This is a genomic window from Streptomyces sp. 796.1 (assembly GCF_047525675.1).
GTDB lineage: Bacteria > Actinomycetota > Actinomycetes > Streptomycetales > Streptomycetaceae > Streptomyces.
Genome location: NZ_JBLIWA010000017.1, coordinates 1 through 57671, shown reverse-complemented (window position 1 = coordinate 57671; position 57671 = coordinate 1). Strand labels below are relative to the sequence as shown.

At 72.1% G+C, this 57671-nt stretch carries 44 protein-coding genes and 1 pseudogene; 31 read left to right on the top strand and 14 right to left on the bottom strand.

Features of this window, described 5'->3' with window-relative positions; translation table 11 throughout:
• Nucleotides 1-303: 303 nt before the first annotated feature.
• A complete protein-coding gene (locus ACMA1D_RS13625; RefSeq protein ID WP_414724200.1) occupies nucleotides 304-1770 on the bottom strand; it encodes a hypothetical protein in 1467 nt (488 codons plus the stop codon).
• Between the two features lie 223 nt (nucleotides 1771-1993).
• Here ACMA1D_RS13625 and ACMA1D_RS13620 point away from each other — a divergent pair, with 223 nt between their 5' ends.
• From ACMA1D_RS13620 to ACMA1D_RS13605, 4 genes are all read left to right on the top strand, one after another.
• Nucleotides 1994-2632 (top strand): helix-turn-helix transcriptional regulator, encoded by a 639-nt coding sequence (locus ACMA1D_RS13620; protein ID WP_414724199.1) that lies wholly within the window; start codon nucleotides 1994-1996, stop codon nucleotides 2630-2632.
• A 683-nt stretch (nucleotides 2633-3315) separates the two neighbouring features.
• Nucleotides 3316-6210, top strand: coding sequence for an HYR domain-containing protein (locus ACMA1D_RS13615; RefSeq protein WP_414724198.1), 2895 nt, complete (start codon nucleotides 3316-3318; stop codon nucleotides 6208-6210).
• A gap of 81 nt (nucleotides 6211-6291) precedes the next feature.
• The gene (locus tag ACMA1D_RS13610) at nucleotides 6292-7095 is read left to right on the top strand and encodes a DUF4255 domain-containing protein (protein WP_414724197.1); all 804 of its coding nucleotides are present in this window, start codon (nucleotides 6292-6294) and stop codon (nucleotides 7093-7095) included.
• On the top strand, nucleotides 7092-9278 hold the full coding sequence (locus ACMA1D_RS13605; RefSeq protein WP_414724196.1) for an ATP-binding protein: 2187 nt from the start codon (nucleotides 7092-7094) through the stop codon (nucleotides 9276-9278). Before ACMA1D_RS13610 ends, ACMA1D_RS13605 begins: the two co-directional genes overlap by 4 nt.
• Nucleotides 9279-9309: 31 nt before the next feature.
• Here the strand turns inward: ACMA1D_RS13605 and ACMA1D_RS13600 are convergent, their stop codons facing one another.
• The 3 genes from ACMA1D_RS13600 to ACMA1D_RS13590 all read right to left on the bottom strand — a co-directional run bounded on the left by ACMA1D_RS13600 (nucleotide 9310) and on the right by ACMA1D_RS13590 (nucleotide 14230).
• The gene (locus ACMA1D_RS13600; RefSeq protein ID WP_414724195.1) at nucleotides 9310-9504 is read right to left on the bottom strand and encodes a hypothetical protein; all 195 of its coding nucleotides are present in this window, start codon (nucleotides 9502-9504) and stop codon (nucleotides 9310-9312) included.
• Nucleotides 9505-9614: 110 nt separating this feature from the next.
• On the bottom strand, nucleotides 9615-10250 hold the full coding sequence (locus tag ACMA1D_RS13595; RefSeq protein WP_414724194.1) for a hypothetical protein: 636 nt from the start codon (nucleotides 10248-10250) through the stop codon (nucleotides 9615-9617).
• Nucleotides 10251-10270: 20 nt separating this feature from the next.
• Nucleotides 10271-14230, bottom strand: a complete 3960-nt coding sequence (locus ACMA1D_RS13590; RefSeq protein ID WP_414724281.1) for a phage tail protein — start codon at nucleotides 14228-14230, stop codon at nucleotides 10271-10273.
• A gap of 534 nt (nucleotides 14231-14764) precedes the next feature.
• On the opposite strand from ACMA1D_RS13590, the gene ACMA1D_RS13585 reads away from it, so the two are divergent.
• From ACMA1D_RS13585 to ACMA1D_RS13505, 17 genes are all read left to right on the top strand, one after another.
• Nucleotides 14765-16327, top strand: a complete 1563-nt coding sequence (locus ACMA1D_RS13585; RefSeq protein ID WP_414724193.1) for a phage tail sheath family protein — start codon at nucleotides 14765-14767, stop codon at nucleotides 16325-16327.
• Nucleotides 16328-16378: 51 nt separating this feature from the next.
• Nucleotides 16379-16822, top strand: a complete 444-nt coding sequence (locus tag ACMA1D_RS13580; protein WP_176160556.1) for a phage tail protein — start codon at nucleotides 16379-16381, stop codon at nucleotides 16820-16822.
• A 17-nt stretch (nucleotides 16823-16839) separates the two neighbouring features.
• Entirely contained in the window at nucleotides 16840-17304 is a 465-nt protein-coding gene (locus tag ACMA1D_RS13575; protein ID WP_414724280.1) for a hypothetical protein, read from the top strand.
• Nucleotides 17301-17444 carry a DUF6760 family protein gene (locus ACMA1D_RS13570; protein WP_414724192.1) on the top strand — a complete coding sequence of 48 codons (144 nt, stop codon included), beginning with the start codon at nucleotides 17301-17303 and terminating at the stop codon, nucleotides 17442-17444. Before ACMA1D_RS13575 ends, ACMA1D_RS13570 begins: the two co-directional genes overlap by 4 nt.
• Nucleotides 17445-17622: 178 nt before the next feature.
• The gene (locus tag ACMA1D_RS13565; RefSeq protein ID WP_414724191.1) at nucleotides 17623-19659 is read left to right on the top strand and encodes a hypothetical protein; all 2037 of its coding nucleotides are present in this window, start codon (nucleotides 17623-17625) and stop codon (nucleotides 19657-19659) included.
• Nucleotides 19660-19782: 123 nt separating this feature from the next.
• Nucleotides 19783-20214: a phage tail protein gene (locus tag ACMA1D_RS13560; protein WP_414724190.1), complete on the top strand. Its 432-nt coding sequence runs from the start codon at nucleotides 19783-19785 to the stop codon at nucleotides 20212-20214.
• A gap of 44 nt (nucleotides 20215-20258) precedes the next feature.
• Nucleotides 20259-21191: a peptidase M23 gene (locus ACMA1D_RS13555; protein ID WP_414724189.1), complete on the top strand. Its 933-nt coding sequence runs from the start codon at nucleotides 20259-20261 to the stop codon at nucleotides 21189-21191.
• Nucleotides 21185-23098, top strand: coding sequence for a VgrG-related protein (locus tag ACMA1D_RS13550; protein ID WP_414724188.1), 1914 nt, complete (start codon nucleotides 21185-21187; stop codon nucleotides 23096-23098). Before ACMA1D_RS13555 ends, ACMA1D_RS13550 begins: the two co-directional genes overlap by 7 nt.
• A 232-nt stretch (nucleotides 23099-23330) precedes the next feature.
• Entirely contained in the window at nucleotides 23331-23606 is a 276-nt protein-coding gene (locus ACMA1D_RS13545) for a PAAR domain-containing protein (RefSeq protein ID WP_414724187.1), read from the top strand.
• A 2-nt stretch (nucleotides 23607-23608) separates the two neighbouring features.
• Nucleotides 23609-24016, top strand: a complete 408-nt coding sequence (locus ACMA1D_RS13540) for a GPW/gp25 family protein (RefSeq protein ID WP_414724186.1) — start codon at nucleotides 23609-23611, stop codon at nucleotides 24014-24016.
• Nucleotides 24013-25998 (top strand): putative baseplate assembly protein, encoded by a 1986-nt coding sequence (locus ACMA1D_RS13535; RefSeq protein WP_414724185.1) that lies wholly within the window; start codon nucleotides 24013-24015, stop codon nucleotides 25996-25998. Before ACMA1D_RS13540 ends, ACMA1D_RS13535 begins: the two co-directional genes overlap by 4 nt.
• Before the next feature lies 1 nt (nucleotide 25999).
• The gene (locus ACMA1D_RS13530; RefSeq protein WP_414724184.1) at nucleotides 26000-26560 is read left to right on the top strand and encodes a phage tail protein; all 561 of its coding nucleotides are present in this window, start codon (nucleotides 26000-26002) and stop codon (nucleotides 26558-26560) included.
• Nucleotides 26557-28014: an NADase-type glycan-binding domain-containing protein gene (locus ACMA1D_RS13525; protein ID WP_414724183.1), complete on the top strand. Its 1458-nt coding sequence runs from the start codon at nucleotides 26557-26559 to the stop codon at nucleotides 28012-28014. The genes ACMA1D_RS13530 and ACMA1D_RS13525 overlap by 4 nt, the downstream gene beginning before the upstream one ends.
• 218 nt (nucleotides 28015-28232) lie before the next feature.
• The gene (locus tag ACMA1D_RS13520) at nucleotides 28233-28580 is read left to right on the top strand and encodes a DUF6191 domain-containing protein (RefSeq protein WP_414724182.1); all 348 of its coding nucleotides are present in this window, start codon (nucleotides 28233-28235) and stop codon (nucleotides 28578-28580) included.
• A gap of 645 nt (nucleotides 28581-29225) precedes the next feature.
• Nucleotides 29226-30752 carry a glycosyl hydrolase family 18 protein gene (locus tag ACMA1D_RS13515; RefSeq protein WP_414724181.1) on the top strand — a complete coding sequence of 509 codons (1527 nt, stop codon included), beginning with the start codon at nucleotides 29226-29228 and terminating at the stop codon, nucleotides 30750-30752.
• Between the two features lie 484 nt (nucleotides 30753-31236).
• The gene (locus ACMA1D_RS13510; protein ID WP_414724180.1) at nucleotides 31237-31752 is read left to right on the top strand and encodes a lytic polysaccharide monooxygenase auxiliary activity family 9 protein; all 516 of its coding nucleotides are present in this window, start codon (nucleotides 31237-31239) and stop codon (nucleotides 31750-31752) included.
• Between the two features lie 373 nt (nucleotides 31753-32125).
• Nucleotides 32126-32743: a TOPRIM nucleotidyl transferase/hydrolase domain-containing protein gene (locus ACMA1D_RS13505; protein WP_414724179.1), complete on the top strand. Its 618-nt coding sequence runs from the start codon at nucleotides 32126-32128 to the stop codon at nucleotides 32741-32743.
• A gap of 192 nt (nucleotides 32744-32935) precedes the next feature.
• On the opposite strand, the gene ACMA1D_RS13500 is transcribed toward ACMA1D_RS13505, so the two are convergent.
• Complete coding sequence (locus ACMA1D_RS13500; protein WP_414724178.1) at nucleotides 32936-34141, bottom strand: lactonase family protein; 1206 nt, start codon at nucleotides 34139-34141, stop codon at nucleotides 32936-32938.
• A 432-nt stretch (nucleotides 34142-34573) separates the two neighbouring features.
• Between ACMA1D_RS13500 and ACMA1D_RS13495 the strand changes: the two genes are divergently transcribed.
• Complete coding sequence (locus ACMA1D_RS13495; protein WP_414724177.1) at nucleotides 34574-35890, top strand: trypsin-like serine peptidase; 1317 nt, start codon at nucleotides 34574-34576, stop codon at nucleotides 35888-35890.
• Between the two features lie 85 nt (nucleotides 35891-35975).
• On the opposite strand, the gene ACMA1D_RS13490 is transcribed toward ACMA1D_RS13495, so the two are convergent.
• Together ACMA1D_RS13490 and ACMA1D_RS13485 are read right to left on the bottom strand one after the other, a co-directional pair.
• Entirely contained in the window at nucleotides 35976-36788 is an 813-nt protein-coding gene (locus ACMA1D_RS13490) for an SAM-dependent methyltransferase (protein WP_414724176.1), read from the bottom strand.
• Nucleotides 36789-37289: 501 nt separating this feature from the next.
• Entirely contained in the window at nucleotides 37290-37892 is a 603-nt protein-coding gene (locus ACMA1D_RS13485; protein WP_414724175.1) for a restriction endonuclease, read from the bottom strand.
• Between the two features lie 894 nt (nucleotides 37893-38786).
• Here ACMA1D_RS13485 and ACMA1D_RS13480 point away from each other — a divergent pair.
• The 9 genes from ACMA1D_RS13480 to ACMA1D_RS13440 all read left to right on the top strand — a co-directional run bounded on the left by ACMA1D_RS13480 (nucleotide 38787) and on the right by ACMA1D_RS13440 (nucleotide 49107).
• Nucleotides 38787-39563 carry a cupin domain-containing protein gene (locus ACMA1D_RS13480; RefSeq protein ID WP_414724174.1) on the top strand — a complete coding sequence of 259 codons (777 nt, stop codon included), beginning with the start codon at nucleotides 38787-38789 and terminating at the stop codon, nucleotides 39561-39563.
• A complete protein-coding gene (locus ACMA1D_RS13475; RefSeq protein ID WP_414724173.1) occupies nucleotides 39560-40576 on the top strand; it encodes a hypothetical protein in 1017 nt (338 codons plus the stop codon). The genes ACMA1D_RS13480 and ACMA1D_RS13475 overlap by 4 nt, the downstream gene beginning before the upstream one ends.
• On the top strand, nucleotides 40573-41652 hold the full coding sequence (locus ACMA1D_RS13470; RefSeq protein WP_414724172.1) for a hypothetical protein: 1080 nt from the start codon (nucleotides 40573-40575) through the stop codon (nucleotides 41650-41652). The genes ACMA1D_RS13475 and ACMA1D_RS13470 overlap by 4 nt, the downstream gene beginning before the upstream one ends.
• Complete coding sequence (locus tag ACMA1D_RS13465; RefSeq protein WP_414724171.1) at nucleotides 41649-42554, top strand: hypothetical protein; 906 nt, start codon at nucleotides 41649-41651, stop codon at nucleotides 42552-42554. The genes ACMA1D_RS13470 and ACMA1D_RS13465 overlap by 4 nt, the downstream gene beginning before the upstream one ends.
• Nucleotides 42555-42624: 70 nt before the next feature.
• On the top strand, nucleotides 42625-43161 hold the full coding sequence (locus tag ACMA1D_RS13460; RefSeq protein WP_414724170.1) for a hypothetical protein: 537 nt from the start codon (nucleotides 42625-42627) through the stop codon (nucleotides 43159-43161).
• A 264-nt stretch (nucleotides 43162-43425) separates the two neighbouring features.
• Nucleotides 43426-45261: an asparagine synthetase B family protein gene (locus tag ACMA1D_RS13455; RefSeq protein WP_414724169.1), complete on the top strand. Its 1836-nt coding sequence runs from the start codon at nucleotides 43426-43428 to the stop codon at nucleotides 45259-45261.
• Between the two features lie 109 nt (nucleotides 45262-45370).
• A complete protein-coding gene (locus ACMA1D_RS13450; RefSeq protein ID WP_414724168.1) occupies nucleotides 45371-46762 on the top strand; it encodes an aldehyde dehydrogenase family protein in 1392 nt (463 codons plus the stop codon).
• A gap of 13 nt (nucleotides 46763-46775) precedes the next feature.
• Nucleotides 46776-47669 carry a LysR family transcriptional regulator gene (locus ACMA1D_RS13445; RefSeq protein ID WP_414724167.1) on the top strand — a complete coding sequence of 298 codons (894 nt, stop codon included), beginning with the start codon at nucleotides 46776-46778 and terminating at the stop codon, nucleotides 47667-47669.
• A gap of 277 nt (nucleotides 47670-47946) precedes the next feature.
• Nucleotides 47947-49107: an MFS transporter gene (locus tag ACMA1D_RS13440; RefSeq protein ID WP_414724166.1), complete on the top strand. Its 1161-nt coding sequence runs from the start codon at nucleotides 47947-47949 to the stop codon at nucleotides 49105-49107.
• Nucleotides 49108-49319: 212 nt separating this feature from the next.
• Here the strand turns inward: ACMA1D_RS13440 and ACMA1D_RS13435 are convergent, their stop codons facing one another.
• From ACMA1D_RS13435 to ACMA1D_RS13405, 7 genes and pseudogenes are all read right to left on the bottom strand, one after another.
• Nucleotides 49320-50480: a serine hydrolase domain-containing protein gene (locus ACMA1D_RS13435; RefSeq protein WP_414724279.1), complete on the bottom strand. Its 1161-nt coding sequence runs from the start codon at nucleotides 50478-50480 to the stop codon at nucleotides 49320-49322.
• A 428-nt stretch (nucleotides 50481-50908) separates the two neighbouring features.
• Complete coding sequence (locus ACMA1D_RS13430) at nucleotides 50909-52630, bottom strand: AMP-binding protein (RefSeq protein WP_414724165.1); 1722 nt, start codon at nucleotides 52628-52630, stop codon at nucleotides 50909-50911.
• 62 nt (nucleotides 52631-52692) lie between these two features.
• Nucleotides 52693-54621, bottom strand: a complete 1929-nt coding sequence (locus ACMA1D_RS13425) for an FAD/NAD(P)-binding protein (RefSeq protein WP_414724164.1) — start codon at nucleotides 54619-54621, stop codon at nucleotides 52693-52695.
• Nucleotides 54622-54651: 30 nt separating this feature from the next.
• Nucleotides 54652-56040: a TrpB-like pyridoxal phosphate-dependent enzyme gene (locus ACMA1D_RS13420; protein ID WP_414724163.1), complete on the bottom strand. Its 1389-nt coding sequence runs from the start codon at nucleotides 56038-56040 to the stop codon at nucleotides 54652-54654.
• 21 nt (nucleotides 56041-56061) lie between these two features.
• Nucleotides 56062-56319, bottom strand: coding sequence for an acyl carrier protein (locus tag ACMA1D_RS13415; protein ID WP_414724162.1), 258 nt, complete (start codon nucleotides 56317-56319; stop codon nucleotides 56062-56064).
• 48 nt (nucleotides 56320-56367) lie between these two features.
• Nucleotides 56368-56964, bottom strand: coding sequence for a LysE family translocator (locus ACMA1D_RS13410; RefSeq protein WP_414724161.1), 597 nt, complete (start codon nucleotides 56962-56964; stop codon nucleotides 56368-56370).
• Nucleotides 56965-57406: 442 nt separating this feature from the next.
• Nucleotides 57407-57671: pseudogene (locus ACMA1D_RS13405) on the bottom strand (hypothetical protein); the annotation flags it as partial.

Sequence of the window (57671 nt, the reverse complement as noted above, 5' to 3'; positions counted from 1 at the left end):
AGTGCGGGTAGCGCGGGCCGGGTGGGCGCGGGTGGTCCACCGCGTCGGTGCGCGGCCCGTGCGCCGGCTCACCACCTGGGCTCCCGCCGGCGACAGCAGATGGCCGCGCTGCCGGGGCGGCACGGCCACGCGCCGCTGCTCCCTGGGTACGCCCCCGCGCTCAGTCCAGCCATCGGCCGAGCCCCACCGGGCCCGCGGGGGCCACTCCCAGCCGGCCCGGCCGGCCGCACGTCCGTCCACCACCAACTGCGCGGGCACCCACCCCAACTCCGGCCCACCCGCGCGCCGACCCCGCTCCCCCGCTCAGTTCCGCGCCGGGGCGTCCGCACTGAGCAGTCCGCCCAGGAACAGCGATTCCACGCACTGGGTGGGCCGCGGCGCCTTCACCGGCTTGCCCACCTCACGGCAGCTCACCGAGATGGTGACCTTGCTCTTCGCCGGCACCTGGATGGGGGTGACGAAGTGGTAGTCGGAGTCCCGGAAGTTCTCCAGCGCCAGGTTGAGGAGTTGCCCGTCCTGGCTGGAGACGGTCAGCGTGCCGGCGTCACCCTGCGGGTTCTGCACCACGATGTCAGTCAGCGCGAAGGTCTTGCCCGCGGGCACCGTGTACGCGTCGCGGGTCGTGGAGGACCCGCCGACGGCGTCCTGCACCTGCACCCGGGCGCTCTTCGGCGCGGCCGGGCCGCCCGGCTCCCCGGGCTTCGCACCGCCGTTGCCGGCCGGCCCGCCCTGTCCGCTGCCGCCGTTGCGACCGCCACCCTGCCCCGTGCCTGCGGTGGCGCCGGCGTTGGCCGCGCCACCGTCGGCGCCGCCGCCGGACGCGCCATCGGTCGTGCCGCCGTTCGCGCCGTTGCCGTTCGCGCCGGGGCCACCCGCGGGGTCGCCGTTCTGCCCCGGCTGGTTGCTTCCCGCGCTCCCCGCGCCCGGCCCGTTCTTCCCGTCGTCGTCCTTGATGGCGGACTCGACGGCCTCGGGCGTGATGGCCTCGCGGGCCGCGGACCGCACCGTGGGCCGCAGCAGCGCGTACCACAGCCCGGCCAGCACCCCCACCAGCAGCACCGCGACCATCACCGCGCGGGGCAGCCAGTGCGGCAGGATCGGTTGCTGCTCGTACGAGCCGTCCACCAGCACCGGTTCGCGCGGTGGTGCCGCTCCGGCGTCGGACGCGTCCCGCGGGGTGGCCACCACCTGGAACGGGTGGGTGATCGGCGCACCGCGCCAGAGCCGGTTCGTCGGGCGCACCACGAGGTGGGCGAACTTCGCCTCGCCCGGCGGGACGGTCACATCGCCCGGCTCCACGGTCACCTTGGCCCGCTCCGCGCCCTCCTGCACGGTCAGCCCGATGGCCAGCCGCGTGTTGCCCAGGTTGTCGATGGCCAGCTTGTGCCGGCCGCGCCAGGGGCTGCGCGAGGAGCGGGGCACGAGTTCGGCGGTGACCTCGGCGAACGGCAGGACGGTGATGGTCCGTTCGGGCACCTGGGTGTGCTCGGTGTCATGGGTGGGGATCACCCGCAGACCGAGCGGCGTCGGCCCGGCGGCGATCCTGGCGGTCCGCGGCGGGCGCAGTTTCAGCGTCGCGGTGCCCGAAGCACCGGGGTAGAGAGACAGCGCCGCGGGTTCTACTGTGACCCAGGCGGCGCAGGGCCCGACCACCTCGAATCGGTACTCCTCAACGGTGGTTCCCGCATTGCGCACCTGTACGGAGAGGTCTGCCTCGCCACCGGGCTGCACCGATACGGGCGAGTCGTCCAAGCTGGCCGAAACACTCATGCCCGGAAGGTACGGCGCACCGCACGGGACGGGAGTGGCCGCGCAGGAACACTTTCGGGCAGAACCGGGTTCGCTCTGAGCCATCGCGCGCTTCCCGGGGTGCGGGACGGAGCATGTCCGGGAAGGGGCGCCACAGCCGAGGGGCCACACGGAGAGCGACCTGAGTGATGGCGCGGTTCCATTTGTGTCAGGTCCATGGCAGATATGGGGGCGATGGAACGGTATGCATTCAACGACGACGGAGCGCATCCTGGTAGATCTGCGAGCGCAGGACCCCGTCTCGCAGGCGGGTGTGGCAAGTCAACTTCGCGCCAGACCCGAGGTGCGCGTCATCGATCCGAACACGGCGGAGGACGCGCAGGTGGCGATCGTGGTGGTGGACCTCATCGACGACGAGGTGTTGGGCCAGCTCCGGCAGATCCAACGGGCCGGCACCGGGCGCGGCGTGCTCATCACCACGCACATCGACGAGCAGCAGCTCGTGAGTGCGGCGGAGTGCGGTTTCATCGGGGTGATTCGGCGTACGGAGGCGACACCGGAGCGGTTGGTGCAGGTCATCGCGGCGGTGGCCAGGGGCGAGGGGCACGTGCCGGCCGACCTGCTGGGCAGTCTGCTGGCCCAGGTGGGCCGGCTCCAGGGCGAGGTACTGGGGCCGCGCGGGTTGAACTTCACCGGACTCGCGGCCCGGGAGATCGAGGTGCTGCGGCTGGTCGCCGAGGGGTACGACACCGCCGACATCGCCCTCAAGCTCGCCTACTCCGAGCGCACCATCAAGAACGTACTGCACGCCGTGATGACCCGCCTCAACCTCCGCAACCGCTCCCACGCCGTCGCCTACGCGCTACGACAGGGGCTGATCTGAGGGGCACCCCCGCACCCCCGCACCCTCGCACTCCCGCCCCAGCCGGGCGGCTCGACCCGGCGGGTCCCGCAGCCACTGGCGCGGGCGTGCCGGGTGGGTGTGCCCGAGTGGGTGTGTCAGGCGGGTGTGTACGAAGGGTGGGTGCGGTCGGCACGTGGTGGATGTGTGATGGTCGCGTGGTGGGTGTGTCGGTTCTGCGGCGCTCCGGTGGCCGGGGGTGATCACGACTTCCACCTGAACTCACCTACTGCGAGCGGCAGTTGCAGTCACAGCCACGGCCGGGATGCGGTCGAACGGATGATTCCGGCCGCGGCGTCGCGACCCGCTGCACCTTCGGGCAGCCGCCGTACCCGAAGGGCTGGCTCGCACCCCGCTGACCGGGCGGTACGCCGGGGTCAGGCTGGTGCGCGGCGCGCGGGCCGGCCCGGCCGGCGACGCGGCGGTCCGGCGGCCGAGCGGGACCGGTGTGCGACGGACAGGACAGGTAGCGGGCCGGCCGGTCCGCAGCGGCAGGGGCGGCAGGGGCATCAGGGGCGGCATCGACCGAGTGGGGTGTGCTGTGCGGGGGGCGTGAGCGCTTTCCAACGCGGACCGGGACCGACACCGCGGGGCGCGCCCGGTGGTGGCCAGCCCGCGGTACGGGCGACCCGCCGGGCAGGGCCGGACTCGCCGACCACCCCGGCGTGTTCCGCATAGCGACCCTCACCCTGACGCTGTTGCTCGCGATCAGCGTCGTACCCGGTGCCGCCGTCGACCGCGGCTCGCCCGGCCCCGGCGCCGGCATCACGCCGGCGCTCGTCGAGCGCTCACTCGATCCGGGCGGTTCGATCGAGGTGGTCAAGGAGGTGCGGACGCCCGTGGTGCCGCCGCGGCCGGACGTCGTGCTGCTCGTGGACGGCACGTACAGCATGGACGCCACCCTCACCGACTTGCGGAAGGACCTCGGCACGATCACGACCGAGGTGCGGGCCGCACAGCCCGACTCCCGGTTCGCGGTGGCCAGGTTCGGTGACCGTACCGACAAGGACCTGGTCTTCGACGTGAAGCAGGGCCTCACCCACGACCTGAAGGCCGTCGCCGACGGCGTCGACGCGCTCAAGGCCGACCTCGGCAAGGGCAGCCCCGGTCCGGCCGAGGACTGGATCAACGCCCTGTGGCGGATCGCCGGCGGGGCCGACGGGGCGACCCGGTTCCGGCCGGACGCCAGCCCGGTGGTGGTCCTGGTCGGCGACGCGTCGAGCCACGATCCGAGCGAGGGGCACACCCTGACGGAGGCGACCAACGCGCTGGTCGACGCGGGCGTACGGGTCATCGGCGTCGACGTGGCGACGTACCTGGGCGACGGGTTGAACGGCAACGGCGACAACGGCAACGGCCCCGGCCAGAACGGCGAGCCGACCCACGAACCCGACCAGGCCAGCCGCGTCATCGAGGCCACCCACGGCAGCTTGTTCCAGGGCATCGACGCCGACCAGGTGGCCGAGAAGATCACCGAGGGCCTGACCAACCTGCCCACCACCGTCAGCCACCAGCCCGCCACCTGCGACCCCGCCGTCCAGGTGCGCCTCGAACCGGCTTCACAGCAGGTGACGAGCGGCGAGGTGGCCACCTTCAAGGAGACCATCAGTCTCACCGCCGACGCACCACAGGGCAGGACGGTGGAGTGCGGCATCCAGTTCCTGCTGGACGGCAAGGTGCCCGACCCCGACTCCACGACGTACGACCGACTGTTCCGGGCCGCGGGGCAGGGGCCGGACGGCGACGCCGCGGTGGATGCGGGCGGCGGTGAGCGCGGTGCCGTCGCGGGCGTGATCGGCGGTGGGGTCGGTGGGAGTGACGGCGGCCAGAACGCCGGCCTGGTCGCGGGTGTGCTCGGCGGCCTCACCGGCTCGGCCGACGGTTGCCGTACGGGAGCCATCGCGGGCCTGGTTGCCGGTGGCGTGGGCGGCTCCGACAGCGGGCGCAACAGCGGCGGGGTGGCCGGCGTACTCGGTGGTGCCATCGCGGGCAAGAGCGGCACCTGCGACGGCCACGCACACGGCGGGGGCAGCAACGGCCAGACGCACGGCGGTACTTCGGGTGCCACGGACGGCTCCGCGCACGGTGCCACGAATGGGGACACGAGCGGGGAAACCAGTGGTGACGCCGTCGTGGGGGGCGTGCTCGGCGGCGTGATCGCCGGCACGCACGGCGGCCAACACGGTACGCAGACGGGCGGCATGCTCGGCGGCGTACTGGGCGGTGCGACCTCGACCGGGGGCGGCCACCACGGAGGCCCCGGCGGCGACCCGGGTGGTGGCGATCCCGGTGGTACTCCGGGCGGTGGTGATCCGGGCGGACCGGGTGGCCCCGGCGGCCCGGGTGGCCCAGGTGGGCCCGGCGGCCCGGGTGGCGACCAAGACGGCGATCAGGACGGTGGCGACCCGGGCGGAGACCAAGACGGCGACCAAGACGGTGGCGAGCCTGGCGGCACACCCGGCGGTGGCACACCCGGCGGAGACCAGGACGGCGACTCGGGCGGCGGCGACGACGAGCCTGGCCCCGCCCCCAACTACCGCCAGCGCATCAGCATCGAGGTCAACGACGTCACGGCACCGGAGGTCGTCGTCGACGACCGCACGGTCGACGCGACCGAAGGCAACGGCGCGCGCATCACCTTCCCGGCCGCCGCCGTCGACCAGGTGGACGGATCGCTGCCGGTCACCTGTGACCCGCCGTCGGGTTCGCTGTTCCCGGTCGGCAGGACCACGGTGACCTGCACCGCGACCGATGCGGCGGGCAACGAGGGCGCCGGCACGGCAACCTTCACCGTACTGCCGGCCCCCCAGCCACCCAACCCGCCGAACCCACCGACTCCGCCGAACCCGTCCAACCCACCCAACCCGCCGTCCAACCCACCGACCCCGCCCGAGCCGCCCCGGCCGCCCAGCGCCGACGTCGCGGTCAGTGCGGGTGTCGCCCCCGCCCGCGGCTACCCCGGCCGGCCGACCACGGCCAGCTTCGTCCTCACCAACGCCGGCCCCGACACGGCGCGCGACGTGGTCGTCGACACCACCTGGCCGCGTACCAAGAAGACGGGACAGCGCAGCGTGGCGGCCCCTTCGGCGTGCACCCGGCGCGCCCCCTGTTCGATCGTGCCCGGTGGGCGGCTGGTCGTGACCCAGACGGCCAGCTACCGCACGGCGGTCACCGGCGACGTACGGGTGTCCGTACGCGGCTCGCTCGCCGACCCGGACCAGCGCGACAACCGCGCCACGGTCCCCCTCCGCATCCTGCAACCCAAGCTCACCCTCACCCCGAAGGTGGGCACGCCGGGTCAGGTGGCCCTCGTCCGCGGCACGGACTTCCCACCCGGAGCACTGGTCTCGCTGTCCTGGAAACCCGGCATCACGCCCGCACGTTCGACCGTGACGGTGCAGGCCGACGGCACCTTCGTCGCGCAGATGCTGATCCTGCGCAAGGACCGGCTCGGCCCGCGCGAGCTGCGTGCCGAGGTACGCGGGCTCGACCGGATGAAGAAACCGTTCCTGGTGGTCCAACGGAACCTGCAACCACCGGACTTCGCCGGCCGAAGCTGACCCGGGCCGCCCGCCCCGCACCGAGCGGGCGAGCCCCGCGGCGAGGACCCGCGCAGGCAACCGACAGAGGGAGAGGGACGCGTGATCCACGAGGTCGACGAGGTGCTGCGGTCACTGTTCCGTACGGATGTGCTAGCCGGCGCGCAGATCGCGGTCGTCTTCGACGCACCCACCCGCGAATGGGCGGCCAAGGTCAACGCCCCCACGGTCAACCTGTATCTGTACGACATCCGCGAGGACATGCGGCTGCGGGAGCGCGGGCTGCACAACGAGTACGACGCGCGCGGGGTCGTCGTGGCCCGCCGCCGCCCGCCGCGGTTCTTCAAGCTCTCGTACCTGATCACCGCCTGGACCAAGCGGCCCGAGGACGAACACCGCCTGCTTTCCTCCCTGTTGACCTGCCTGCTGCGGCACGAGTCGCTGCCGAGCGAGCGACTGACCGGATCGCTGGCCGAGATCGGTGCGGCCGTCCCGATGACGGTGGCCCTCCCGCCACCCGAGGACCGCTCGTTCGCGGATGTGTGGAGCGCGCTCGGCGGCGAGCTCAAACCCTCGCTCGACCTGGTGGTGAGCGTCCCGGTGACCGAATCCCCGGTCTATCCGGTGGGCCCGCCCGTCACCGACGAGGGGCTGCGGCTCGGCTTCACCGACCACGATCCGCAGGGCGCGGCGGAGGTTCCGCGCGAACGAGCCCCCGGCGGCGCCGAGTTGCCGATCTACGGCCGGCAGCCCGGCCGCCCCGACCCGGCCGTGCCCGACCCGGCCGGCGGGCCCGAAGCGGCCGGCGGGCCCGAAGCGGCCGGCGGGCCCGAAGCGGAACCCGGACGAGGCCGCCGGCGCCGCCCCGGCATCGGCCGCCGGATCTCGGAAGAACGGCCAGGATGACCAACGAACTCACTGATCTACACCGCGAGTTGAGCTTGCGCCACGTCCTCGCACGGGCCGCCCTCATTGAGGAACGGGTGCGCCGCGCGATCGACGCGCGCCAGGCCACCGACCCGAACCCGGACGACGCGTTCCGCGGCCTCTACCTGGACGACCACACCGTACGACGCCTGCTCGACGAGGGCCGCACCACCACCGACCCCGACCCGACCGACGCAGACCGACTCGCGGCGGCGGAAGCATGGGCGGACCAGGCGGAGGCCCTGACAGGGCAGGACGACCCCGGGGGCAAGGTCGGGGGCGCAGACACGGGTACGGGCACGGAGAAGGCGACGACCACCGCCGCCCCACCCCACACCCGACTGCGCGCCCTCACCCAGACCTTCGCCCTCACCCCGCTCGACGTCGAGGTCCTGCTCATCGCGTTGGTGCCGGACTTGGACGACCGCTTCGAGCAGTTCTACGCGTACCTCAACGACGACGTGACCCGGCAACGCCCGTCGGCCGGCCTGGCGCTCTCGCTGTGTGGCGTGTCACCGGCCGATGCGCGGGCGCGGGGCCGCCTTGACCCGGCCGCGCCACTGCGTGCCGGCGGGTTGTTGTTGGTCGAGGAGCCGGACCGCCCGTTCCTGGCGCGCGCGCTGCGCGTCCCCGACCGGGTGACGGCACACCTCCTGGGCGGCGACACCCCTGACCCCCGGGTCGCCGACGTGCTGGCATCCTGGCACGGCGCTCCGGGTACGGACTGGCGCCAGGCGCCAGGCGCGGGCGACCCGGCACCGTTGGCAAGGGCCATCGCCGGCGGCGTCGGGTTGACCTACCTGCGCGAGGAACAGGGCGGTGCGGGCACGGCACTCGCCGCGGCGGCGCTGGCGCGCGCGGGCCGATCGGTCATCGGCGTGGACCTGGAGCGCCTGGCGGCCGACCCGCACCCGACGGACGCCGTACGCATCCTGGTCCGCGAGGCCCGCCTCACCGGCGCCGGTCTGGTGGGCGCCCCCATCGACCCGCTGACCAGGGAGAAGCCTGAGGTGATCCGCCTCGTCGCGGAGGCGGAACTACCGGTGGTGCTGGTCGGACGAGCACCGTGGGACGCGACGTGGTCGGCCCGCCCGCCGTTGTTGCTGCCGGCCCCGCGGGTGGGCCCGGCCGAGCGGGCAGAACTGTGGCAGCGGGCGCACCCCGCGCCCCTCCCCCACGACCTCGACCTCCCGCGCCTCCTGTCCCCCTTCCTCCTCACCCCCGCCCAGGTCACACAGGCGGCGCACAGTGCGGCACAGACGGCGCTGCTGGACGGCGGCGCGCTACGGGCCGAGCACGTACGGGCCGGCGCCCGGGCCCAGAACGCGGCTGGCCTGGACCGTCTGGCCCGCCGCATCGAACCCGCCGTCACCTGGACCGACCTGGTCCTCCCCGCCGACCCACTGGCCCAACTCCGCGAACTGGCCGCCCGCGCCCGCCACCGCGACCGCGTCCTCGGCGACTGGGCCATGCGCCCCGGCGGCGGCCGTGGCCGCGGCGTGGCGGCCCTGTTCGCGGGCGACTCGGGCACGGGCAAGACGATGTCGGCCGAGGTCATCGCGGCCGACCTGGGCCTTGACCTCTATACGGTCGATCTGGCCACAGTCATCGACAAATACGTAGGCGAGACGGAGAAGAACTTAGAAAAAATCTTCTCCGAAGCGGCCGGCATCAACGGCGTACTCCTCTTCGACGAAGCCGACGCAATCTTCGGCAAACGCTCAGAGGTGAAGGACGCCCACGACCGCTACGCCAACGTCGAAAGCGCCTACCTCCTCCAACGCATGGAGTCGTTCGACGGCTTGGCCATCCTGTCGACCAACCTCCGGGCCAACTTGGATGACGCGTTTACGCGCCGCCTGGACCTGGTGGTGGACTTCCCGATGCCGGATGCGGAGCAGCGGCGGGTGCTGTGGGAACGGTGCCTTGGCCCACTGTTGCCCCGGGCGAAGGGCCTGGACCTGGACTTCTGCGCGGAGTCCTTTGAGTTGGCGGGCGGCAACATCCGCTCGGTCGCGGTGACGGCGGCGTACTTGGCGGCGGAGTCCGGGGGGCCGGTCCGCATGGAGGACCTGATCCACGCGGTGCAGCGGGAGTACCAGAAGCTGGGGCGGCTGACGTTGGCTTCGGAGTTTGGGGAGTATGTGGGGTTGTTGGTTTGAGGGGTGGTGGCTTGAGAGTGTCGTGGATGGGTCAGACCTTGGTGGTGGTGAGGGCCTTGCCACACAACATGCGCAGGTCCTCGGTGTCCGAGGTGAGCACGGTGACGGGACCGGGTTGGCGGAGAGCGGTGGCCGCGGCCATCGCGCCAATGGCGTACTTGCGGCCGGCGAGTTGGCCGGCGTCTTGGAGGAGCGTGACCGCGTGGGCGGCTATCCCCTTCGTCACGGGCTCAACCATGAGCCGTGAGAGCGCCCATGCCATGCGGGCCTTGTGCACGCCGCCGGGTGGCCTCGGGTATTGGCCCACTCGTTCATTCGCTTTCGGGAGGGACCCCTCTATTGCTCGAAGAGTTCAGCCACGCTTGCCGGCTGTTCCTCTAGCTTTCGCTCCAAGGCATCAGGAGGGATGATCGGGTGATTCCGCTCCGGAAAGCTGGTCAAACGCAGACCAGGGCGGCAAAGACGAAACTCCCGACCGCTCCGGTAGTACGAATAGGGGAGCCCCATTTCATACATAAGTTTGTTGATTTTCTGCTCGCGTTCGCCAGATTTGACGATTTTGACGCCCCGATCAAGAAGTTCAGGAATGACCATCTCATAAGACTCATCGCTTAGCGGATTCCCAGTCACGTCCAATCGCATCAGATGAGGGCATCGTAATAGAGGGCTCAGGTCCACAACACGATTTCTCATCAGTTCAACTACATTGACCGAGGTGCTGAAACTAGCCAATTCTTCTAACGCGCTGTCTCGTGAGATGACGACGCTGAGCGACGACATATTGGCCAGTGGCGCCGACGCCGCATCGCAGCCAGTCATAATGAGAATTTCGAGACCGCGGCACCTCTCTAGCCCGGTCAATGACTCTGCATGCGCGACCTGCAACTCTGTTATCTGCGCCAGCTTGGCGTCATTTGGCGGCTGGTTCGAGCCTAGCTGACCTGCAATTGCTGACATGAGGACCGAGTCCACTCGTGTCACACCTCCAGTGGTCAACCACTTTGCCCTAAGGCGGTTTTGGCGTTACCGAAATTTCGCAAAACTCTTGCGTAATTGAGCACCTGTATGTCCGCAAGTTGTTGGAGAGAGATATTCTTCATTTCTACTACTTTGACAGTCTTCTGCGTATGCTCCTCATCAATGCTGACCGTCTTGTGCTTATAAGTACCCGTCACTTCGAGACCGTATACCTCCTGCGGGAGGTTGGGGTCCAATTCACCATTCCAGATAAGGCCCCCATCGACAAGCTTCTCCTCTAAATATTCAAGGAAGCCCTCTGCATCTTCGCTCTTCCCCTCTGGATCTTCCTGGAAGGACTCAAACATTCCCCTTAGCCCGCCAGGAGCTATCCTGATATCTGGGTTAGGGGGGAGCTTCCGGTCTTTCGGATCCCCGTGATATATGGGGTCAGCCTCGGCACTGTAGGTATTTTCCTTGAAGCCTCCTGTATGAGCCGAGAGATTCCGGCCCGTAATTTCCTTGGTCTCGGCCGTCACTCTGAGGTCCCAGATAACGTCACAGGTGAACGACCTGAGTTCCGACTGTAGGGTGACCCATTTAGCAGCCTTCTCGATCTCGTCTGGATTGCGAGACCTGATGGCAACATCAAGCACTCGGGTGATGTAATTGGTGGGTATCCACTCATGGCGTCCGGGTCGCACTTCTCTGAACTGTTCCTTTACCCAATTTGCGTTAGCGCTGTTGGCGTTCCACACTTGAAGAAACTTATCCGACGTAAACCCCCCTACCTCTCCCCCGACTGCCATCACCTTGAGGAAGTTCACTATTTTTTCGGGGCCCGGCGCAGCTTGGACTGCCTCCTTTAAGTCAGGGTCGGCTTTAGCCCCCGTCCCCGGAAGGTCCTCGAAGGTACCGTATCGGTAATCGCCGAGCACGAACCTTATCTTGGGGATCTCATCGGCGACCTTCTCATCACCCTGCTCCATAGCCAGGTCGTTGACTTTGGCAGGGCCACTCCTCTGCATTCTCTTGAGCACGCTTGCGCCGAGAATTTCAAGAAAATTCTTTCGCACACCGTGCGGCGGAGAAGGGTCTTTGTCGTGAAATGTGTAATCGGTGAACTCTTTAGTCTCGGCTAGGTCCTTTGAACGCTTTTTGTTGAAGTATCCAAGTAATTCTTTGTGCGTGGAACTTTTCTCTAAGTACTTGAGGGATTCATTTTCGGTACCGTTCAGGTCGCCTCTCGTCCAGATGGACTGCCCTCCCACTTTTGACTTCTCGATCTGCTGGGCCCAGTCCTTGTAAACCTTGTCGCCCACGTACTTGTTAGGGGCATAATCCAGTAGGCTCTTTTTGATGCTCGAAACGAAGACCTTCTTCGTTTCGAGTTCTGTATCCTTACGCCTTCTGGGATTGACCGCACCATCGACCTTCCAGGTATCTCCCTCTTCTTGGGCCGTGAGTTCGGCAAGGCGATATCGTTTTTTGATTGAGTTCAACATCGGTCGAAGCGTGGTGGCCGACACAAGGCGCCCACTATTCTTGCTGAGTGCTTTGCTCGCAGCCGCTATTGCCTTGTTTAGTCTCTGCTGCTTATCTTCCTGGCTCTCGCTTTCTGGAGCGTTTTTGTCTTTCCTGCGCTCATCTTTGGATAATTTCTTTCTGAGCTTGCTCCAAATCCCCTTCCCCTTCCGCGCGATCACCCCCACCAACTTGTCAATCGCCCGCTTAACCGGCCGCCCCGCCGCCCGCAGTACGCTCTTCACCTTGTTGGCCAGCCCGCCAACCCCCACCAAGGCGGCCAGGAATCCAATCAACAGCGGAATGCTCGCCGCCAAAGCAGCCTCAACCATCTTCGGAACCCCAGCACTGCCCCCACCCGCAATGGCAATCACCGCATCAAGCACCGCATTGACGAACTCAACAATCTGCGCACCCTGATTAACAATGAAAGTAATAATGTCGATTATGCCCTTAACCGCCCGCACGAAAGCCGAAGCCGGTGTCAGCAGCGAAATAATCCACGAGATGCCCGCGATAATGACCGTCGGCACCAAATAAGACTTCAGGTCATCCAGAATCTTGGTCTTCAGGTCACCCGTGTCGGCCTGGATTTCGTCCATCGCGCCGGCCGGGCCCTCCCGCGACAGTGCCCCCGCCACCGGCACCGACTGCTCGACCTTCTCCATGGCCGGCTCGGGCACCCCCTTCGCGACGATGCGGGCGCGGAGGTTGTCCCAGGTGAGGCCGAGCATGGAGACGACTAGCTGGATGATGCCCTTCATGTCGAACTTGGCCGGGATCTCGATGCCTTCCTTGGTGGCGGTGCCGAGGAGCCAGGCGACCAGGCCCTTTTTCAAGTGGTCCAGGATGTTGGACGTGAAGAGGTTGAGGCCGGCGCTGACGGCCTTGACGAGGTTGCCCAGGAAGCCGATGGGGTCCTTGATGATCTTGCCGATGGCGGATGCGGCCTTGGCGAGGATGCCCATCAGGAGGTTCTTCAGTTCCAGGATGGTCTTGATGGCCCCGACGATCGCGTCCTTCGCCTTCGCGATCAGGCCCTTGTTCTCGTCCTGGAGCTTCTTGATCTCCTCATCGACCTTGTTGAGTGCCTCCGTGTACTTCTGGGCCAGGGTCTGGACGAGTTCGTCGGACTTCTCGTTGACCTTGGCTTCCAGGTCCTCGAACTTTCCCTCGAAGTCCTTGGCCGCCTCCTGGCCGTACTGCTTCAAATCCTGCGGGAGCTTGTCTACCTCCGTCTTCAGCTCCGTACGGCCCTGTTTGATACGGGCCTTGGCCTTGCCGAGTTCGGTGCCGATCGTGTCGGCGATGGAGGAGATGACGGTCTGCATCTTGGAGACGTAGAGTTTGCGCGACTCCTGGAAGATGTTCAGGCCCTCCTGGGGAAGGCCCTTGAACTTGTCCTTGACCCAGCGCAGCTTGCCGCGGAAACCCGAATACCGCTTGTCCTTGTACTTCTTCATGCGGCGCTTGTGGTCTTCGGTGAACGCGTCCCTGGCCGCCTTCTCCCCCTTGGCGAACTGGTCGTCCACCTTCTTGTCCAGGCCGCTCAGCGTGGATTCGACGTCCTTCTTCGCCGCGTCGAAGACCTTCTGGAGCTTGGCCGTGACCTCTTCGCGCTTCTTCTCGTCCTTCGACTTCGTCTCGCCCTTGCCACCGTCGACCTGCTGACCGGCCTGGGTTCGGGTCGCGGTCAGCGAGGCCATCGCACTCGCCCCGGCCGCAGCGGCGCCCGCCTTCGCGTCCGTCAGTTCCTGGTTCTCGGCCTGCCGGCCCTGCGGCCCGGCCTTCGTCGAATGCGCCTCCGCCTTCTTCTTCTCGCTCAGCGCCTCGTTGAACTGCGGCTCATTGCCCTTGGCGAGCTGTTCCTCGGTGACCTCCGCATCGGCCATCGCCGCGTCGTTGGCCTTCGGGCCCGCGGAGAAGTCCGTCACCGCCGGCGGCTGCTTGTCCGGCACCGCGTCCGCCGCGCTGGGCGCGCCCGGCTTCCCCGGCGGCTTGTCCGCCGTCATCGGGGTGACCTTCTTGGTCTTGGCCTTCGAGGTGTCGGGGGCGGCCTTGGTAGTGGTTTCGATCTCCTTGGCCGAGGTCTTCTTGCCGTCGGTGACCTTGCCGTCGACCTGTTCCTTGACCTGGTCGGCCTTGCCGGAGTCGGCGAACTTGTCGGCCTCGTTCAGGTTTTTCGGCGCCTGCGCGGCAATGGCCTTGTTGACCGCGTCGATGAATGCCTGTTTGTTGAACTCGCCCGGCTCGGCCGCGTTCATCTTCTCGGCCTGTGCCGCCTTGCCCTGGGCTTCCTTGTCGTCCGGCGGCGCCACCGCCGCGTCCTGTGCGGCCTTCGACTCCGTCGTCGCGGGCTGGTGCTGCTTGATCGCCTGCTTCTTCGTCCCGACGTCGGCCTTGACCCGACGGAAGCCCGGTGCCTGAGCGGGTGCGGGCTTCACCGGCGCCGCGTACCGCTGGGCGACCAGCCGGGAGACCGCCGCGTTCCCCGCGGCGCGTTGCAGCCGCTGTACGGCGCGCCGGTCGAGGCCGCGGCCTCCCGCTACCGGCGCCCGGCCACCGGCCGGCACGGCCCGGGTCGCCCGTGACGTCTCGGCGGCGGCTCCCGCCGCCGGCTCGGCCGCGGGTTCGCGCACCGCGGCGCTGCGCTGCGCTGAGGCGGGTCCCGCGGCGGGCGGGCGCCCTCGCGTGGTGGCGGGCGTGTCGGGGGCGCTCTTCACGGCGGCACCTGGCTACCGCCCGGGTGATGTGCGCATGGTCCGCTCCCCGATCCGCCAACTCCCTGTGTGCACAGGTGACTTGATCGCCCAGGGTGCGCCCAGGGCGCCGTACTTCCCAGGGCGGTCGGGGAACGTCGCCGTGCACCCCGCGGTGTCCGGTCGACGATCGGGCCGCTGCACCTTGGGGCAACCCGGACGGCACGCCGGGTAGCCCGAAGTCCTTTTCCGTTGATCGATTGGCTGAGCAGAATCGCTCTCGTTTCCCCGGCCAAGGAGAGTGGTATGCCGTCGCCGTACCTGTCCCCGGGCGTCTACGTCGAAGAGGTGGAGTCCGGGTCACGCCCCATCGAGGGTGTGGGGACCTCGGTCGCCGCCTTCATCGGTTTCGCCCAGAAGGGCCCCTTCAACGAGCCGACGCTGGTGACGAACTGGACCCAGTTCGTCACGGTCTTCGGCGATTTCGTGGCGGGGACGTACCTGGCGACCTCCGTCTACGGGTACTTCGCCAACGGTGGCGGCGTCTGCTACGTCATCCGCATCGGTGGGCCGCGGGCCGACCAGGTTCCGGAGCCGGCCGAAGGCGCCTCCCCCGACGTGGCGGACGGCGCCCCGCAGGCACGGCTGGGGCCCTACGTCGTACGGACCCTGCCGGGTGTCACCGGTGAGGTGAAGGTCGAGGTCAGCGACGCGGACGCAGAAGATCCGCCGCAGGACGTGTTCAAGCTGACCGTGCGGCACGACGGCAAGGTCGCCGAGACGTACCCGATGGTGACCACCAAGCGCAGCAAGGAGAACGTCGCCACCCAGGTGACGGCGCGCTCCCGGCTGATCGCCTTGGAGGAACCCGGCAAGGGCGCGGCGCCGCCGCGGCCCGAGCCGCAGTCGGTCACGCTGGCCGTGCCGGCGGGCGGCGGCGCCGACGTGGCGCCGCAGGAGGTGTCGGCCGAGTCGTACGTCGGCGATGCCGACCAGCGGACCGGCTTCGGCGGTCTGGAGGCCATCGAGGACGTCACGATGGTCGCCGTCCCCGATCTGATGAGCGCCTACCAGCGGCGCGTGCTCGATCTGGAGACGGTGATCGCGGTCCAGCAGGGTCTGATCGCGCACTGCGAGCTGATGGGCGACCGGATCGCGCTGCTCGACCCGCCGCCGGGGTTGAGCCCGCAGCAGGCCAAGACCTGGCGGGTGGAGACGACGGGGTTCGACTCGAAGTACGCCACTTTGTACTACCCGTGGGTCAAGGTGTTCGACCCGGCCGTCGGGCGCAATGCGTTCGTGCCGCCCAGCGGGCACGTCGCCGGCATCTGGGCCCGCAACGACGCCTCACGCGGGGTGCACAAGGCGCCGGCCAACGAGGTGGTGCGGGGCGCGGTGGCGCTCCAGACGCAGGTCACCAAGGGCGAGCACGACCTGCTGAATCCGATCGGCGTGAACTGCATCCGGGCCTTCCCCGGCCGCGGCATGCGGGTGTGGGGCGCGCGGACCCTGGCCAGCGACCCGGCCTGGCGCTATCTGAACGTACGGCGGCTCTTCAACTATCTGGAAGAGTCGATCCTGGCCGGCACCCAGTGGGTGGTGTTCGAGCCCAATGACGATGCGCTGTGGGCCCGGGTGCGGCGGACGATCTCGGCGTTCCTGGTCAACGAGTGGCGCAAGGGTGCGCTCTTCGGGCTGACCCCGCAGGAGGCGTTCTACGTCAAGTGCGACCGGGAGACCAACCCGCCGGAGAGCATCGACGCCGGTCAGGTGATCTGCGAGGTCGGGGTGGCGCCGGTCAAGCCCGCGGAGTTCGTGGTCTTCCGGCTCGCCCAGCTCTCCAGCGGTTCCGGCGCGGTCGACGAGTGATCTGGCCGGGTCAGGCCCTGGACCGCCACCCACTGATTCAAGGAGGCTGCTATGCCGCTGCCCGATCTCGACAGTTCCGTCGGGCATTCCTTCGGCCTGGAATTCGACAGCGTGCTGATCCGGCAGATCACCGAGGTCACCGGGTTGAAGATGGAGCAGGACGTCATCGAGTTGAAGCAGAACACCGCCGACGGCAAGTACGCGATCAAGAAGCTTCCCGGGCGGCCCAAGGCCGGTGAGGTGACCGTCACCCGCGGGCTGACCGAGGACAACAGTTTCGAGCGGTGGATCACCGATTCGCGCTTCGGTCGGATGAACAACGCCCGCCGCAACGGGTCGATCATCGTCTACGACTACGAGGGCATTCCGATCAAGCGGTACAAGCTGATCAACGCGTGGCCCAAGACGCTGGAGATCAGTGCGCTCAAGGCGGGCGACACCTCGGTGTTGACGGAGAAGCTCGCCATCACCTTCGAGAGCATTGAAGTCGAGTGATGCGCAGGCGGACCAGCATGCCCACCCTGCCGCCGGCGGACGCCGCGGCTTCCGACGAGCGAGCTGCCGACGGGCAGGGCGCGGGGCGCGACGGGGGGCGGGGCGAGCGGCTGCGTACGGAGTTCGGGTTCGAGCTGCCGCGCGGGTACGTGGACGAGTCGGGCACCGTGCACCGGGCGGGCGTGATGCGGCTTGCGACCGCGCGGGACGAGTTGGTGCCGCTGCGGGACGACCGGGTGCGGGAGAGCCGTGCCTACCTGTCGGTGGTGTTGATCTCCCGGGTGCTGGTCAAGCTGGGCACGATCGAGGACGTCCACACCGGGATCGTGGAGGACCTGTTCGCCTCTGACCTGGCGTTCCTCCAGGACTTCTACCGAAGGATCAACTCCGAGGGGCACACCAGGGCCTCGGTGACCTGCCCGTCGTGCCGGGACACGTTCGCGGTGGACGTCGCCGGCGGTGGTCGCCTGGGGGAATCGTGACGTACGCGGCGGACCGGATCCACGAGGAAGTCGCGTACCTCGCCTACCACTTCCACTGGTCGCTCGACCAGATCCTCGATCTGGAACATGCGGACCGGTTGCGCTACGTCGACCAGATCGCCCGGTTGAACGGGCAGTGAGCCGCGGGCCACGAGCGGGGAGGGCGGGTCGTTGAGGGGATTGCGGGCGTGGCTGTCCGGCCGTGGCCGGGCCGCACCGGAGCAGGGAGCGGCGGCTGGTGCCGCTGCCGATCCGTCGGCTGCCGGCGGGTCCGCGGACTCCGCTGCGCCGGGCCGCGGGGGGCAGCCCTGGCGGGAGGTGCCCCCGCTGCAACGGACGGTGGGCGCGGCGCCCCTGCTGACCGACCCGGAGCCCTTCCACGCCTCGCTCGGCACCTGGCAGGACGCCTCGCTCACCTCGACGCTCGGCCACCTCGTCAGCCCCGACGCGCCCGCCGGCCTCGGCCACGGCCTGACCGAGCCCAGCGAACCTGGCGACCCCGGCAGCCCCCTACCTGCTGCCGCGCCCGACACGGCGGCCCGGCCCGCCACGCCGTCCCCGTCCACTTCCCCGACCGGCCAACCCACCACCTCCGTACGGCACTTCACCACCGGAGCCACCCACCCGCCCGAGCCGTCGGCGGCGCTCCAGCGGATGGCCACCGAGCCGCTGACGTCGGCGCGCCCGCTGGAGACCGCCTTGCTGCGGGAGCTGGGGGAGGTACGAGAGGTACGAGAGGTAGGGGACGTGTCGGACGGGGCGCAGGCGACCGGGGTCGACGCGCATCGCGCGCATCAGCCGGCCAGCGCCGACGGCGGCCCGGGGGCAGCGGCCGTGCGGGCCGCGGATTCGGCCACCGTACAGCGGTCGATGCGGCCTGCGGGGCCGGCCGACGGCACCGCCACCGGTCGGACTCAGGGGACGCCTACGGGCCCCGGGGCGGCTGCGGGCGTACGGGGCGTGGGGCTCGGGGCACCGCTGGCCGGCCTACCGCCCACCGCGCAGCGCACCCCGGCGGCCAGCACCAGCGCGGGGCCCCCGCCGCCCGGCCCGTCCGCGGAGGAAGTGGCCACTGGTGGCGGGACAGATCCCACGGACGCGTCAGAGCCCGCCGCTCCCCCGCCGACGCCCGAGCCCACCGCCACCACCGATGCCGCCGCCGAGCAGCCGTCCCCGGCAGGGCCACCGGACCGGCCACTGCTCGCCGACGCGCCCCTGGTCGCCCGCCTGCCGCAGACGGAACAACCGGCCCCGCTCCCGCTGTCTCCGACCACCCGGGCCGGCGGGCCTCCGGTCAGCGCACCGTACGGGAGCGCGCAGCCGGTGGATGCGGGGGCGCCGGCCGCCGTACAACGGGAGGTCGCAGCGGGCCCGGCGGCGCAGGGCGCGGGTGCGGGGCCGGTGACGGGCGCCGTACAGCGGGCGCCGGTTCCCGTGCGGCCGGCCGCGGCCGACGGTACTCCGCTGCCCCCGCCTGCCGCGGCGGGCCCGGTGCGCCCCGTCGTGGCGCCGCTCGTGGCACAGCGTTCGGTGCCGCTGTTCTCCGCGCCGGTGCGGGAGGCGCTGGGTGACGATCCGCGGGACGCCGCGGCGGAGACGGCCGTACCGGTGCAGTGGTCGGAGCCCGCAGGGGCGGCACCGGCCGCGGCCGGTGCGCCGGCGCCCACCGCCGGCCGGCCCGCGACCGAGGTGCAGCGGTGGAGCGGACCGCGGGCCACGGTCTCGGGGAACGGAGCGGGTCCCGGCGCGCCGTCGGGCGATCGGACGTCGGCGGGCTCGGGGCCGGTGCCCCTCACGGCCGGCTCGGGCCCGTCAGGCAGCACTGGGCAATGGGCCTCCCTGCAACGGGCCGCGGCGCCCCGGCATTCCGCGCCCCGGCCCGCCGCGTCCGGGCGGGTCGAGTCCGCCCGGGGTGCGGCGGCCGGGCCACTGGTCGATGCCGGCGCGGTGGCAGTGGCGGCGGGGGTGGCGCAGCGGATGGCCGACGGTTCGGTGGTCTTCCAGCGGCCGGCTGCCACCCTGCCGACGGTGGTCCAGCGGGCGGCCGACCCGGATGAACCACCGCCCCCGGAGCCACCGGACACGCCGTCGGATCCGCCGCCCGACCCGGCGGGGGGTCCCGTAACCGCCGACGATCTCGCGCCAGGGGGCGATCCGGCGGCCGACGGGGAGCCGCCCGCGGGGGCGGAGCAGGGGGACGGGCGGCCTGCGGACGGCGGACGGGCGGCGGACGGTCCTGCCGTCACCGACGCCCTGGTACGGGCGCTGTTCGCGCCGCTCAGTCGGCTCCTCAAGGCGGAGCTCAGGTTGGAGCGCGAACGGGCCGGCCATCTGATCGAGACCAGGTACCGATGACGGGACAGCAGGCAGGACCACCAGCCAACCCCCGTGCACGAGCCCACGCACAGGCAACCGACATGTACGGGCACCCCCACGCACCAGCAACACCCATGACCAAGCAGGGAAGGGAGGTACGGCGTGAGCGTGACCGATGACCCGGCGGTGACCGTGTGTTTCGTCGTCACCATCGACGGCATCGAGCTGGGCTCCTTCAACACGTGTGAGGGGCTGGGCTGTGAGGTGGTGCTCGAACAGCGCGAGGAGGGTGGCAACAACGGTCACCTGTGGCAGCTTCCCACCCGGCTGAAGTACCCGAACGTCAAGCTGTCCCGGCCGCTGACCCGGGAGACGGAGCAGGTGGCCAGGTGGTTCGCGAGCATGACGAACGGGTTCAAGCGCAAGACGGCGCACATCGAGGCCAGGACCGGGGACGGGAAGAAGGTCGCCCAGTGGGGGCTGCTTGAGGTGGTTCCGGTGCGCTGGACCGGCCCCGCGTTCAACCCCGAGTCACCCAAGGTGGCCGTCGAGACGATCGAGATCGCCCACCACGGCTTCGTCATGGAGGGCTGAGCCGTGGGCGGGTGGCGCGGCCCGGTGCCGGGGAGGGGGAGGCGATGAGCGGCGCGGTGGCGTTCAGTGCGGCGGGCACCGGTGGCGCGGGCGGTGCCGGCGGTGCGCGGCCGAAGTTGGAACACGCCTACCTGGAGATGCGCACCCCGCCGCCCGGTGGCAGTCTCACCCCGGGCGGGCCGGCCGGGCGCATCGACTTCCAGTTCAACCCCAAGGAGTTGACGCTCACCAAGGCGGCGGCCTGGAAGCGCAGCCCGGCCAAGGGCGCCAAGAGCGCGGGGCCGCCCGAGTACCAGGGGCCGAAGCCGAGCAAGCTGACGGTGGAGATGTTCTTCGACGCCAGCGACACCCAGGACACCAGCGTGGTGACCTCGGTGGAGAAGCTGCTCGCCTGTTGCGTGCCGACCAGCGAGACCCGGCAGCAGCGGCGTTCGTCGCCGCCGTGGGTGGTCTTCCACTGGGGTGGGTTGACCGGCTTTCCCGGCTATCTGAGTCAGGTCCAGGTGAAGTACACCCTGTTCACCACCTCCGGGGTGCCGATCCGGGCCGTGTGCCAGGTGACGATGGAGGAGATCAGCGGGGAGACGCCGGGCCAGAACCCGACCTCGGGGGCGCTGCACGCGCGCCGGGTGCACCAGGTACGCACCGGCGACACGCTGCCTGAGCTCGCCTGGCGCGAGTACGGGGACCCCACGATGTGGCGGGTGATCGCCGAGGCCAACGGCATCGACGATCCGATGCGGCTGGCCAACGGTCAGGAGTTGCTGTTGCCGGCGCCCGACGAGCTGGCCAGGTTGCACGCGCCCACGCAGGTGGGGCGCTCCGGTCCCGTCGGCCGGGCTGCCGCCGGCGGCCCGGCTTCCGGCCGGCCGGCGGGTCAGCTCGCGTCGGCGCCGCGTGCGGTGGCCGGGTGGGGCCCGTCCGCCGCTCCCGGTGTGGCGTCAGGACCCGCGGCGGCGGGGGCGGTCCCGTGGTGAGGCACAGCGTCGCCAAGACGTTGGTGGTCGAGGTCGCGGGCCGTCCGCTGCCCGCGGTGTGGGCGAACGCCCTGGTCGAAGGGTACGTCGACGACAGTCGTACGCTGCCCGACCTGTTCCTGTTGCGCTTCCGCGACCCGAGCCGGGTCTTCCTGGAACAGGCCGGCATCGAGATCGGCGCCCCGGTGCGGTTGCTCGCCGAGGCCGGCGAGGGTGGTTCGGGACCGTTGCTCAGTGGGCACGTCACCGCCCTTGAGGTGGACATCGACGACACGGGGACGTTCACGGTGGTGCGCGGTCTCGACGAGTCGCACCGGCTGTTGCGGGGCCGGCGGGTGGCCAGCTACCAGAACATGACGCTCGCCGACGTCGTCGCCCGGGTCGCGCAGCGCGCCGGGTTGCGCCCCGGCACCGTGGACGTGGCCGGGCCCGTGCTGGAGCACGTGGCCCAACCCAACGTCAGTGACTGGGAGTTCCTGTGCACGCTGGCCGCCGCCGCGGGCGCGCAGGTGTGGGTGCGGGACGGGCAGCTCCACGTGACCAAGCCGACCGGGGCCAGTGGCGCGCCGGGCACCGCGGCCCGCGCCGACAGCAACCCGCTCGTCCTGGAGATGGGTGACAACCTGTTGCGCTGCCGGGCGGCCGTCTCGGCCGCCGAGCAGGTCTCCGCGGTTGAGGTGCGCGGCTGGGACGTACGGGCCAAGCAGCCGCTGGTCGGCCGGGCCGACGCCGGTACGGCCAGCACGCTGGCGCTCGGGCTGACCGCGGCGCAGGCCGCCGGCCCCTTCGGCGAGGCCACCTACGTGGCGACCGACGCCGGGTACGGCAGCCAGGCCGAGGTGGATCAGGCGGCGAAGGCGCTGGCGGAGCGGATCGCCGGTTCCTTCGCCGAGTTGGAGGCCGTCATCCGGGGCAATCCGGCGGTGCGGGCCGGCGGCGCCGTCACCCTGACCGGCGTCGGCAAGCCCTTCGACGGCCGGTACACGGTCACCTCCTCGCGGCACGTGTTCGACGCGGCGCGCGGGTACGAGACGTGGCTGACGGTCTCCGGGCAGCAGGAGCGTTCGCTGTACGGGCTGGCCGGCGGCCCGGCGGACGGTCAGGGCGGTGGCGGGCACCGGGCCGGTCTGGTGAACGCGACGGTGACCGACACCAAGGACCCGGAGGGCCTGGGTCGGGTCAAGGTGCGTTTCCCGTGGCTGTCGGACGAGTACGCGAGCGACTGGGCGCGCACCGCCCAGGCCAGTGGCATCGGCGGCGGCGAACCGTTCATTCCCGAGGTGGGTGACGAGGTGCTGGTCGGTTTCGAGCAGGCCAGGATGGACCGGCCGTACGTGCTCGCCGCGCTCTACAACGGGCAGGACAAGCCGGGCGGCGGCGGGCCTGCGGGCGGCGCGGCTGGTGGTGCTGGTGGCGGTGCCGGAACAGGGGGTGCGGCCGGCGGCGGGGCCGTCGATCCCACCAGTGGCGCGGTGACCAAGCGGTCCTTCGGCTCCAAGGGTGGCAACAAGTTGGAGCTGCTCGACGCGGCGAACGGCCCGCAGGGCCTGCGGCTGGTCACCGGCGACGGCAAGCTCAGCATCAACCTGGACCGCAAGGGCACCACCATCGTGCTGCACAGCGACGGCACCGTGGAGATCGAGGCCGGTCAGCAGGTGTCCATCAAGGCGGGCAGCGGGGTCTCGCTCGACGCGGGTCAGGGCGCGTTGGAACTCGCCGGCGAGGCGGTGCGGCTGACCGCCCGCAGCGGGGTGCAGGTGGACGGCGGCAACGGTCAGGTGAAGCTCGCCACGACAGGCTCCGTCGCCGTACAGGGCCAGCAGGTGGCGGTGCACGGCAGCAACCGCACGGAGGTCAAGGGTGGTTCGACGGTGTCCATCAAATCTCCGCTCATCCGCATCAATTGACCTTGTGTCAGCACACATTGGAGTGCACCGGACGGAGCACGGGACGGGGCAGCAGCACCACGCGGTACGTGGTGTGGCGCGGTACGGAGCCCCGGGGAGCGGGCCGTACGCGGCGTGGCCGGGCCGCCCGGGGAGCCGGCGGGAGCACCCGAAGAACCGCACGGGGCGCCCAGGGAGCCGGCCGCGGCGCCCTCCGGCGCACGCCGACAGATCGCCGAGGGGGATCGCACACATGCCAGCAGCCGCCCGGGTGGGCGACCCGACCGGGCACCCCGGGGTGCTGACCGGGCCGGGTGTGCCGACCGTACTCATCGGCGGGCGCCCGGCCGCCACTGTCGGCACCCCGCACCAGTGCACGTCACCGGCCGCGCACCCGGCGTCGGTCCTGCTCGCGCCGGGCAGCGCCACGGTGCTGATCGGTGGCCGGCCGGCGGCCCGGGTGGGCGACGCGGCGGGCTGCGGCTCGCCGGTCGTCGCCGGCTGTCCCACCGTCCTGATCGGAGGCTGACCGTGGTCCAGCAGTTCATCGGCGCCGGCTGGGCCTTCCCGCCCCGTACCGACGCCACCGGCAGCATCGCCCTGGTCCGCGGTGGGCAGGAGATCGCGGAGTCCATCCGGCTGATCCTGTCCACCGCGCCGGGCGAACGGCCGATGCGCCCGGAGTTCGGCTGTGCGCTGGGTGACTACGTCTTCGCCCCGGCCGATGCCGGTACGGCCGGCCAACTCGCCTACGAGGTGCGGCTCGCCCTGGAGCGCTGGGAGCCGCGGATCGAGGTGGCCGACGTGGCGGTGCGCTTCGACGAGGCGGACGAGGGCGTGCTCTACATCGAGATCAGCTATGCGATACGGGGCGCCAACGACCCGCGCAACCTGGTCTTCCCGTTCTACGTGATCCCCCGGCACGAGGAGGGGCCGTGACGCTGCCCAGTCCGCACCTGGACGACCGGCGCTTCCAGGGGCTGGTGGACGAGGCCAAGCGGATGGTGCAACAGCGCTGTCCCGAGTGGACCGACCACAACGTGTCGGACCCCGGCGTCACCCTCATCGAGGCGTTCGCCACCATGGTCGACCAGCTCATCTACCGGCTCAACCGGGTGCCGGACAAGAACTACCTGGCCTTCCTCGACCTGATCGGGGTGCGCCTCTACCCGCCGACCGCGGCCCGTACCGACGTCACCTTCTGGCTGTCGGCCCCGCAGCCGGAACCGGTGCGGGTGCCGGCCGGCACCGAGGTGGCGACGGTGCGGACCGAGGCCGAGGAGGCGGTGGTCTTCACCACCGGCGCCGCCCTGTCGATCGTGCCGTGTTCGCTGGAGCGGCTGGCGACCTGGCCGGTGCGGGCGGAGGCGACCGACACCACCGAGGAGTTGGCGCTCGGCCGCGACGTGCCCTGCTTCGGCAGCACCCCCCGCCCCGGCGACTGCCTGTACGTCGGCCTGTCCCAGCCGGCCCCCTCCTGCGTGGTCGTGCTGCGCCTGGACTGCAAGGTGGAGGGCGTGGGTGTGGACCCGCTCCGCCCGCCGTTGCGCTGGGAGGCGTGGGACGGCAGCGCCTGGGTGGCCTGCGAGGTGGACAAGGACGACACCGGTGGCTTCAACAAGGCGGGCGAGGTCATCGTGCACCTGCCGGCCGGCCATCTGGCCTCGGTGGTGGCCGGCCACACCGCGGGGTGGATCCGCTGCCGGCTGCTACCGGCCGCGGCCGACCAACCCAGCTACGTGGCATCGCCCACGGTGCGCCAGCTCACCGCGTTCACCATCGGCGGCACCGTGGAGGCCAGCCACGCCGAGACCGTCACCGAGGAGGTCATCGGCGTCTGTGACGGGGTGCCGGGGCAGAGCTTCCAGGTGGCCAGGCCGCCGGTGGTGCCGAGTGCGGAACCGTTCGTCGTGGAGGTCGCCGAGGGCGCGGGCTGGGTGGAGTGGACCCGGGTCGACGACTTCGCCCACTCCACCGCGTACGACCGGCACCTCACCCTGGACCCCAATTCGGGGCGGGTGGACTTCGGGCCGGGAGTGCGCGAGAGCGACGGGACGCTGCGGCTGTTCGGCGCGGTGCCGCCGAAGGACAGCACGGTGCGGGTGCGGCGCTACCGCACCGGCGGCGGCCGACGCGGCAACGTGGCCCGGCACGCGCTGCGCATCCTGCGCAGTTCGATGCCGTACGTGGCCCGCGTTGACAACCGCCGCCCGGCGCTCGGCGGCGTCGACGGGGAGAGCGTCGAGGAGGCGCGGGTGCGCGGGCCGCTGACGTTGGCCACCTTGCACCGTGCGGTGGTCCCGCACGACTACGAGCAACTGGCCAGGGAGGCGGCGCCGGACGTGGCCCGGGTGCACTGCGTCCCGGTGGGTGAGGTGGCGGGCGCCGGGGACGGCGGCGGGCCGCCGGGCGGTGCGGACGCCGGCGGGGTACGGCTGCTGGTGGTGCCGGCCGGGCGCGGCGACGAGCGCGGGCGGGTCCGCTTCGACGATCTGACGCCGGCGCCCGAGACGCTCGCGGCCATCGCCGGCCACCTGGACGAGCGGCGCCCGCTGGGCACCAGGCTGCACGTGGAGCCGCCCTACTACCAGGGGGTGACGGTAGTCGCCACGGTGCAGGCGCAGCGCGGTGCGGCCACCGACCGGCTGCGCGAGGCGGGCCTCGCCGCGCTCTACGGCTACTTCAATCCGCTCTCGGGCGGACCCGATGGCGAGGGCTGGCCGTTCGGGCGGCCGGTGCACGCGGGCGAGGTGTACGCGGTGTTGCAGCGGCTGCCCGGCGTGGAGTTGGTGGAGGACGTGCTGTTGTTCCCCGCCGACCCGGTGACCGGCGAGCGGGCCGAGCCCACCAGCAAGATCGTCCTCGATGAGCACGCGCTGGTGTTCAGCTTCGAACACCAACTGCGGGTCAGGGAGGTGTGAGGTGCGCGCCGCGATCCCCGGGCTGCCCACGCCCCACCCGCTGGCCGATCAGCTCCCCGCCGTCTATCTGGACCAGGACTTCCTGGTGCGCTTCCTCGGCGCGTTGGACGAGGTGTTGGCGCCGGTGCTGTTGACCCTCGACAACCTGCCGGCCCATCTGCATCCGCGTACCGCCCCGGAGGACTTCGTGGACTGGCTCGCGGGGTGGGTGGCTGCCCGCACCGACCGGGAGCGTCCGGTGGAGCAGCGCCGTGCGGTGGTGGCCGGGGCGGTGGTGCGGCACCGCCGGCGCGGCACCCTGGCCGGCCTCGCGGCGGCGATCGCGGTGGAGACGGGGCACGAGCCCGAGATCACCGAGAGCGGCGGCACCACCTGGTCGCTCGCGCCCGGCGACCCGCTGCCCGGTTCGACGCCGCCGTGGGTACGCGTACGGCTGCGGGTGCCAGAACCGGAGCGCATCGACCGGGCCCACCTGCTCCGGCTGGTGGCGGCCGAGGTACCGGCACACCTCGGCTACCGGGTGGAGGTCCTGCCCGTCGACGAGGGGGCGGGCCCGGCATGACCTGCCCCGACTGCGGCCACCGCAACGAGCCCGACGCCCAGTTCTGCGCGTCCTGTCGGGCCTTCCTTGAGTGGACCCGCAGCGCGGAGCCCACCGGCCAGGGCGCGGGGGCCGCTCCGCCGGCGGGTACGGGCCGGCCAGCCGGTACGGGCACGCCGACCGCTCGGGCCGACACACCCACCCCGGAACAGCCCCAGCAGCAGCCGCAACCGCGGCCCCAGCCGCACCCACCGGACCAGCCACCCGCCCCCGCCCCGAGCCCCGCGACCGCTCCCCCGCCGGGCCCGGCCGACCTCGCGAACGGCCGAACCGGCACGACGAACGGCCCGGCCGACACCACGGACGGCCCGCCCGTAAGCAGGCCGCCGGCTGCCACCGCCGCGCCCCCGCCCGCCGCTGCCGCCCCACGCGGCACAGCAGGAACAGCAGGTGCGGGGTCCGCGGCAGGCGCCTCGCCGAGGACCCCACCGCCCCTGCCTCCCGCGCCCGAGCCGCCGGCCCATCCGCCGCACCGGGCGGAGCTGCGTACGGCGGGACGGGGCGCGCCCGACGCCGACGCCGCACGGCCCGGCCCCGAGCCGGCGGCCCCCCGTCGCCCCGGCGACCGGCACGGTGACGCGGAGGCCCCGGGGCCCGACCACCGGGTGCCGCAGCACACCGCGGCGGCCCCGGCGCCGAGCACGGGCGGCGGCGAGGTGCGGGGCAGCCGTCCCTGCCCGCGGTGCCGGGCGGACAACCCGTACGAGCGGCGGCTCTGCGTGCGCTGCGGCGCGGAGTTGGACGGCGCGGCCCCGGCGCCCGGCCGACGCCGCGCGTCCTGGTGGCGGCGGCTGTTCGGGCGGGACCGGGACCGGGTGCTCGTGGCCGGCAGCCGGCCCCGTCAGCGCACCTGGCCCCGGCCGCGGCTCACGCTGCCGCTGACGCTGCTGGTGTTGCTCGGCGCGGCCTACCTCGCCCGCTCCCAACTCTCCGACGCGCTCACCTTCACCCAGGACCAGACCGGCAAGCCGGAGGCGCTGCGCCCCGACGGCAAGCGTGCGTCGAGCGCGGCCGAACGCCACCCGGCGGGCGCCGCCTTCGACGGGTTCAGCAACCGTTACTGGGCGCCCGGGCCAAAAGGCCAGGCCACCGGCGAATACCTGGAGGCCACGTTCGACAAGCCGGTACGGCTGCGCAAGCTGCTCGTCATCTCGGGCCGCTCCCAGAACCAGGACGAATTCCTCACCCAGGCCCGCCCCGCCGAGCTCACGGTCACCCTCACCGACAAGGACGGCGACCGCTCGACGAAGGGGATCAGCCTCAAGGACCAACCCGGCCAGCAGACCTTCGACGTTCGCGGCTCCGACGTCGTCCGCGTACGCCTCACGCTCGACACGGCGTACGGGACCGGTGGCAAGGGCGAGGAGGGGCATCACGTCGCCGTCGCCGAGGTGGAGTTCTTCGGCCGGCGGTGAACGGGGGGGGCTCCGCTGGAGGCGGTCGACTGGCGTTCCCACGGGCGGGCGCGGGATGTGCGCCCACGGGTCGCGGAGCACGGGCACGCCTATCGGCCGCTCCCTCCCGGTGCGCCGCCCGGCTCCGCCCCTCTGGCGGGAGCCCGGGTTCCCCCAGCGCTGCGCCAGGCCAGTGCACGACGGGGGCGGGCCGGTGCCCGGCGGCGGATACTGCCGCTATGGGATTCATCGTCTTCATGACGCTGCCGGGGTTGGTCATCGCGCTCACCGCGGTCGCGCTCGTCGATCAACTGCTGCTCCGCGCGGGGCGGGCCGGGCTCTCGCCGTGGCGCAACAGCGCCCGGCAGGGGCAGATATCGGCAACCGGATTCGAGCAGTTGCACGCCACCTTCTCGGCCGGGAAGCAGCACGAGCTCAAGGAGCGGCAGTCGTCGCTGGTGTTGCGGGACGACGAGGAGGACGGAGCACCCCCGCACCGCACGACGGTGGACCTGACCGCGGGCACCGCGACCATCCGTACGGGGGCTGGCGGCCGACGGCCCGGAACCGGGCACCGGCCGTCCTGACCGCACCGCGCCGCCCACGCCGTACCGGCGCCGGCCCGCGAACAGCCCTCCCCGCCAGCGTCGCGAGGGGCAGCACCGCGACCGACAACGGCCGGATTCGTCCTTGACGCCGCCCCCTGGCACATGGAAGTCCGGGCCCCGGCAGCTCTGCTGGGAACGGCACCGCGCCCGTCCCGGCCCCCGAAAGTCCGCCCGCGGGCCAACGGGTGGCCGGCCACGCCGCCCCACCCGACGGCCACTCTGCCGTGCCCGAGCGGCCGGCCCGGGACCGCCCGGACCTGACAGACCATCACCGAAGAGGGCCGGTGGCGAGGTAAGGGCTTTACCAAGTCGGGGGCGGTGGTTCGGTGCGATTGCGGCGGGTGAGCGGGGTCGTTCGCCCACCTCGGGCACACCCGGCTCCGCACCCACCACGACCCCACCGGCCCCGTCAGCACAGGCCCGCGCGGCCCCAGCGGCGAACCCGAGCCCCACAAGTCACCGAAAGGGGGCGGCAGTCAGCGGGAAAATGACAACGGCAATTGGTCTAGTCCTATCTTGGTTCAGACCATTGACATGCCTATGACTGCGGGGATATTCCATAACCCCCAACCGCTGCGCACCCGGCAATTCCGGCGGTCCCCTTCTCACTCAGCTTGGATGAACATGAGACGCACGCGCTCGCTCCGCGCGGCCATGGCCGCAACCGTCACCGCTGTGGTCGCAGCGGGCCTGACCATGGTCGGCAGTGGCACCGCCCAGGCGGAAACCCCTCTCCCCTCCCGCGTGTTCGCGCCCTACTTCGAAGCCTGGACCGGCGAAAGCCCGGCGGCCATGGCCGAGCAAGCCGGCGTGAAGCACCTGACGATGGCGTTCCTCCAGACGGAGGCCAAGGGTTCGTGTACGGCGTACTGGAACGGCAGCACGAGCATGCCGATCTCGCCCGCCACCTTCGGTGCCGACATCAAGACGATCCAGGGCCGGGGCGGCGACGTCATCCCGTCCTTCGGCGGCTACACGGCCGGTACCACCGGCACTGAGATCGCCGAGAGCTGCACCGACGTCGACAAGATCGCCGCGGTGTACCAGAAGGTGATCACCACCTACGACATCACGCGCCTCGACATGGACATCGAGGTCAACGCGCTGGAGAACACCGCCAGCGTCGACCGCCGCAACAAGGCCATCAAGAAGGTCCAGGACTGGGCGGCGCAGAACAACCGCAAGTTCGAGGTGTCCTACACCCTGCCGACCACCACCCGCGGGCTGTCCGAGGGCGGTCTCGGGCTGCTGCGCAACGCGGCCAGCAACGGGACGCGCGTCGACGTGGCGAACATCATGACGTTCGACTACTACGACAACGCCCAGCACGACATGGCCAAGGACACCGAGACCGCGGCCCAGGGTCTGCACGACCAGCTCAACCAGATCTTCCCGGGCAAGACGGACGCGCAGCTCTGGGGCATGATCGGCGTCACCGAGATGCCGGGCGTGGACGACTTCGGGCCGGCCGAGACCTTCACCCTGGCCAACGCCAAGTCGGTGTACAACTGGGCGGTCGCCAAGAACATCAACACGCTGTCGATGTGGGCCCTCCAGCGTGACAACGGTAGCTGCCCCGGCGGCGGCGCCCGCGACAACTGCTCCGGCATCGAGCAGAACACCTGGGACTTCAGCCGCATCTTCGCCCCGTTCACCAGCGGCAACACCACCCCGCCGAAGAACGACTTTTCGGTGTCCACCACGCCCGGCTCTGGTTCGGTCAACGCCGGTAGCACCGCCACCACCACCGTGAAGACCGCCGTGACCGCCGGCGAGGCGCAGACGGTCGACCTCAGCGTCAGCGGCGCGCCCAAGGGCATCGCCACCTCGCTCAGCCCGCGTTCCGTGACGGCCGGCGGCTCCGCCACGCTCACCTTCACCGCAGCCCCTGAGGTGAAGTCGGGCACGTACACGATCAACGTCACCGGCAAGGCCGGCGACACCAGCCACTCCGCCGCGTACACCCTGACCGTCGTCGGCAACGACGGCGGCCAGTGCTCGGCCACCCCGTGGTCCTCCACCACGGTCTACACCGGCGGCCAGCAGGTCTCGCACAAGGGCCACACCTGGAAGGCCAAGTGGTGGACGACGGGCGAGGAGCCCGGCACCACCGGCGAGTGGGGCGTCTGGCAGGACCTCGGCGCCTGCTGATCCCGCACCTCCAGCACCCTGATGCCCGGCAGGCGGTCGCCTGCCGGGCATCACCCTTTTCCCGCCCCGCCCGTGCACCTCCGCGCGCCCCGGCGACCGCCGCGTACGCACTCGACGATCGCGTACGCCCGCGCGCGCCCGATGACCGCCGTCCCGCCCGCCAATGCCCCTTCACGGTCGGCCGGCCTCGGGACCGGGCCCGGGGGGGAAGAGCCGCCCCGCCCTGGAGGGCGTCACAGACCGGCATCTGACGAATCGTCAGTCACCGTCGGCAACGTGGCGTGCACGGGAAGAGTTCGTTACGAACAAACTCTTGACCGTGTCCCGACAATCAGTATGGTCTAGACCAAGAGGCGGTGTGGGCTGCCCCCACGGGACGCCGACGCCCCGCGCCCCACGCCAGGTCGCCGTCCGCACCACCCGCACCCCACACCGCCTGCGGCCAATACCTGCCCCCGGGCAGGCCCCCACCCAAGGAGCCGACATGAACGGTAAAAAGAAGCTCGCCGTCACCCTCGGCGCGGCCGTAGCACCGCTGCTGGCCGTCTGCCTTCCCGCCAACTCGGCCAGCGCCCACGGCTACATCTCCTCGCCCCCGAGCCGCCAGGCCCAGTGCGCGGCCGGCACGGTCGCCTGCGGCCCCATCAAGTACGAGCCGCAGAGCGTGGAAGGTCGCAAGGGCCTTCGGAGTTGCAGCGGTGGCAACGGCCGGTTCTCCGAGCTCGACAACGACGCCAAGGGCTGGAAGGTCACCCCCGTCAGCCGCTCCACCAGCTTCAGTTGGCGGCTGACGGCCCGCCACGCCACGAGCACCTGGCAGTACTACGTGGGTGGCACCAAGGTCGCCGAGTTCAACGACCACGGTGCCCAGCCCGGTTCGGTCGTGAACCACCAGGTCAACTTCGGCCAGTTCTCCGGCAAGCAGAAGGTGCTCGCGGTGTGGAACATCGCCGACACCGCCAACGCGTTCTACGCCTGCGTGGACGTCGACATCCGCTGACCCGGAGCCATCCCGCACGACACCGCGCCCGGAGCAGCACGTTCAGGTCGCGGCCCGAGCACGAACGGCGGGGCGTCGGCCCCATCCCTCCCGCATCCTGTCGCGCGCACCCGCGCGCGAGGCGGCGGGCACGGGGTGGGACCGGCGCCCCGCTGGCGTGTCGACGTGAGCGACGTCGTCGTACGCCCCACGGCACGAGCCGAGCCCCGGCACGGCGGCCCGCTCTTCCCGGCCCCGCCGTCATGCCAGGGGGCACGGGGCGCGGGCGGCGGATGCGGGTGGCGGGTGGCGGGTGGCGTCCGGCGACGCGTAGGAGCGCGGGGGCGGCGGAAAATCCCTGTCCTTGGGGCCGGTGAAGGCCGAGACTCCTCCCATGGTGGAGATGGAGAGGTTCCGGGGTGCGGTCACCGCTTGGGCGGCCGGCGGCCCCGGTGACCTGGCGCGCGAGCTGGCCGGGCGACTTGCGGTACGGACCGTCGTTCTGCTCGAAGGGCCGAGCGACGCCGCCGCGGTCAGCGCCGCGGCCGACGGCCGTGGCCGAAACCTGGCGGCCGAGGGGGTCTGCGTGCTGTCGATGGGCGGCGCGATGAGCATCGGGCGCTTCACGCAACTCCTGGGACCCCCCGGTCTCGGCCTTCGGCTGACCGGGCTGTGCGACGTCGCGGAGCGCGGCTTCTACGACCGCGGCCTGGAGCGGGCCGGCGCGACGGGGCGGGGCTTCTTCGTCTGCGACGCGGACCTGGAGGACGAGCTGATCCGCGCACTGGGCGTGGACCGGGTGACGGAACTGATCGGGGCGGAGGGCGATCTGCGGTCCCTGCACACCTTCCTCCGCCAGCCGGCGCAGCAGGGCCGCAGCCCGCGTGCGCAGTTGCGGCGCTTCCTGGGCACGAAGAAGGGACGCAAGATCCATTACGGGCGGGCCCTCGTGCAGGCCCTCCCTCCCGACCGGCTCCCCGCCCCCTTGGACGACTTGCTCGCCAGCCTGTGACCCTCGGTCCCGTCCGAGGCCCCACCCGCGGCACCACCCGCCGATGACCCGTACGGCGGCCAACGGCACGTACGACGGCTAGCAGTCAGGTCACCACGCGACTGCTGCGGAAAGGCGAGGCTCCGCCCCGGCCCACGCGGTGCGGGGGTGGTGGGCCGGGGCGGGGCGGGGTGCGACGAGGCTGCCGTGGACTCAGATCGGGAGGACGCACCCGAGGGAGACCGTGTTGAACGGGGCGCCGGACGCGGCGAGTGCGCCCGTCGCGGTGTCCACCGTGAACGTGCCGACCGTGTTGCCGTACTGGTTGCCCGAGAACAGCAGGTTCCCCTTGGGCGACAGGCTGATGTGCCGCGGCCAGGAGCCGCCGCACTTGACGGTGTCCAGCAGCCGCAGGGTGGCCCCGCCGTCGGCGACGGCGAACCGCGCGATGCTCTCGTGCCCGCGGTTGGACAGGTAGACGAACCGCCCGTCGGGCGAGACGACCACCTCGGAGGGGTAGTTGCGCGTGCCCGGGTTGGTGCCGTCGGGCAGTGTCGGCTGGCTGGCGCCGCGGGTCAGCACGCCGGTGGCCGGGTTGTACGGGCACACCGTGATGGTGCTGTCCAACTCGTTGGCCACGTACGCGTACGGGGCCGTCGGGTGGAACACCATGTGCCGCGGCCCGGCGCCGGGCACCGACTTGACCTCGGACACCGGGCGCAGCACGCCGTTGTCGAGCCGGTAGGTGTACACCTTGTCGGTGCCCAGGTCGACGGCGAAGACGAAGGCGCCCTTGGGGTCCGTGATGATCTGGTGGGCGTGCGGGCCCTCCTGCCGGCTGGGGTCGGGCCCGGAACCGACGTGTTGCACCACTGAGGTGCGGGCGCCCACGCTGCCGTCGCTGTTGACGACGTTCGCGGCGACGCTGCCGGCGCCGTAGTTGGCGCTGAGCACGTAGCGCCCGCTCGGGTGCACCGAGAGGTGGGTGACGTTGGCGCCGCCGGTGGACTGGGCCTGGCCGAGCGCGGTCAGCCTCCCTCCGGCACCGATGGCGAAGGCCCGTACGGCGCCCTCGCGCCGGGCGTTGTCCAGCGCGTAGAGCACCTTCCCTGAGGGCGCGAGCGCCAGGAAGGAGGGGTCGGTCACCGCGGCGAACGTGCTCTTCTTCGTCAGCGCGCCGGTCGCGGTGTCATAGGTGCAGGTGATGATTCCGCTGCCGTACGTACCGAGGAAGGCGGGCCGCAGTTCGGCGCCGCGGCGGCCGGGGAACGGCGCCGGCGCGGCCTGCGCGGCGGCGGCTCCGCTGCCCAGCACGGCGGCGCCCAGCACGCCGGCGCCGAGCGATCCGACGAAGGAACGGCGTCCGACGCCGGAACCTGAGTCGCTGCGGAGGGGGCGCTCCGAGCGGTGTGGGGACATGGTGGGGACCTTTCGACACCTGGGGTGGGTGTGACATGTATTCGTCAAAGAGACTGCTGCTTCGCACAGCTGAGGTACAGACCAATTACCGCCAAGGGGGGCGGCCGACGTCCGACACGCCCGATACCCACCCGCTCGGGGGGCCTGTCCGGCCGCGGGTGGCCGCACTACGTCCGTTCGGGTCAGATCCGCACCGGTCGTACGGGCCGGAGCAGCGCGCGATCCGGCAACGGGGACGGGCCGGCGGCAGCCCGCGCAAGGCGCTGATCCAGGGGGCTATGAGGTCTAACTGACGGGATGTTATGGCCAGTTGGGGGTTCTCCGGGCCGGACGGTCGTGCCAGGCTCCGCAGCGGCGGCGTACGGCCCCTGCCAGCACGCGACGGCCTGAGCCCGCCCGACACCCGCTTTCCCCCACGAAGGAGTGTGTGTGATGCCGTCCATCAGACGAGCCGTCAGACGAGGGGGCCGCATCAGCGGCCTCGCGGTCGCCGTCGCCGGGCTGCTGGCCGCCGGCTTCGGGCCCGGCTCCGCGCCGGCAGCCGCAGCGCGCGCCGACGCGGCGCCGGCAGCCACCGTCCCGGCCATGGCCCCCGCTCCCCCAACCGCAACCGCTCCCGCGACGACAGCACCGGACGCGCCGGCAGCCGCGCCGGCCGGGACCGCCACGGCCACCGAACTGGCCCTGCGCTACGGCTCCACCGGCCGCTCCTGGCGTACGGAGATACGCTCGCCCGGCTCCTCGTACGTCAAGGTGCACTTCGCCGCGCTGAGGCTCGTCGACGGGGACCGGGTGACCGTCGCCTCGCCCGACCGGCGCGAGGTGCACACCTACTACGCGGACCGCAGCCGCGGCTCGGACTACACCGTGCACGGCGGCCCCGGGTTCGCCGCGCTCTCCATCGACGGCGACACGGCGGTGGTCACCCTCCACGCGCGCGGGGCCAGGGACGCCGACCGGCTCGCGCGGGGCGGCTACGGCGTGGAGATCGACCGGTACTTCCGCGGGTACACCGCCACCGAGCGCGCCGCCCAGCAGCCGGGGTCGCGCAGCGTGTGCGGTGGCGACGCCCGCCGGGACGTGGCCTGCTACCAGACCAGCCACCCGGTGGAGTACGCGCGCGGCAACGCCGTCGCCCGCCAACTCCTGCGCGGCGTCGGCCACTGCACGGCGTGGCGGGTGGGCAACACCAACCGCATGCTCACCAACCAGCACTGCCTGGAGAACGCCGCCGACCTGCGCGCCAGCGAGTTCCAGTTCGACTACCAGTGCGCGACCTGCGGGGGCAACAACCCACGCCCCGGGACCAAGGTGAGCGGCCAACAACTGATCAGGCTGAGCGGGTTGAACGAACTCGACTACGCCCTGTTCAGCGTCAACAGCTTCGAGAGCATCCAGCAGTTCGGCACGCTCTACCTCGACCCGCGCACGCCCAGGGCCGGCGAGCGCATCTACATCCCGGGACACGGCGACACCAAGCCCAAGCGGCTGTCCCTGTACGAGGAGTCCGCGTCCGGCGCCACCTGCAAGATCGACGTCGTGTCGTCCGGTGTCAACACCGGCTACCGGTGTGACACCTCCGGCGGCAACTCCGGCTCCCCCGTCCTGGCCGGCTCCTCGCACAAGGTCATCGCCCTGCACCACCTGGGCGGCTGCCCGAACTGGGGCACCCGGATCTCGCTGGTGTACGACCAGATCAAGGGCGACATCGACAACACGGAGACCACCGCACGGGGCACGGCCAGCTGAGCTGCTGCGACGGGCCGGCTCCGGCGGGCCGGCCCGCCACACCCCGGCGGCCCACCAAGCCATGCAGTGCACCCACCGCACCCGGTCAGGGCTTGCGCGCCACCCCGCCGTACATGGCCACCCCGTAATCGGGCACGTCGCGCTGTGCGTCGCCGGGGCGCCAGTGGTGCACCAGCACCACGCCGGGGTCGAGCAGGTCGAGGCCGGCGAAGAACGCGCACGTGCGCTCGTAGGACCGCAGCCGCAGTGTCATGCCGCGCCGGGCGTACTCCTGGGCGACGGCCGTCATCTGTCGCGGTGCCGAATCCCCGGTCGCGGTGGTGAGGGCGAGGAAACTACCGCTGGGCAGCGCGTCCACCAGCCGCCGCACGGTGCCGTACGGGTCGTCGGCGTCCTTCAGGAACGGGACGACGGCGATCACGCTCAGCGCCGTCGGCCTGGCGAGGTCGAGGGTGGCGCGCACCTCGGGCGAGGCGATGATGCCGGCGGGGTCACGGAGGTCGGCCCGCAGGAATCTGGTGTGGCCTTGCGCGCTGCCGAGCAACAGGGGCCTGGCGTGGGTCAGCACGGTCGGGTCGTTGTCCACGTAGACGACCCGGCTCTCCGGCGCGATGCCCTGGGCCACCTCGTGCAGACTGGGGCGGGTGGGGATGCCGGTGCCGATGTCCAGGTACTGGCGGATGCCCTCGGCGCGGGCCAGGTGGGTGACGGCCCGGTGCATGAAGGCGCGGTTCTGCCGCATCGACAACGGCAGCGAGGGCCACACCTCGCGCATCGCGCGACCGGCCGCCCGGTCGGCCGCATGGTGGGTGGTGCCGCCGAGTATGTAGTCGTAGACCCGCGCCGGATGGGCGATCGAGGTGTCGGGTGGGGACGGGTTCTCACAGTCCTGCGTCATGTCTGCCTCTCTGACCCCGGGCCCCGGCACCGCCCCGACCGCGCCCAGCCCTGATCCCGGCACCACTGTCCTTCGGTGCGCCGCCACCTCCCCGGGTGTGGCGGGCGGCGCGCCAGGCGGGTGCGGCACCGGAAGGAGGCTTCTGCGTTTCTCTCGCGCCGGCACCGTACCGCGCAGTACACCGGTCACGAGACCCGCCGCGCAACCCAGCATCCTCCCAACTCCCTTTATCGACCCGCTAGTTGATCTGCAATGGCCAGGGTGATCACCGCATGCAGGTCCACGGGTGCGCGTCGTGGAGTGGGGGCGCGGCCGGCCGCTTCGCGCCGGGGCAGGCGCCCACATGCTCACACGGCTTCGCTGACGGCAGCGTGGGAGTCGGCCGGCTGTCATCGATGGGTGAGCACCCATCGACCTCCCACCCCAAGCCCCAAGGAGGCACCCTCGCACCCCGCCGCCACCATCGCTCTCGCGTCGCGCCCGACGCGCCGCGCGGCCGGATCATGGCGGAGTCGTGGGGCGGCGTGGTGGGGGGATCGGGGTCACCAGCTCCCACAGGGGCCGGGAACCCGTGGCCCAGGTGCCCAGCAGGCGGCGGTCGACCAGATGGATCTGTTGTGCCCGGCCCCAGGGTATGGCGGGGGCGGAGAACCGGCCGTTGGTCAGCACGACCGCCACATCCGCCCCGTGCACCTGCCGTGCGGTGCCGTTGACCTGCTGCAACACTCCCACCCCGACGGCCGAGCCGCGCTCGCCGTCCCTGCGGTGCTTGCACTGGATCGCCCAGACGCGGCCGGCCGGGTCGACGGCCTTGACGTCACAGGCGTCGTCCCCCGCGCCACCTATCCGCTCGGCCCGGCAGCCGTCCCTGCGCATGAGGTCGCGCACCGCGACCTCGAACTCGCTGTGGTGCAGCGCATCGAGCTCCGCCAGGCTCAGCCGCAACCCGCCGGCCCGCGCCCGTTCCCGAGCAGCGCGCTGCCTGAGCCACCCGTAACCGACCCACCCGGCAACGGCCGCGACGCCGACCAGCGCGACCAGCGCCCACCAGTGCGCCAGCAGCCACTGGACGAGGGTGATCAGCACGACGAACCCGACGCCCACGGCGATCAGTTGGGACTTCAGCCGCCGCGAGGCCGCGCTGTTGCGACGCCAGGCCGCGGATGAGCGGCCCCGTGCGGGGCGCCTGCCCCGGCGGGAGGTCGCGCGGGACGGCGAGCGGCGCGCTGTCCCGCGCGCAGGACGGCGGCTCATCGGGCCCCACCCCACAGCCCCGCACGAAACAGCTCCGTAGGACGGTCATGCGTCTGCGGAGGCCGGACCGGCGGTCGGGGCCAACGCCCCGCCCCTCCACGCACCCACGCCCCGCCGACACACCCCGTCCCGTCCGTCCGGCGGTCGCACAGGGGTGCCGTCCCACCCGCGCCCCACCGTAATCGGAGGTTGCTCCGCCGCGCGGTCCCCGGTCTGCGCGCCCCGGCGCACCGGTCCCGCGCCGTCCCCAAGTCGGCCCTCGCCATTCCCGTACTCCTCCCCCTCCCGTCGGCGCGCCGCCGGCCCCGCCTCCGCGGCCGGTCCGCCGCGCGCACGCCTGCCGCACGGCGATCCATGGACGCCGATCGGCCGCGCTCCACCATCAGACCACGCGCCACTGACAATGCGCTGAACTCCCGTCACGTTGCGCTGTCCCCGACTGCGGATCGCGGGCCGCCGTGCGTCACCCACCGCCGCCCCGGGCGCCGGCGTCGCGGCCCAGCCACCCAGCCGCCAACCACCCGGCCGCCAGTCGCCCGCCCGCCCGGCCGCGGCGGCGGGCGGTCCTCGCGACGGAGCATGGAGTGGCGCATTCCGCCAGGTCAGGGCGGCTGCGGGTATTCCGGTGAGCGGCATTCACCTGAGGTTTGGTGCCTGTCCGGGACGAATCCGTCCGCAGGCTCCCGCTGCCGCCGATCAGCGCCTTACGATGCACGAGGGTGGACACGGGACACGGGGGGTTGGATGTCCAACATGCCGCGCGGTGATGCGTCGTCGGCTGATGCGGTGCACGCGCTCGGGGCCGGGGGGCCTCGGCAACTGAGGCGGTTGGCGGGGCGGCTGCCGGCCGGCGTCGAGCTGTACGGCCTGCAACCCGGTGGCAGCATCCTCTTCGCCGACCGGGACGGGGCGCGTGAACTCGGGCCCGAGCGGGAGTTCCTGCGCTTCATCGACGACGGCCAGTTCGCGCACTACCTGGTCGGAGACGCGGCGACCTCACCCGAGCGGCCGTCCAACGCGACGGTCAAACTCGGTGTCGTCGGGCCCCGCAGCGCCTTCACCCCCCACGCGCACGGGGGCGAACACTTCGTCCTCAGCCTCGGCCACGCCAGTTGCGGCCTCTACGACCCGGACCGCGCCGAGGTCACCGAGGTGCCGCTGGTGCCCGGCATGATGATCCGCATCCCGGAGATGATGCCCCACTCGTTCGGCAACCGCAGCGGGGAGCCGCTGACGATCCTGGCCGCCAACACCGGCTACGGCATCGACCACGAGGACTACGCGATCACCGCGGCCGAGGCCGAGCGGCGTTCGACTGCGGCGCCCGCGCACGGCGGTACGGCCCTGAGCACCGTCCCCCGCACCAGCACCGGCACCGGCACCGACTTCGCCGCGCTCGCCGCGGCCCTGCGCGACATCGAGGGCGTCCAGCGGCTGCGCGGCACGGGCCGTACGACGGTACGTGAGCGGCTGGCCAGCCGGATGCGCGCGCTCGCGAACGTGCTGGAGGGACCGCGATGATCTGTCCGCGCTGCGAGACCTCGCTGCTGCGCAAGGAGCGGCCCCACAACACCTGTAGCGCCTGCCACCAGCGCTATGCGCTCGACCCCAAGACCAATCTGCTCAGACTGCACGACCTGCGCGTCCGCCGGGTCATCGACAAGCTCACGGACGAGGGGCGGCTGCCGTGCGCACCCGGCCAACTGTGGTACGCGCTCTCCCGTCGTTCGCTGCGGGACCAGGGCATCGAGTGGGGTTGCTTCGGCGTGCCCCTGTTCGCCGGCACCGTCGTCATCTGCATCGGCCTCACCGCGGCCACCTTCATGCTCGTCCTCGGTTCCGTCATGCTCGTGGTGGCCGTGAGCTACCTGGTGGCCGCGGCGCTCGGGTTCGGTCGGGGCAAACCGGACCTGCCGCGCGCGGACTTCCGGAAGTTGGTGCTCGACCCCTGGCAGGACGTGTACGGCGAGTTGCCGCGCGGGGTGGTCGACGACCGGAGCCATCCGACGCCGGGGCCGTTCCCGGCCGGTGAACCGCGCACCACGCTGCTGTGTCCCGACCCGTCCATCGTCGCCTTCCTCGCCGCCGACGGCCTGCCCCTGCGGTACGGCATCCACCTCGCGCGCGAGGTCGGCGACGTACTGCCGAGCGGGCCGGTGATCGTGCTGCACGACGCGAGCGCGCACGGACTGCTCGCCCCGTCGCGTGCCCGGGCGACCCTGCCGGGGCGACACGTGATCGACGCGGGGCTGCCGCTGCGTACGGTGCGGGCCCTGCCGAACGCGGTGCCGCTGCGCGAGTCCAAGCCCGGCCGGGCGACGATGGACGAGCTCACCGCCAGCGGCCAGTACAGCCCCGACGAGCTCAAGTGGCTGCGCAAGGGGTGGACGTTCCCGCTGGTAGCGGTGGCACCCGCGCGGCTGCTCGGCGTCGTGGAGCGGGTCGCCGAGCAGGCGAGCCGGGCCGCGGATCCCCGGCGGCGGCAGGCCGCGGCCATCGGCTTCCTGACCTGGCCCACGGAGGCGGAGCAATGATCTGTCCCCACTGCAAGGTCAACATCAGGTCCAGAGAACGGACGGGCAGGAAGTGCGCCCGCTGCCACGAAACGTTCGCCCTCGACCCCAGGCTGCACGGCAAGGGCATGCACGACCTCCGCATCCTGCGGCGGGCCAAGGAGGTCACGCAGGACGGGCGGCTCCAGGTGACGCTGCACCAGTTCTGGTACCTGGCCCGCGCGGCCAACCCGTACCGAGGCTGGATCGAGGCCCGACACACCCGTACCGTCACCGGCTGGCTGGTCGCCCTCCCCCTGACCGCGGGGCTGCTCACGATCGCCGTCCTGGTTCCCTTCCCACCCGCCGTCAGCTACTGGCCCCACCTCCTGGTGTCCGCCATGTTGCTGCGCTGGGCGGCGCACCGACAGGATGACGACCATCCCAGGATTCCGCCGACCGCCAGCATCACACCCGACGAGTACACCTTCCGCAGGCTGCTCACCGAGCATTGGGCCCAGCGGTACGAGGGGCTGCCGCCGGGGATCATCGACGAGCAGAAGCACGCCGGCCGGGCTCCCGTACCGACCGAACCGGTGGCCGCGCTGCTCAGTCCCGGGCACGCGGTTTCGGTCTTCCTCACTGCCAACGGGATCGTGCAGCGGCTCGCGGTGCACCTGGCCACCACCCTGGACGACCTGCCTGCGGACGTGCCGGTGATCGTGCTGCACGACGCGAGCGCGACGGACCTCATGCGCGTGGCGGTCGTGCGGGAGGCGCTGCCCGACCGGGTGGTCGTCGACGCCGGCCTTTCGGCCCGGGTCGCCCACGGCCGGCAACTCGTCCGTCTGGTGAAGCCCGCCGAGGTCAGCGCTCGGCAGTTGCGCTCCGAGCTGGGGATGGACGGGCAGTTGGCGGCCTGGCTGGCTGACGGCTGGTACTCGCCGCTGGCGGCGGTGCCACCGGCGCGGCTGGAGGCCGTCGTCGAGCACGCGGTGCGGCGGGCGGTGGCGCTGGGCCGCCGGGACGAGGCGCGCCGTCAGAAGCTCGCCGACACCGGCTTCATGAGCTGGCCGGCACCGTCCGGTCGTACGACACGGAAAGGCGATTCAGCATGACCGCACTGGGCTCTGCGGCCCGCCCCGGTGGTGGGCGGCGTGCCGGCCGGGCGCCGCTGGCCGGCGGACTCGCGGTGCAGCTCGTCGACCGGGCGATCACGGTGGCCGCCCGGCGCGCCGGCGAGCCCGGCGGCATCCGCTTCACCGAGCGGCAGCTCTACTACGCGACCTGTCGGGTGCTGCGGCCGGTGCCGCCCGGGCTGCGTCGCATCCCCCGCTCCCCAGGCCCCGCGCTGCGGCTGCCGCTGTTCACCCGGGTGCTGGCCGCGCGCACCGCGCCGGTGCCCGGGCTGTTGGACGCCGCCGCGTTGGAGGCCGCCGGCCCCGCGGCCGGCCCGGCCCGGGAGCCCGACCTGTACGACTACGGGCTGCCGCGGCTGCTGGTCTGCCAGGACCTCTCCATCGCCCGCATGTTGGTGGCCAACCACGTGCACCTGGAAGCGGCCTGCCCCGTCTTGTCCGCCGCGGAGTGCCGGCCGCTGGACCCGCGCCTGCTGACCGGGTTGGCGCGGGCCGGTGGTGCGACCGTCCACGTGCTGCACGACGCGAGTCCGGCCGGGCTCGCCCTCCCCGGTGAGTTGCGGGCCGCCGTGGCCGAGGTCCCGGGGGTACGGGTGGTGTCGCTGGGGTTGGCGCCGCGGCACGCCACCGCGCTGCACCTGGCGTCGGGGCGTGCCCGCGGCCCGCTGCCGCGGCCGGCGCCGCTGCCCGGGGGCCTGCGTCCACAGGAGGTGGCGTGGCTGGCCAGGGGCCGGTTCGCGCAGGTCGCCGCCGTACCGCCGGACCGGTTGCTGCGGGCGGTGCTGCGGCTGACGCGCGGGCCCCGACCGCCGCGGCCCTCGGTCCTGACCGAGCTGCGTGGCCTGCGCGCGGCCGGCTTCATGACCTGGCCGACGACGTGAGGGCGTCGGTGTACCGCACCAGCCGGGGCAGTCAGTTGCCCGCCCACCGCACACCCGAGGACCACAGACGATGAACCGGCCACGTGAGATCGGCTATACGGACGAGCTACTCGCCGACGGCAGTGTGCACCGCAGCTACGAGGACGGCCGGCAGGAGTGGCGCCGACGGGGCGCGGGGGGCGTCGTGCACTGGCACGACGACCGCGGGGCCGCGGGCACGGACGAGTTGTTGGGCGAAGGCATCATCAAGCGCGTCGCCGCGGACGGGACGGTCACCTACGGCCGGGACATCGGTTACGGCCGCACCCTGTGGGGCCGTGGCGAGCGCGTCCTGATCAACCGGACCTCCTTCGGTGGCCGCACCGGCGCCGTGCTCGGCGCGTTGGGCGTGGCCGCCCTGGCCATCACCGCGGCACAGTTCCCGCCGGTGAGCCTGACGCCGGCCGAGGAGGAGGCGCTGCGCCAGCAGCAGGCCGCCCAGTCCGCACAGGGCGGCGGCGGAGGAGGCGGGGACGCGGGCGGTGGTGAGAGCGGCGGCGAGGACGCGGGCTGGGAAGGGAACTGGGACGCCGACGACGGCGGCTGGGCCGACGACGACTTCGGCTGAGCCGCCCCTGCGGCCGGCGCTGTGCGGCCGGGCCCGCACCGTCGGTACGGGCCCGGGGCCGGTGACTCGACCGTCACCCGCCGCCTCCGGGCCCGCCTCCGCTCCCGGCCCCGGGGCCGGCCCTGTCTTCCCCCTGCCCCCTTCCCCCTGCCGTCGGTCCCGTCCCGGCCTTCGCCGTCAGTACGTCGGCACTGCCCCCGCTTCGGCACTTCAGCACTGCCTTCACTTCGAGCGAGACTTCAGTTCAAACGAGAGGAGCCGTCCATGGCGCGCTTGTGCGCCACGCTGGCCGCGGATGTCGGGGAGGCCCGGGCCCACCTGACCGCCATGGGGGCCGTCTGGGGCAACGGCGCGGAGCCCCGCGCGGGCGCGCGCCCGGACCCGAGCGCGGCAGCGGACACCGCCGGGCCCGCGCGCCCCGGCCCCGCCGCCGGTCTCCGCCCCGCCGCCGGCCTCGGCCTGGTCGCCGGTGAGCCGGGACATGCGAGCGGCCCGTTCGCCGCGCGCGGGCTGACCGGCGTCGGCGAGGTCACGGTGCACAACCGGCCCGAACTCCTGGCCGCGCTCGCCGACGCGGGCGCGGCGGTGCCCGCGCACTGCACGGACGGGGAGTTGCTGCTGCACTGCTGGGCGGTGCTCGGCGAAGCCGGCATCGCGCTGGCCGACGGCATGTTCGTGCTGGCGGTCGTGGACGGCCGCGACCTGCTGCTGATCCGGGACCACGTCGGGGCCCGTACGCTCTTCTACGCCCGGGCGGCGGGCTGCTGGGCCGCGTCGAGTTCGCTGCGGGCGCTGCGCCGCTGGCCGGCCCTGGACACCGGGCTGCACCTGGCGGCCGTCCGCTCGTTCCTCACCTTCGCCTACCTGCCCGGTGACGAGACGCTGCTGCGCGGCGTGCACGAGGTGCTGCCCGGACGGGTGCTGCGGCTCTCGGCCGACGGTACGCGCACCGAGCGGGTGTACTGGGAGCCCCGGGAGCAGCTCGCGGACCCGGTGTCCGAGGACCCGGCTGAGGCCGTGCTCACGCTGCGCGCGGCGCTTGAGGAGGCGACGGCCCGCCGGCTGCCCGCTGCGGAGGCGGTGGCGGTCCTGCTGTCCGGCGGGATCGACAGTTCGCTGGTGACGGCGCTGGCCGCGAAGGCGCACTCGCACCCGGTCCACACGTACTCGATCAGCTTCGGCGACGAGCTCCCGCACGAGTTGGGTTACTCGGGCCTGGTCGCCACCCACTGCCACACCCGGCACCGGGTACTGACCGTCTCCGGGGAGGCGGTCGCCGCGCGCCTTGCGGACGCGGCGGCGCTGTTGGACAGCCCGGTGGGCGATCCGTTGACCGTGCCCAATCTGCTGCTGGCCGAGGCGGTCGCCGGGGACGGGCTGCGGGTGGTGCTCAACGGGGAGGGCGGCGACCCGGTCTTCGGCGGGCCGAAGAACCTGCCGATGCTGGTCGACGAGATGCACCGGGACCCGGCGGGGACGGGCGAGGACCGGGCCACCGCCTACCTGCGCTCGTACCGCAAGTGCTGGACCGACCTGCCGCGGCTGCTGACACCGGAGGCGCTGCGCGCGCTGGCGGACGCCCCGGCGCCCCAGCGGTTCGTCGCCCCGTACCTGACGGCCCCGGACCGGATGCGCTACCTGCTCAACCAGTTGCTCCACTGCAACCTGCGCACCAAGGGCGCCCACCACATCCTCACCAAGGTCGAGCGGCTGACCGCGTCCCAGGGGTTGCAGGGGCGTTCGCCGTTGTTCGACCGGCGCGTCATCGACCACGCCTTCGCCACGCCGCCGGCGTTCAAACTGCGCGGCACGGTGGAGAAGTGGGTGCTCAAGGAGGCGGTGCGGGACCTGTTGCCGGCGACCGTCGTGGACCGGCCCAAGAGCGGGATGCGGGTGCCGGTGCAGCAGTGGCTCAGCGGCCCGCTGCGGGACCTCGGCCATGACCTGCTGCTGGGACGGGCTGCGCAGCAGCGCGGGCTGTTCCAGCCGGCGACGATCCGCACCTGGCTGCGCGGCGAGGGCACCCTGCTGCCGCGCCAGGGCGGCAAGCTGTGGCTGGTCCTCACCCTCGAACTGTGGCTGCGCTCGTACGACCTGTGAGGCGCGCGCCAACCGCCCCGCCCGCGCTGCGGGCCGGCGGGGGCGGTGCGACCAGGCCCGACGGCGGGGCCACCACCAGCGATGACACCACCATCAGGAGGACGTAGGCATGGACACCTCGACACGCGGTTCGGCCTCCGTTCCGCTGCTCGATCCGCGCACCGGTCGGGTGCGCGGCACTGCGGACGCGGGGCGCGAGGGCGAGGTGGCGGAGGCCGTCGCCGCCGCCCGGGCGGCCCGGCCGGGCTGGGGCGGGCTGACCCCGCGGGAGCGGTCGCAGCGCCTGGAGCACCTGGCCGCGCTCGTCGCCGAGCAGGCCGACGCCTATGCGCAGCGGGAGTGCGCGGGGACGGGCAAGCCCACGGGTGAGGCCGCCGGCGAGGTGGCGCAGGTGGTTGATCTGCTGCGGTTCTACGCCTCGGCCGTACGGGCCCAACTGGCACCGGCGGCAGGCCGGTTGGTCGCCGGGCACGAGAGTTGGGTGCGGTGGGAGCCGATGGGTGTGGTGGGGGTGATCGTGCCGTGGAACTACCCGCTGCTGATGGCGGCCTGGCGGTGCGCGCCGGCCCTGGCGGCGGGGAACACGGTGGTGGTCAAGCCGGCGCAGTCCACGCCCGACTCGCTGGAGCTGCTGGCCGAGCACGCCGAGCGGGCGCTCGGTCCTGGCGTGCTGGTGGCGCTGCCGGGCGACCGGACGACCGGCCGGCTGCTGGTCGCCGCGGACGTGGACATGGTGGCGTTCACCGGTAGTGGTGTGGCCGGCCGCGACGTGGCGGCCCGCGCCGGCGCCCGCCGGGTCAGCCTCGAACTCGGCGGCAACGCCCCCGCGCTGGTACTGCCCGACGCCCCGGAGGACACCTGGGAGCAGTTGGCCGCGGCCTGTACGTACAACGCGGGGCAGAGCTGCGCGGCGCCGGCCCGGGTGATCGCGTTGCAGGAGGACTACGAGCGGGTGGTGGAGCGGCTGTCGCAGGCGATGGCGCAGCGGCTGGCCGGGCGGGACTTCGGGCCGCTCAACAACGCCGACCAGGTGGCGCGCTTCGACCGGATCGTCGCCGCGTCGGCGGCCGGGCACAGCGCCGCGGCGAAGGTGGCGCCGGGGCCGGGCGAGGAGGGCGGCCTGTGGCGCGCGGCCCGGGTGCTGGCCGATCTGCCGGACGATGACCCGGCGGTGGTGGAGGAGGTGTTCGGGCCGCTGCTCACCGTGCAGGCGGCGCCCGACGTCGATGCGGCCCTGGCGCTGGCCGACGGGGTGCCGCAGGCGTTGGCGGCCAGCGTGTGGACCCGGGACGTGGGCGTGGGGCTCGCGGTGGCGGGCCGGCTGAACGCGGGCGAGGCGTGGCTCAACTGCCATCTGGTGCAGACGGCGGAGCTCCCGCACGGCGGCCGGGGCGCGTCGGGGCACGGCACGGACCTGAGCGTGCTGGCGCTGCACGAGTACCAGCGGCCGAAGACGATCACGGCGCGGCTGACGATCGGGCCGGCGGGGCACGGCGGGTAGCGGGGGCGGACGGATGTTGGAGCGGTTGGAGATCGAGGCCCTGATCGTGCTGGCCGAGGAGTTGCACTTCGGCCGCACGGCCGAGCGGCTCCACGTGTCGCGGGCCCGGATCAGTCAGACCATCACGGGGTTGGAGCGGCGCATCGGCGCCCCGCTGTTCGAGCGCACCAGCCGCAGCGTCCGGCTGACGCCGCTGGGGCAGCGGCTGCACGCCGAGGTGGCCCCCGGCTACCGGCGCATCACCGCGGCCGTGGAGCAGGCGCGGGCGGCGGCGCGCGGGGTCGACGGGGTGCTTGCGGTCGGCTACCTGGGCACGGCGGCCGGCGAGTTCGTGATGGACGTGGTACGCGCCCTCGCCGGCCGGCATCCGGGCACCGATGTGCACATCCACGAGACGCAGATCAAGGACATGTTCGGGCCGCTGCGGTCCGGCCGGGTGGAGCTGCTCGTCACCCAACTCCCGGTGGTGGAGCCCGATTTGGAGTGCGGCCCGGTCGTGCTGCGGCTGCCCCGGATGCTGGCCGTGGCGACCAACCACCCGCTGGCCCGCCGGGCGACGGTGTCCGTGGAGGACCTGGCCAGGGACCGCGTCTTCGCCTGCCTCGGGGACGTGCCCGCGTACTGGCAGGAGCATCTGGCCCCGGCGCTCACCCCCACCGGTCAGCCGGTGCGGCGCGGCAGGTCGGCGGCGACGTTGCAGGAGACGCTGGCCATGGTCGGGGCGGGGCAGGGCATCACGCCGGTGGCCGCGGACGTGGCCCGCACGTACGCACCGCGCGGGGTGGCGTACGTGCCCTTCGACGACGCCGAACCGTTCGAGTACGGCCTGGTCTGGCGGGCCGGCGGGGACACCGCCCGGGTGCGGGCCTTCGTCGAGACCGCGGAGCGGGTGGTCGCTGCGGCCTGATCTCGGCGCCGCACGGCCGGTAAGCCTGGCTTACCGATCGTTGCGCAGATACGGGCTGTTGCGGCGCCGGTCGGCGGCAAGTCTGGAGGGCGTGACACACGATCCCGTCTGCATCGCAGCACCAGCGCCGGCCGGCACCGATGGGCCCGGCCCCGCCTCCCCTCCCACTCCCCCGGCATCGACTTCCCCCGCCCCGGGCCAGGCCCCGACCAGGACTGCGACCGCGGCCGAGACCGGGGCCGCGACCGCCGGGCCGCCGCCGACGTCCAGTGCCGCGGTGCCACCGCCCGCCCGCCGTGGGCGTCCCGCCGCCGCGCTCCTGGCCCTGGCGCTCGGGGCGTTCGCCGTCGGCACCACGGAGGTCGTCATCGCCGGCCTGCTGCCGGAGGTGGCCGCCGGCTTCGACGTGTCGCTGACCACGGCCGGGCTGCTGGTCTCGGGGTACGCGGCGGGCATGGTGGTGGGCGCCCCGCTGCTGACCGTGCTGGGCGCGCGGGTGCCGCGCAAGCGGATGCTGCTGTGGCTCGCCGGCCTGTTCGTCGTGGGCAGTCTGCTCAGCGCGCTGGCTCCCGGCTTCGGGGTACTGCTGGTGGGCCGGGTGCTGTCGGCGCTGGCGGGTGGGGCGTACGTGGGCATCGCCGCGGTGGTCGCCGCCGACGTCGTGGCGCCCGAACGCAAGGCGAGTGCCATCGCCATGGTCTTCATGGGGCTGAGCCTGGCCAATGTGGTGGGTGTGCCGGGCGGTACGGCGCTGGGGCAGGCGTGGGGGTGGCGGTCCACGTTCTGGGCGGTCACCGGTCTCGGCGTGGTGCTGCTGGTGGCGCTCGCACTGCTCGTACCGCTGGTTCCGGTCACCCCGCGCGGCGACCTGCGGAGCAGGCTGACGGTGTTCCGGCGCCGCCGGGTGTGGATGGCGCTGGCGGCCACGGCTTTCGGCTGGGCCCCGTTCCTGACCGTGCTGACCTACATCGCCCCGCTGCTGACCGACGTGACCGGGTTCGCCGAGCGCACCGTGCCGCTGGTGCTGGTGCTGATCGGGCTCGGCATGGTGGTGGGGACGCCGCTGGCCGGCCGGCTCGCCGACCGGGCGCTGCTGCCGACGCTGTACGGGGCGCTGGTCGGGCTGGTGGCGGTGTCGCTGCTGCTGCTCGCCGCCGTGCACAGCAAGCCCGTGGCGGTGCTCGGCTTCCTCCTCTTCGGCCTGGTCGGTGCCGCCGTCATCCCACCGCTCCAGACCCGGGTGTTGGCGAGCGCGGACGGCGCGGGCGATCTGGCGTCGGCGGCGAACATCTCCGCGTTCAACATCGGCAACGCCGGGGGCCCGCTGTTGGCGGGCGGGGCGCTCTCGGCTGGCTGGGGGCTCACGGCCCCGCTGTGGATCGCGGCCGTGCTGGGCGCCGTCGGCCTCGCCTTCGGCGCCGCCGGCAGCCGCCGCTGATACGGCCCGGGCGGGCGCGGGTGCACGCGCGGTGCACTCTCGCCCGCCCGGGCCGGGCCCGCCCATCGCGGCCGGGCGGCGCCGGGGGCAGGCACTCATCGGGGGCAGTGCCGAAAGGTGCGGCACCACCGTGGCCAGTGCCGCCAAGGCTAGGCATCACCCTGGCGGGAGGCACCACCACAGCTAGGCACCGAGGTGCGGCCTCACCGGGCTCACTTCCCGCAGAACTCGGCCTCGATGACGCGGTCGTAGGAGCCGACCCAGTCGCCGTTGACGTTGAACGAGAGCGCGTGCTCGCCGTGCGCGGTGGTGAGGGAGTTCGAGACGGACCCCTGAATGCCGCCGCTGTGGCCCCACACGGCGCCGCACGAGGTCTGTTGCTTCATCAGGCCGAGCCCGTAGGAGAACGGCGATCCGGGGCTGACGGGCACCGTGGTCGTCATCTCCGTGAGCTGCTCGGGCTCCAGCAACCGGCCGGAGAGCAGGGCCCGGTAGAACCGGTTGAGGTCGCCCGCGGTGCTGATGACCTGCCCGGCCGCGTCGGCCAGCGAGGGGTTGAGCGAGGTCACGTCGTAGACCGGGCTGCCCGGCGCGCCGTGCCCGCCGAGTTCGCCGGTGAGCTGGGAGTACGCCCGGGCGCTTGGCTGCGGCATGGCGGCCGAGGTGCCCGGCAGGGTGGTGGCGTCCAGGTGCAGCGGGCGCAGGATGCGCCGCTCGACCTCGCGGGCGTAGGGGTGGCCGGTGGCCCGTTCGATGACCATGCCGGCGAGCACGTAGTTGGTGTCGGAGTAGTGCCAGCCGGCACCGGGGTCGGAGTGCGGCGGGTGGGACATGGCGAGGGCGACGATGCGCTCGGGCGTCCAGGTGTCGTACCGGTGCTGGAGGAAGTCCGTGCCGAACTCCTGCCGCATGAAGCCGGGGTCGTCCGTGTAGCTGTAGATGCCGCTGGTGTGGCCGAGCAACTGGCGCAACGTGATCCGGGTGCCGTCGTGACCGTTGCCGCTGACCACTCCGGGCAGCCAGTGGTCCACGGTGTCGTCCAGGCTCAGCCGGCCCTCGCCCGCCAGTTGGAGCACCACCGTGGCGATGAAGGTCTTGGTGATGGAGCCGACGCGGTAGCGCTCGTCGGCCCGGCGCGGGGCACCGGTGCGCAGGTCGGCCACGCCGGAGTGGCCGGCCCACGTCCCGCGGGCGCCGCTGGACCGCGCCACCATTCCGGGCACACCGGCGGCGACGACCTCGTCCATCGCCTGCTGGGTGGTGTGGTGGTCGTCGCCGTGCGCCCGGCCGGTCGGGGTCTGGGCCGCGGCGGCGGGCAGTGCGCAGGTCACCGCGAGGGCGGCGCCCACGAGCGCCGTGAGGCTGCGGCGCACCGCGGGCCGGCGCTCGGCCCGGGTGCGCCGACGCGGCGGGCCGGACCGCTCCGGCGCGACCCGGTGACCGGGATCGAGGCCGGGGTCAGAGTCGGGGCCGGGGTCGGCCCGGTGGTGGCGGGCGGTGGTCGGCGCGTGGTCGAGCACGGAACGTCTCCTGTGGATCGCACGGGACTTGCGGACCGCATCAGCCTCGCGGACCGCGCGACCGGAGAGCACCCGGCCCGCCCCCGATCTTGGTCGGGGGCCAGCCCCACCCCGTACCGCACCGTCCGTACCGCGGGGGCGGAACCCGCGGCACGGACGGAAGCACGGATTACGGTCAGCGGCACGGGTTTCGGGCGGGAGCGCGGGCTACGGGCGGGCCGTCGGCACCACCGCCAGAGCCGGCAGCCCTGCGAGTACCGGCCTCCGTTGCCGCGCCCCCATCACGCCTGCGCCGTGGGCCGTTCGGCGGCGAACTCGGCCCCGCGTGACCTGCGCAAGCGTCGTGCGGCCTCGCGCTGGACCTTGCCCGACTCGGTGCGCGGCAGGTCGTCGACGAACTCCAGGAACCGTACGCGCCCCGCCTCGGGGAGGTGGTCCGCCAGGTGGCTGAAGAGCGCCTCGGCGGTGGCCCGGCTGGCGTTCCAACCGGCGGCCAGTACGACGTACGCCTTGGGCACCAGCCCGTCGGTCTCGGTCACCGGGACGACGGAGAGTTCGGCGACGGCGGGGTGCAGGACCAGGACGTGTTCCGCCTCCAGCGGGGCGATCGGGGTGCCGTCCGGGCCGTCGAAGACGTCCTTGCGCCGGCCGAGGTAGCGCAGCGACCCGTCCGCGGCCCGGCGCACCAGGTCGCCGGTGCGGTAACGGCCCCCGGGGGTGCGGCTCGTGGCGTTGTCCTCCGGGTCGTGGTAGCCGCGCATCATGCCGACCGGGTCGTTCGCCAGGTCCAGGCAGAGTTCGCCCTCCTCGGCCGCCTCGTCGGTGCCCGGCCGCAGCACGACCAGGTCGTACCCGGGCAGCGGGTGCCCCATGGACACCGGGTCGACGGACGAGTCGGAGGTGACCCCGACCAGCGCGGTCACCTCCGACTGCCCGAACCCGTTGCGCACCCGCACCCCGGCCAGCGCCTGGACCTGCTGCACCACGTCGCCCAGCAGCGGCTCCCCGACGCTGACCGCGTGCCGCAGCCCGGGCAGACCGCCCGGCAGGCCGGTGCGGATCAGCGCCCGCCAGGTGCTCGGCGGTGCGCAGAAGCTGGTGATGCCGCCGGTCTGCAACACCGTCAGCAGCCGCTCGGGGGTGGCGTCGGCGCTGTCCATGGAGACCACTGTGGCCTCCGCGTTCCAGGGTCCGAACAGCGAGCTCCACGGGTACTTCGCCCAGGCCGGCGCCGAGACGTTCAGGTGCACGTCCCCGGGGCGCAGGCCGTTCCAGTACATGCTGGCCAGATGCCCGATGGCGTAGCTGACGTGGGTGTGTACGACGAGCTTGGGCCGTGCGGTGGAGCCCGAGGTGAAGTAGGAGAAGAGGGGTTCGTCGGCGGGGGTGGGGCCCTCGGGTGTGAAGGTGCCGCGGTGGGTGGCAGCGGACGCGTAGTCGGTCCAGCCGGCCCGCGCCGGCTGCTCCCCGCCCACGACGATCTTGGTGTGCAGCCCTTCCACCGCGAGCCGCGGCGCGATGCGGTGGTCGGCGATCACGTGCCGGGCCCCGGTCCGTTCGATCCTGGAGCGCAGTTCGTCCGGGGCGATGGTGGTGAAGGCGGGTGCGATGACGGCCCGGATCTTGATCAGGGCGAGCATCAGCTCCCACAGTTCGATCCGGTTGTCCATCAGCAGCAGCACGCCGTCCCCGCGGCGTACGCCCTGGTCGAGTAGCCAGTCGGCGACTCGGGCGGAGCGCTGGGAGAGCTCCTGGAACGTCGCCTCGCCCTGGCCGACGATGCGCAGGGCCGTGCGGTCGTTGCCCTCGGCGATCCGGTCGAACCAGTCGATCGCCCAGTTGAAGTGGCGGGGCCTTGGCCAGCGGAAGGTCTTGCGGGCGGTGTCGTGGTCGGCGGCGTGCAACAGCACGTCGCGCGCCGCCCGGAACTCCTCGTACGCCTCGACTGCCCCGTACGCCCCGCGCCCTTCGTCCTCCGCTGCGTGCTCGGCTTCGTGGTCCACTGCGTGTTCTGCTGCGTGTTCTGCTGCGTTTTCTGCGTCGTGCTCAGACACCTGGTCTCCGATCACTGGACGGCGTGGGACTTGGCGCGGCGCAGCACGCTGAGCGCGATCACGTCGGCGTCCCGGGTGAACGAGGTGGACACGCCCGGCCGGCCGTTGCCGATCTGGGTGAACCAGCACGCGCCCTCGGTCGGGATGCCCAGCGCGTACAGCGCCCGGTGCGGCCGGCCGTCGGCCGCGACCACCCGGCGTTCGGCCGCGGTGACGTGCAGCGCCCCGGTCGCGTACGACTCGTCGGCGGTACCGTGCGTGAAGCCGACCGCCATCCGCTCGGCGACCAACTGCCGCAGCAGCGGGTCGGTGTTGCGCACCAGCCCCGGGGTGGGGATGCGCGAGTCGATGAGCACGTCGCAGTGTTTGCGCGAGCCGTCGACGGCCGGGGACTCCAGGTAGAACCGGCCGCGTTCGGCATCGTGCCCGTGCGCCACCTCGGGCCCCACGACGTCCAGCACCCGGGCGTCGATGAGGGCGAGGAACTGTGCGGTGCGGCTGCGCGGCGGGCCGGTGAACAGCGGCGAGGTGCGCGAGGCGAACCGGCCGAGGAAGTCCGCCCGGTGCGAGCGCGCGGTCAGGCCACCGAAGTCGACGGCGTGCCGCAGGACCTCGCGGGAGTCGCGGATGGCGTCCAGGGCGGCCTTGAGCGGGCCGTCCACATTGCCCCGGCCGGCCTCGGCGATGTCGTCGACGAGCAGGCTCCGCAGGGCGGCGAGGAGGTCGGAGCCGGAGCCGAAGCGCCGCTGGTGCAGCGGCCTGGCCAGCCGTTCCAGGTCCACCGGCGCCGGGTCGTGCAGCCCGCTGCGCTCGGCAACCGCCCGCCACCGCGCCGGCTCGGGGCCGAGCGCGGTGAGCTGTTCGCCGAGCCGTGCGGCCCGCTCCGCGCCACCCTGCTGCCTGGCCTGGGTGGTGTAGTACGCGTAGGTGACCTCGGCCAGCAGCAGCGGCAGTACGTCGCGGTCGAAGTCCAGCGCCGGGGTACCGTCGCGCTGGACGCGCTGTTCGCGCAGCCGGCCGACGGCCGCCGAGGTGAGGAACCTCGGCGCGGCGCGTTCGGTGACGCCCTTCTGGTTGCGTCCGCGCGAGCGGATCGGCAGGCCGCTGCGCGAGCCGGCGACCACCCAGGGCTCGTTGCCGCTCGGCACGTAGAAGACCGTGCCGTCGGGGCTGTCCTTGAACCGTCCGCCGCGGCCGACGGTGAAGGACATCACGATGTCGTAGAAGGAGAGGCCGAGGCCCACGACGCCGACCTCGGTGCGCGGGGCGATGGTGTGCAGGTCCAGGTCGGCGGCTGAGTCGCCGCTCAGGTAGCGCAGCCCCGGGGAGTTGCGTGCGTGGTCGGCCAGAGCGCGCTGGTGCTCGGTCAGCTCGGCCTCGGCGTGGCCGGTGGTGATGACCACCGCGTCGACGGTGAGGGCGAGTTGTCCCGCGGCGGCGCCCTGCGGGTGGGTGTCGACGGTGAGTTCGTAGCGTTCGGCGCGTTCGCGGACCGCGGTCACCCGGCCGGCGATCTCGGTGACCTCGCCGCGGGTGGCCATGTCGCGCCGCACCGCGTCGTAGACGTGGTGCAGGTACCGCCCGTACGCGTACCGCGGTGCGTAGTCGTCGCGGCCCAGGGCGGCGAGTTCCGGGTCCGGCTGGGTGCCCAGCCACTGGTGGAAGGACAGGCCGGCGCCCGGTCGGCAGGGCCGGCCGTCAGGGACCCCGGAGAACATGCTGATCTCGCCGACCACGGTGTTCATCAGGAAGCAGCTCTCCTGGTCGACCCGCCAGATGCGGCCGGCGCCCAGTTCCACCGCGTCGATCAGCCAGATTCTGACGTGCCGCGGCTCCGGCTCGGCCGCGAGTTGGGCGGCGATCCGCTCGAAGACGGAGATCCCGCGCGGACCGGTGCCCACGATCGCAAGGTCGAGCACCTCGTCGGTCAGGTGTTGCACGGCCTGTCCCTCCATCGGTAGCGCCCCGGGTCAGCGGGGTGTCGCGGCTAAGTCGTCCACGTCAGGAAGTCGGTCGAGCGAGGCGGCGATCAGCTCGTCAGGGGCTGCCATGTCGGTCATGGTTCCGCTGAGGAACTGCTGGTACGCGGAGAGGTCGAGCAGGCCGTGCCCGCTGAGGTTGAACAGGATGACCTTCTCCCTGCCCTCCCGCTTGGCCACCAGGGCCTCCTCGATGGCGGCGCGGATGGCGTGCGCGGACTCGGGGGCCGGGATGATGCCCTCCTCGTCGGCGAAGCTGAGGCCGGCCTCGAACACGGCGCGCTGCGGGTAGGCCACGGCCTCGATCAGCTTCTGCTCGTACATCGCGCTGACCAGCGGGGCGGCGCCGTGGTAGCGCAGGCCGCCGGCGTGGATGCCCGGGGAGACGAAGGTGTGCCCCAGGGTGTACATCTTGGTCATCGGCGTGATGCCGGTGTAGTCGTTGTAGTCCCAGGCGTAGCGGCCCTTGGTGAGCTTCGGGCACGCCTCAGGCTCGACGGCGAGGAACCGGGTGTCCAGGCCGTCGTGCACCTTCTTGTGGAAGAACGGCAGGGTGATGCCGGAGAAGTTGCTACCGGCGCCGACCGCGCCGATCACCACGTCGGGGTAGTCGCCGATGGCCGCGAACTGGCGGATGGCCTCCTGGCCGATGACGGTCTGGTGCAGCAGGACGTGGTTCTCGCCGCTGCCCACCGACAGGTTGCAGCGCTCCACCTGACGGGCGTGCTCGAAGGCTTCCGCGTTGGCGATGGAGAGGCTGCCGTCGGTGTTCGGGTCGCGGGCCAGTGCGGCCCGGCCGGCCTCGGAGTTCTCGTTGGGGCTTGAGATGACCTTGGCCCCGTTCATCTCCATCATGATCCGGCGGTAGGGCTTCTGGTCGTAGCTGACCCGCACCATGTAGACGGTGCATTCGAGCCCGAAGATGCGACAGGCGACGGCGAGCGCCGAGCCCCACTGGCCGGCGCCGGTGCCGGTGGTGAGGCTGGTGATGCCGGCTTGCTTGTAGTAGTACGCCTGGGCCAGCGCGGTGTTGAGCTTGTGGCTGCCGGTGGTGTTGGTGCCCTCGTACTTGTAGTAGATCCGGGCCGGGGTGTCGAGCAGTCGCTCCAGGCGGCGGGCCCGGTGCAGCGGGGTGGGCCGCCAGCGCAGGTACTCCTCGCGCACCGGCTGCGGGATCTCGATGAAGCGCTGCCGCCCCATGCTCTGCCGGTACATCGACAGGGGGATCTGCGGGGTGACGGCGCCGCCGCCCTGCCGGGTCTCCGGCCTGGCCTGGCGCAGCTTGGCCGCGTCCGCCACGCCGGTGAGGTCGGACAGCACGTTGTACCAGTGGGTGGGGACGATGTCCTCGGCGCTCAGCGAGGCTTCTGCATTCACCATGGCGTTTCCCGTTCCTCGCTTCTAGGAATTTCCGACGTGCGTCTGGACCAGTTGCACGAGATCGCCGACCTGGCGCAGCGGGACCGCGAAGACCTCGCTGTCCCCGATCTCGATGCCGCATTCCTGCTCGATGCGTACGACGATCTCCAGGATGGTGAGCGAGTCGACACCGATCTCCGGCAGCTCGTCGGCCAGCTCTATGCTTTTCGGGGCGGCCGAGCCGAGCACTTCCGTAATGATTTCGTAGAGCTGGTTCTCGACCTTTTCGGGAGACGTCAAGGCAATCCCTCTTTCCGGGGAATTCCTGGGGATTCGAAGGGCGCTCCGTTACGCGGCGGGGCTCGCCATCACCGCGGTGCGCAGGCCGAGGACCAGCAGGATCGCGGCGCTGGTCCAGGCGATCCCCATCCGCACGGCCGGCTTGGCGAGCAGCCGTCTGGCGAAGCCGACCACGGCCACGACCACGGCGTACCACGCTGCGCTGATCATGATCTGCACGGCCGTCAGGGTGATCACGTCGGCGGGCGAGCCGCCGTCGGCCGGCAGGAACTGGGGGATGAGGGCCAGGTAGACGGTGGCCATCTTGGGGTTGGCGGCGCTGGTGACCAGCCCCGGCCGGTAGGAGCGCCACACCGTGGCCGTGCCGTGCCGGGCGGCTGCGTCCGTCTCCTGGCTGCCGAAGCTGCGCCGGTTGCGGACCGTCATGACGGCGAGGTAACAGAGGTAGGCGGCGCCCGCCAGCTTGAAGGCGGTGAACACCAGTTCCGAGGTCTGCGTCAGTGCGGCGAGCCCGAGGGCTGAGGTCGCCGCCCACATCAGGAGGCCGGTACTGCTACCGAGAATGGTGACGAGCCCGGCCAGCCGACCGTAACGCAGCGTTTCATTCACCAGAACGACGAATGACGGTCCCGGTGCGGCCACCATCGCGAATACCGTCGCAATGAAGACCCCACTCACCATGGGACTGCCAGAGTTTCGATCTTCCTATACCCGGGGGGCGACTCTGGAACTTGCGCCTGCAATCGAAAATCCCCCTTAAAGGTTCGACAGCACCCGCTCTCTCGATCGCCGCTCGCACACCGTATCGACTCCGAATGCGGCGGGCAACAGTTTGTTAAAGGGGGCGGTGCACATGCCGGGTAATTATGAACCAGGAGGATGACGTTTCGGCCACCCCGCGGCGGGGTCACGAAGGCTCCACGTCGTATGGCTGCCGTTTGGGAGTGCACATTCGGCCGGGCTGAGATCGATTCCCCGAGTCGGTCGGGCACCGGCCACCGCACCCCGGCCACTCCAGGAGGTGTGCCGCCTTACCCCCACATAAGCACCGTGCACCAGCACGGTCCGCGGCCCCTGCGTACGGGCGCTACGCATCGGCGCCGCACGGGAGCGGTCGCACCGCCCGGCCGCGTACGGCCGTCTCTGCGTACGGGACGGCGCGCGACACGGAGCCGTCCCGCGCAGGGGACACAACGGCGAACGGGTCCGCGCCGCGCAGGGGGCACGGCGCCGGGCCGTGCTGCCGTGCACGCGCGGGCCCCGCCGGGGACCGGTTCGGGTCCGCGGCGGGGCCGTGGTGGGCGACCGTGCGCGGGTCGACGTCCACGATCTTCTCGCCGTGCCAGAAGATC

Excerpts from the sequence above, each read along its gene's own strand:
- ACMA1D_RS13625 (WP_414724200.1), bottom strand. The coding sequence starts at position 1,770 with ATGAGTGTTTCGGCCAGCTTGGACGACTCGCCCGTATCGGTGCAGCCC.
- ACMA1D_RS13620 (WP_414724199.1), top strand. The coding sequence starts at position 1,994 with ATGCATTCAACGACGACGGAGCGCATCCTGGTAGATCTGCGAGCGCAG.
- ACMA1D_RS13605 (WP_414724196.1), top strand. The coding sequence starts at position 7,092 with ATGACCAACGAACTCACTGATCTACACCGCGAGTTGAGCTTGCGCCAC.
- ACMA1D_RS13585 (WP_414724193.1), top strand. The coding sequence starts at position 14,765 with ATGCCGTCGCCGTACCTGTCCCCGGGCGTCTACGTCGAAGAGGTGGAG.
- ACMA1D_RS13580 (WP_176160556.1), top strand. The coding sequence starts at position 16,379 with ATGCCGCTGCCCGATCTCGACAGTTCCGTCGGGCATTCCTTCGGCCTG.
- ACMA1D_RS13575 (WP_414724280.1), top strand. The coding sequence starts at position 16,840 with ATGCCCACCCTGCCGCCGGCGGACGCCGCGGCTTCCGACGAGCGAGCT.
- ACMA1D_RS13555 (WP_414724189.1), top strand. The coding sequence starts at position 20,259 with ATGAGCGGCGCGGTGGCGTTCAGTGCGGCGGGCACCGGTGGCGCGGGC.
- ACMA1D_RS13545 (WP_414724187.1), top strand. The coding sequence starts at position 23,331 with ATGCCAGCAGCCGCCCGGGTGGGCGACCCGACCGGGCACCCCGGGGTG.
- ACMA1D_RS13525 (WP_414724183.1), top strand. The coding sequence starts at position 26,557 with ATGACCTGCCCCGACTGCGGCCACCGCAACGAGCCCGACGCCCAGTTC.
- ACMA1D_RS13520 (WP_414724182.1), top strand. The coding sequence starts at position 28,233 with ATGGGATTCATCGTCTTCATGACGCTGCCGGGGTTGGTCATCGCGCTC.
- ACMA1D_RS13515 (WP_414724181.1), top strand. The coding sequence starts at position 29,226 with ATGAGACGCACGCGCTCGCTCCGCGCGGCCATGGCCGCAACCGTCACC.
- ACMA1D_RS13510 (WP_414724180.1), top strand. The coding sequence starts at position 31,237 with ATGAACGGTAAAAAGAAGCTCGCCGTCACCCTCGGCGCGGCCGTAGCA.
- ACMA1D_RS13505 (WP_414724179.1), top strand. The coding sequence starts at position 32,126 with ATGGTGGAGATGGAGAGGTTCCGGGGTGCGGTCACCGCTTGGGCGGCC.
- ACMA1D_RS13500 (WP_414724178.1), bottom strand. The coding sequence starts at position 34,141 with ATGTCCCCACACCGCTCGGAGCGCCCCCTCCGCAGCGACTCAGGTTCC.
- ACMA1D_RS13495 (WP_414724177.1), top strand. The coding sequence starts at position 34,574 with ATGCCGTCCATCAGACGAGCCGTCAGACGAGGGGGCCGCATCAGCGGC.
- ACMA1D_RS13490 (WP_414724176.1), bottom strand. The coding sequence starts at position 36,788 with ATGACGCAGGACTGTGAGAACCCGTCCCCACCCGACACCTCGATCGCC.
- ACMA1D_RS13480 (WP_414724174.1), top strand. The coding sequence starts at position 38,787 with ATGTCCAACATGCCGCGCGGTGATGCGTCGTCGGCTGATGCGGTGCAC.
- ACMA1D_RS13475 (WP_414724173.1), top strand. The coding sequence starts at position 39,560 with ATGATCTGTCCGCGCTGCGAGACCTCGCTGCTGCGCAAGGAGCGGCCC.
- ACMA1D_RS13470 (WP_414724172.1), top strand. The coding sequence starts at position 40,573 with ATGATCTGTCCCCACTGCAAGGTCAACATCAGGTCCAGAGAACGGACG.
- ACMA1D_RS13465 (WP_414724171.1), top strand. The coding sequence starts at position 41,649 with ATGACCGCACTGGGCTCTGCGGCCCGCCCCGGTGGTGGGCGGCGTGCC.
- ACMA1D_RS13460 (WP_414724170.1), top strand. The coding sequence starts at position 42,625 with ATGAACCGGCCACGTGAGATCGGCTATACGGACGAGCTACTCGCCGAC.
- ACMA1D_RS13455 (WP_414724169.1), top strand. The coding sequence starts at position 43,426 with ATGGCGCGCTTGTGCGCCACGCTGGCCGCGGATGTCGGGGAGGCCCGG.
- ACMA1D_RS13450 (WP_414724168.1), top strand. The coding sequence starts at position 45,371 with ATGGACACCTCGACACGCGGTTCGGCCTCCGTTCCGCTGCTCGATCCG.
- ACMA1D_RS13445 (WP_414724167.1), top strand. The coding sequence starts at position 46,776 with ATGTTGGAGCGGTTGGAGATCGAGGCCCTGATCGTGCTGGCCGAGGAG.
- ACMA1D_RS13420 (WP_414724163.1), bottom strand. The coding sequence starts at position 56,040 with ATGGTGAATGCAGAAGCCTCGCTGAGCGCCGAGGACATCGTCCCCACC.
- ACMA1D_RS13410 (WP_414724161.1), bottom strand. The coding sequence starts at position 56,964 with ATGGTGGCCGCACCGGGACCGTCATTCGTCGTTCTGGTGAATGAAACG.